General features: G+C 64.9%; 46 protein-coding genes and 3 pseudogenes (1 of these 49 running past the window's edge). 20 read left to right on the top strand and 29 right to left on the bottom strand.

Features of this window, described 5'->3' with window-relative positions:
- The 4 genes and pseudogenes from F3J19_RS21850 to F3J19_RS21865 all read right to left on the bottom strand — a co-directional run.
- A pseudogene (locus F3J19_RS21850) lies at nucleotides 1-204 on the bottom strand (threonine ammonia-lyase, biosynthetic); the annotation flags it as partial.
- 339 nt (nucleotides 205-543) lie between these two features.
- On the bottom strand, nucleotides 544-1,824 hold the full coding sequence (locus F3J19_RS21855) for a virulence factor family protein (RefSeq protein ID WP_167045887.1): 1,281 nt from the start codon (nucleotides 1,822-1,824) through the stop codon (nucleotides 544-546).
- A complete protein-coding gene (gene mprF / locus F3J19_RS21860; RefSeq protein ID WP_167045890.1) occupies nucleotides 1,821-4,415 on the bottom strand; it encodes a bifunctional lysylphosphatidylglycerol flippase/synthetase MprF in 2,595 nt (864 codons plus the stop codon). The genes F3J19_RS21855 and mprF overlap by 4 nt, the downstream gene beginning before the upstream one ends.
- Before the next feature lie 553 nt (nucleotides 4,416-4,968).
- On the bottom strand, nucleotides 4,969-5,112 hold the full coding sequence (locus tag F3J19_RS21865) for a hypothetical protein (RefSeq protein WP_167045893.1): 144 nt from the start codon (nucleotides 5,110-5,112) through the stop codon (nucleotides 4,969-4,971).
- 233 nt (nucleotides 5,113-5,345) lie between these two features.
- On the opposite strand from F3J19_RS21865, the gene F3J19_RS21870 reads away from it, so the two are divergent.
- A complete protein-coding gene (locus F3J19_RS21870) occupies nucleotides 5,346-6,743 on the top strand; it encodes an MFS transporter (protein WP_167045897.1) in 1,398 nt (465 codons plus the stop codon).
- A gap of 43 nt (nucleotides 6,744-6,786) precedes the next feature.
- On the opposite strand, the gene F3J19_RS21875 is transcribed toward F3J19_RS21870, so the two are convergent.
- The 3 genes from F3J19_RS21875 to F3J19_RS21885 all read right to left on the bottom strand — a co-directional run bounded on the left by F3J19_RS21875 (nucleotide 6,787) and on the right by F3J19_RS21885 (nucleotide 11,404).
- Entirely contained in the window at nucleotides 6,787-8,790 is a 2,004-nt protein-coding gene (locus F3J19_RS21875; protein ID WP_167045900.1) for a PAS domain-containing sensor histidine kinase, read from the bottom strand.
- A 494-nt stretch (nucleotides 8,791-9,284) separates the two neighbouring features.
- Entirely contained in the window at nucleotides 9,285-10,331 is a 1,047-nt protein-coding gene (locus tag F3J19_RS21880) for an NAD(P)/FAD-dependent oxidoreductase (RefSeq protein WP_167045902.1), read from the bottom strand.
- Between the two features lie 212 nt (nucleotides 10,332-10,543).
- Nucleotides 10,544-11,404, bottom strand: coding sequence for a LysR family transcriptional regulator (locus tag F3J19_RS21885; protein ID WP_167045905.1), 861 nt, complete (start codon nucleotides 11,402-11,404; stop codon nucleotides 10,544-10,546).
- A 202-nt stretch (nucleotides 11,405-11,606) separates the two neighbouring features.
- Between F3J19_RS21885 and F3J19_RS21890 the strand changes: the two genes are divergently transcribed.
- Nucleotides 11,607-13,052, top strand: a complete 1,446-nt coding sequence (locus F3J19_RS21890) for a DHA2 family efflux MFS transporter permease subunit (protein ID WP_167045908.1) — start codon at nucleotides 11,607-11,609, stop codon at nucleotides 13,050-13,052.
- Between the two features lie 217 nt (nucleotides 13,053-13,269).
- Here the strand turns inward: F3J19_RS21890 and F3J19_RS21895 are convergent, their stop codons facing one another.
- Nucleotides 13,270-14,892, bottom strand: a complete 1,623-nt coding sequence (locus tag F3J19_RS21895; protein WP_167045912.1) for a DUF3300 domain-containing protein — start codon at nucleotides 14,890-14,892, stop codon at nucleotides 13,270-13,272.
- 541 nt (nucleotides 14,893-15,433) lie between these two features.
- Nucleotides 15,434-16,360, bottom strand: coding sequence for a LysR family transcriptional regulator (locus F3J19_RS21900; protein ID WP_167045915.1), 927 nt, complete (start codon nucleotides 16,358-16,360; stop codon nucleotides 15,434-15,436).
- Nucleotides 16,361-16,550: 190 nt separating this feature from the next.
- On the opposite strand from F3J19_RS21900, the gene F3J19_RS21905 reads away from it, so the two are divergent.
- From F3J19_RS21905 to F3J19_RS21920, 5 genes and pseudogenes are all read left to right on the top strand, one after another.
- Nucleotides 16,551-17,324, top strand: a complete 774-nt coding sequence (locus tag F3J19_RS21905; protein WP_167045918.1) for an SDR family oxidoreductase — start codon at nucleotides 16,551-16,553, stop codon at nucleotides 17,322-17,324.
- Nucleotides 17,325-17,508: 184 nt separating this feature from the next.
- Nucleotides 17,509-18,438, top strand: coding sequence for a LysR family transcriptional regulator (locus F3J19_RS21910; RefSeq protein ID WP_167045921.1), 930 nt, complete (start codon nucleotides 17,509-17,511; stop codon nucleotides 18,436-18,438).
- A 159-nt stretch (nucleotides 18,439-18,597) separates the two neighbouring features.
- Nucleotides 18,598-18,819, top strand: a complete 222-nt coding sequence (locus tag F3J19_RS21915; RefSeq protein WP_167045924.1) for a hypothetical protein — start codon at nucleotides 18,598-18,600, stop codon at nucleotides 18,817-18,819.
- Between the two features lie 213 nt (nucleotides 18,820-19,032).
- A pseudogene (locus tag F3J19_RS33110) lies at nucleotides 19,033-19,463 on the top strand (STM2901 family protein).
- Nucleotides 19,463-19,822 (top strand): DUF1493 family protein, encoded by a 360-nt coding sequence (locus tag F3J19_RS21920; RefSeq protein ID WP_167045927.1) that lies wholly within the window; start codon nucleotides 19,463-19,465, stop codon nucleotides 19,820-19,822. Before F3J19_RS33110 ends, F3J19_RS21920 begins: the two are co-directional and overlap by 1 nt.
- A gap of 193 nt (nucleotides 19,823-20,015) precedes the next feature.
- On the opposite strand, the pseudogene F3J19_RS21925 reads toward F3J19_RS21920, so the two are convergent.
- From F3J19_RS21925 to corA, 8 genes and pseudogenes are all read right to left on the bottom strand, one after another.
- Nucleotides 20,016-21,708, bottom strand: a pseudogene (locus tag F3J19_RS21925) (SpoVR family protein).
- A 64-nt stretch (nucleotides 21,709-21,772) separates the two neighbouring features.
- The gene (locus F3J19_RS21930) at nucleotides 21,773-23,044 is read right to left on the bottom strand and encodes a YeaH/YhbH family protein (protein WP_167045933.1); all 1,272 of its coding nucleotides are present in this window, start codon (nucleotides 23,042-23,044) and stop codon (nucleotides 21,773-21,775) included.
- Between the two features lie 163 nt (nucleotides 23,045-23,207).
- Nucleotides 23,208-25,130, bottom strand: coding sequence for a PrkA family serine protein kinase (locus F3J19_RS21935; protein WP_167045936.1), 1,923 nt, complete (start codon nucleotides 25,128-25,130; stop codon nucleotides 23,208-23,210).
- A gap of 892 nt (nucleotides 25,131-26,022) precedes the next feature.
- Nucleotides 26,023-26,784 carry a hydratase gene (locus F3J19_RS21940; RefSeq protein WP_167045939.1) on the bottom strand — a complete coding sequence of 254 codons (762 nt, stop codon included), beginning with the start codon at nucleotides 26,782-26,784 and terminating at the stop codon, nucleotides 26,023-26,025.
- Nucleotides 26,785-27,211: 427 nt separating this feature from the next.
- On the bottom strand, nucleotides 27,212-29,017 hold the full coding sequence (locus tag F3J19_RS21945; RefSeq protein ID WP_167045942.1) for a methyl-accepting chemotaxis protein: 1,806 nt from the start codon (nucleotides 29,015-29,017) through the stop codon (nucleotides 27,212-27,214).
- Nucleotides 29,018-29,431: 414 nt separating this feature from the next.
- Nucleotides 29,432-30,370: a ribokinase gene (gene rbsK / locus F3J19_RS21950; RefSeq protein ID WP_167045945.1), complete on the bottom strand. Its 939-nt coding sequence runs from the start codon at nucleotides 30,368-30,370 to the stop codon at nucleotides 29,432-29,434.
- A 311-nt stretch (nucleotides 30,371-30,681) separates the two neighbouring features.
- Complete coding sequence (locus F3J19_RS21955; protein WP_167045948.1) at nucleotides 30,682-31,725, bottom strand: LacI family DNA-binding transcriptional regulator; 1,044 nt, start codon at nucleotides 31,723-31,725, stop codon at nucleotides 30,682-30,684.
- Nucleotides 31,726-32,228: 503 nt separating this feature from the next.
- Nucleotides 32,229-33,206, bottom strand: coding sequence for a magnesium/cobalt transporter CorA (gene corA, locus F3J19_RS21960; RefSeq protein ID WP_167045951.1), 978 nt, complete (start codon nucleotides 33,204-33,206; stop codon nucleotides 32,229-32,231).
- Nucleotides 33,207-33,682: 476 nt separating this feature from the next.
- On the opposite strand from corA, the gene cydX reads away from it, so the two are divergent.
- Nucleotides 33,683-33,832 carry a cytochrome bd-I oxidase subunit CydX gene (gene cydX / locus F3J19_RS21965; RefSeq protein ID WP_167045954.1) on the top strand — a complete coding sequence of 50 codons (150 nt, stop codon included), beginning with the start codon at nucleotides 33,683-33,685 and terminating at the stop codon, nucleotides 33,830-33,832.
- Complete coding sequence (locus tag F3J19_RS21970) at nucleotides 33,829-34,407, top strand: ATP-binding protein (protein WP_167045957.1); 579 nt, start codon at nucleotides 33,829-33,831, stop codon at nucleotides 34,405-34,407. Before cydX ends, F3J19_RS21970 begins: the two co-directional genes overlap by 4 nt.
- A 153-nt stretch (nucleotides 34,408-34,560) precedes the next feature.
- On the opposite strand, the gene F3J19_RS21975 is transcribed toward F3J19_RS21970, so the two are convergent.
- Complete coding sequence (locus tag F3J19_RS21975; protein ID WP_167045960.1) at nucleotides 34,561-35,670, bottom strand: saccharopine dehydrogenase NADP-binding domain-containing protein; 1,110 nt, start codon at nucleotides 35,668-35,670, stop codon at nucleotides 34,561-34,563.
- 233 nt (nucleotides 35,671-35,903) lie between these two features.
- Nucleotides 35,904-36,362: an Lrp/AsnC family transcriptional regulator gene (locus tag F3J19_RS21980; protein WP_167045963.1), complete on the bottom strand. Its 459-nt coding sequence runs from the start codon at nucleotides 36,360-36,362 to the stop codon at nucleotides 35,904-35,906.
- Nucleotides 36,363-36,650: 288 nt separating this feature from the next.
- Between F3J19_RS21980 and F3J19_RS21985 the strand changes: the two genes are divergently transcribed.
- Both F3J19_RS21985 and F3J19_RS21990 read left to right on the top strand, forming a co-directional pair.
- A complete protein-coding gene (locus F3J19_RS21985) occupies nucleotides 36,651-37,178 on the top strand; it encodes a Spy/CpxP family protein refolding chaperone (protein ID WP_167045966.1) in 528 nt (175 codons plus the stop codon).
- A 419-nt stretch (nucleotides 37,179-37,597) separates the two neighbouring features.
- The gene (locus F3J19_RS21990; RefSeq protein ID WP_167045970.1) at nucleotides 37,598-38,035 is read left to right on the top strand and encodes a PGDYG domain-containing protein; all 438 of its coding nucleotides are present in this window, start codon (nucleotides 37,598-37,600) and stop codon (nucleotides 38,033-38,035) included.
- A 138-nt stretch (nucleotides 38,036-38,173) separates the two neighbouring features.
- Here the strand turns inward: F3J19_RS21990 and F3J19_RS21995 are convergent, their stop codons facing one another.
- The 5 genes from F3J19_RS21995 to F3J19_RS22015 form a co-directional block, all read right to left on the bottom strand.
- The gene (locus F3J19_RS21995) at nucleotides 38,174-38,539 is read right to left on the bottom strand and encodes a DUF3022 domain-containing protein (protein ID WP_167045972.1); all 366 of its coding nucleotides are present in this window, start codon (nucleotides 38,537-38,539) and stop codon (nucleotides 38,174-38,176) included.
- A gap of 208 nt (nucleotides 38,540-38,747) precedes the next feature.
- Nucleotides 38,748-39,662 (bottom strand): YhfC family intramembrane metalloprotease, encoded by a 915-nt coding sequence (locus tag F3J19_RS22000; RefSeq protein ID WP_167045975.1) that lies wholly within the window; start codon nucleotides 39,660-39,662, stop codon nucleotides 38,748-38,750.
- A gap of 60 nt (nucleotides 39,663-39,722) precedes the next feature.
- The gene (locus F3J19_RS22005) at nucleotides 39,723-40,859 is read right to left on the bottom strand and encodes a LacI family DNA-binding transcriptional regulator (RefSeq protein WP_167045978.1); all 1,137 of its coding nucleotides are present in this window, start codon (nucleotides 40,857-40,859) and stop codon (nucleotides 39,723-39,725) included.
- Nucleotides 40,860-40,936: 77 nt separating this feature from the next.
- A complete protein-coding gene (locus F3J19_RS22010) occupies nucleotides 40,937-41,902 on the bottom strand; it encodes a D-glycerate dehydrogenase (RefSeq protein ID WP_167045981.1) in 966 nt (321 codons plus the stop codon).
- Nucleotides 41,902-43,191 (bottom strand): MFS transporter, encoded by a 1,290-nt coding sequence (locus tag F3J19_RS22015; protein WP_167045984.1) that lies wholly within the window; start codon nucleotides 43,189-43,191, stop codon nucleotides 41,902-41,904. Before F3J19_RS22015 ends, F3J19_RS22010 begins: the two co-directional genes overlap by 1 nt.
- A 30-nt stretch (nucleotides 43,192-43,221) precedes the next feature.
- On the opposite strand from F3J19_RS22015, the gene F3J19_RS22020 reads away from it, so the two are divergent.
- On the top strand, nucleotides 43,222-43,404 hold the full coding sequence (locus F3J19_RS22020) for a hypothetical protein (RefSeq protein WP_167045987.1): 183 nt from the start codon (nucleotides 43,222-43,224) through the stop codon (nucleotides 43,402-43,404).
- A 57-nt stretch (nucleotides 43,405-43,461) separates the two neighbouring features.
- On the opposite strand, the gene F3J19_RS22025 is transcribed toward F3J19_RS22020, so the two are convergent.
- The 3 genes from F3J19_RS22025 to F3J19_RS22035 all read right to left on the bottom strand — a co-directional run bounded on the left by F3J19_RS22025 (nucleotide 43,462) and on the right by F3J19_RS22035 (nucleotide 46,471).
- Nucleotides 43,462-44,445, bottom strand: a complete 984-nt coding sequence (locus F3J19_RS22025) for a sugar kinase (protein ID WP_167045989.1) — start codon at nucleotides 44,443-44,445, stop codon at nucleotides 43,462-43,464.
- A gap of 76 nt (nucleotides 44,446-44,521) precedes the next feature.
- Complete coding sequence (locus F3J19_RS22030; protein ID WP_167045992.1) at nucleotides 44,522-45,316, bottom strand: TIM barrel protein; 795 nt, start codon at nucleotides 45,314-45,316, stop codon at nucleotides 44,522-44,524.
- Between the two features lie 261 nt (nucleotides 45,317-45,577).
- Nucleotides 45,578-46,471, bottom strand: a complete 894-nt coding sequence (locus F3J19_RS22035; RefSeq protein WP_167045995.1) for a LysR family transcriptional regulator — start codon at nucleotides 46,469-46,471, stop codon at nucleotides 45,578-45,580.
- A 125-nt stretch (nucleotides 46,472-46,596) separates the two neighbouring features.
- Here F3J19_RS22035 and F3J19_RS22040 point away from each other — a divergent pair, with 125 nt between their 5' ends.
- From F3J19_RS22040 to F3J19_RS22060, 5 genes are all read left to right on the top strand, one after another.
- Nucleotides 46,597-47,697 carry a YeiH family protein gene (locus F3J19_RS22040; protein ID WP_167045998.1) on the top strand — a complete coding sequence of 367 codons (1,101 nt, stop codon included), beginning with the start codon at nucleotides 46,597-46,599 and terminating at the stop codon, nucleotides 47,695-47,697.
- A 169-nt stretch (nucleotides 47,698-47,866) separates the two neighbouring features.
- Complete coding sequence (locus tag F3J19_RS22045) at nucleotides 47,867-48,604, top strand: glutathione S-transferase (RefSeq protein WP_167046000.1); 738 nt, start codon at nucleotides 47,867-47,869, stop codon at nucleotides 48,602-48,604.
- Nucleotides 48,605-48,716: 112 nt separating this feature from the next.
- Nucleotides 48,717-50,450 (top strand): ClcB-like voltage-gated chloride channel protein, encoded by a 1,734-nt coding sequence (locus tag F3J19_RS22050; protein WP_167046003.1) that lies wholly within the window; start codon nucleotides 48,717-48,719, stop codon nucleotides 50,448-50,450.
- 210 nt (nucleotides 50,451-50,660) lie between these two features.
- Nucleotides 50,661-50,912, top strand: coding sequence for a hypothetical protein (locus tag F3J19_RS22055; protein WP_167046006.1), 252 nt, complete (start codon nucleotides 50,661-50,663; stop codon nucleotides 50,910-50,912).
- Nucleotides 50,913-51,073: 161 nt separating this feature from the next.
- Nucleotides 51,074-51,304 carry a DUF2795 domain-containing protein gene (locus F3J19_RS22060; protein WP_167046009.1) on the top strand — a complete coding sequence of 77 codons (231 nt, stop codon included), beginning with the start codon at nucleotides 51,074-51,076 and terminating at the stop codon, nucleotides 51,302-51,304.
- A 91-nt stretch (nucleotides 51,305-51,395) separates the two neighbouring features.
- Here F3J19_RS22060 and F3J19_RS22065 read toward each other — a convergent pair whose 3' ends face one another.
- Entirely contained in the window at nucleotides 51,396-52,472 is a 1,077-nt protein-coding gene (locus F3J19_RS22065) for a LysR family transcriptional regulator (RefSeq protein ID WP_167046012.1), read from the bottom strand.
- Nucleotides 52,473-52,732: 260 nt separating this feature from the next.
- On the opposite strand from F3J19_RS22065, the gene F3J19_RS22070 reads away from it, so the two are divergent.
- The gene (locus tag F3J19_RS22070) at nucleotides 52,733-52,945 is read left to right on the top strand and encodes a hypothetical protein (RefSeq protein WP_167046015.1); all 213 of its coding nucleotides are present in this window, start codon (nucleotides 52,733-52,735) and stop codon (nucleotides 52,943-52,945) included.
- Between the two features lie 271 nt (nucleotides 52,946-53,216).
- On the opposite strand, the gene F3J19_RS22075 is transcribed toward F3J19_RS22070, so the two are convergent.
- Complete coding sequence (locus tag F3J19_RS22075) at nucleotides 53,217-53,834, bottom strand: TetR/AcrR family transcriptional regulator (protein WP_167046018.1); 618 nt, start codon at nucleotides 53,832-53,834, stop codon at nucleotides 53,217-53,219.
- Nucleotides 53,835-54,076: 242 nt separating this feature from the next.
- Here F3J19_RS22075 and F3J19_RS22080 point away from each other — a divergent pair, with 242 nt between their 5' ends.
- Both F3J19_RS22080 and F3J19_RS22085 read left to right on the top strand, forming a co-directional pair.
- Nucleotides 54,077-55,201 carry an efflux RND transporter periplasmic adaptor subunit gene (locus F3J19_RS22080; protein ID WP_240159134.1) on the top strand — a complete coding sequence of 375 codons (1,125 nt, stop codon included), beginning with the start codon at nucleotides 54,077-54,079 and terminating at the stop codon, nucleotides 55,199-55,201.
- Nucleotides 55,198-57,671 carry the 5' portion of an efflux RND transporter permease subunit gene (locus tag F3J19_RS22085; protein ID WP_167046024.1) on the top strand. The gene runs 655 nt beyond the window's last position, so only the first 2,474 of its 3,129 coding nucleotides appear in the window; it begins with the start codon at nucleotides 55,198-55,200; its stop codon lies off the right edge, out of view. Before F3J19_RS22080 ends, F3J19_RS22085 begins: the two co-directional genes overlap by 4 nt.

Here is a 57,671-nt window from a genome sequence, read left to right on the forward strand (position 1 = left end):
CTTGAACGAGAACACCGGCTGGTTGTCCTCGCGTTTCAGATAGACCGGATTGCGCAGCCGCGCCGACAGGTTCGGCGCATGTTCGAGTTCGGTCTCGCGCGCCACGTCGTAGACGCGCGCGGTCAGGATTTTCTTCAGGTAGTCGTGGGAAAGTGCAGCGCGCTCGGCCGCGACGACGGCCCGTTCGAGTTTGTTCGGCAGCAAGGCAAGCTCCTGGTTAACAACGAAGATGCAACAACGAATCGACCGCGATCGATGGCAACGGACCACGATCGGCAGCAAGTTCGCCAGGAGGCAGGCAGAAAAGCGGACATAAAAAAACCCGCCTCTGTGGCGGGTTAGTTTGTCACTGCCTTGTCTGTTCTATCCGACGTGCGCTAACCCACCATTCGATGAATGATGCTAATAATCAGCGCAATACGGATGTCGAGGCAGTGCATGCAGGCGATCTTCGTCGACCCGGCGGGCTTTGTCAATCCCGCAATGCTCGACGCTGCCGGGGCGTGCAGGCTCGAACGCCCCGGCGGGACAGCAGAGCGACGTTCAATCCTGCACGCCGCTCTGCTTTCTGAATGCGGTGAGAATCCGCTGCTCCAGCGCGTTGTAATCGCGGCCAAAGTGATGGTCGCCGGACGTACGGATCACGTCGACACCGGTCTTGTCGAGCGCCGGACACAGCGTGTCGGTCTCGTTCTCGCCATAGAAGCATTGCACGATCGACGGCGGCACATGCGTCAATTCGGGCCGCACGTTCAGTGCCTTGTCGCTTGCGGGCATGCCGAGCCAGCCGCCCACGCGAATCTGGAAATCGGCGTCGGGTGCGAAGCCGAGCAGCGAGATCAGCGACACCTTCGCGCGCTGCTCCGCGGGCAAGCGGTTGTACGCGAACGGCATCACGTCCGCGCCGAACGAATAGCCGACGAGCGCGATGTGTTGCGCGTGCCAGCGCGCGCCGTAGGTTTGCATCACGCGCGCGAGATCGCGGCTCGTTTGCGCGGGCGGCTTCTCGCTCCAGAAGTAACGCAGGCTGTCCCAGCCGATCACCGACACGCCATCCTTCTGCAACGCCTGCGCGATCGTCTTGTCGAGATCGCGCCAGCCGCCGTCGCCGGAGATCACGATCGCCATCAGGCCGTTCGGATGCGCGGCCGGCAATTCGATGAGCGGCAGATCGGACACGTCGTCATCGCCCGTCGATACCGATTGCAGATGCGGCGTCAGCAACGCAACGAGACGCGTGCGATCGGCCGCGCCCGTGTTCGCCTTTTCGACGAAGCCGGGCACCTTGTCGTGAATCACGGTCGGGTCCGGCGCGCACGGGTGAAAGCGCGCGTCGAGCGTGCGCTCGGCATCGACCGAGACGGCGCCCGCAATCGTGTTCGACGGGGCCTGTTCGAGCACGTGCATCGCGAGCGTCGCGCCCTGCCCCGTGCCCGCGACGATCGGCGCGAAGTACTGATTCGAGCGCGCTTGCCGTTCGAGCTGATGGCTCAACGCTTCGGCATCGCCGACGAGCTGATGGCAGGTCTCTTTCTTCGCGCTCAGGTTCGCGACGTATTGCGCGGTATCCACGCCGACGGTCATCGCACCGGCCTGCGCGAGCGCATCGGCGCTTTGCTGATCGGCCGCGCTCCAGCCGCTCGCCTGCGAATACAGCACGACGAAGCCGCGCAACGGCCCATCCGGCTGCGTGACCCGGACCTCGCCATAGCGGCCGCCGGCGACGGTGGTGGTAGTGGTAGTAGTGGTGGCCGCATGCGCGAGCGCGCCGCCGCTGAGAACGCTCGCCGCGATGGCGAGCCGGAAAAACGGATGCAAGGTCATGAACGCCGGCCTCCTGCCAGCAACGACAGGTCCGCCAGCGTGAAAAACACGCCCATCGAACCCGATGCCGCGAGATAACGCGGCTCCCAGTGCGGCTGAAACTTGCTTTTGAAAGCACGCAAGCCGCGGAAGTTATAGAAACGGCCGCCGAAGCGCCACACGATACCGGCAACCCGATGCCAGCGCGACGCCAGCGGCGTCGGCTGAACGCCCGAGAGCGGCGCGATGCCGAGACTCAGCGAGCGGAAACCGGCCTGTTTCAGATGCAGCGCGAGCTGCGTGAACAGATACTCCATCGCGTACGACGACGCGCTTTCGAGGTGGCGCATCACGCCGACGGTCGCTTCGGTATTCAGATCGGTCGTCATGAAGGTCACGAAGGCGACCGGTTCGCCGTTCTGGCGCACCAGCATCACCGATTGCGCGGCCAGGTATTCGTCATGGAAAGCCGCGACCGAGAAGCTCTTCTCGCGCGCGTCGCGGCTGTCGAGCCAGCCGTCGGAAATGCCGCGCAGCGTTTCGAGCGAAGCCGGCACGTTGGCCTGATCGATCACTTCGACCGTGAAGCCGTCGCGCTCGCCGCGCTTGAGCGCATAACGCAGATGCGCGCGGTGCGAGCCCTTCAGATCGAAATCGTCGAGCACGATATGCGCTTCCTCGCCGAGCTTCATCAGCGTGAGACCCGCGTCGAGATAAAGCGGCAGCGCATTGGCACGCACCTGGTAGAACGCGGCGCGGCCGCCGTGCGCATGTGCGAGCGCGACGAACTTGCCGATGAGACCGGCCCACTCCTCGCGCGGCCCCACCGGATCGTGCAGCGCGGCCCACGTGCGGCCGTATTTCGCGTACATCAGGAACGCTTCGCGCGATTCCGAAAACAGGAAGCTCTTGTCGCCCATCAGCGCGAGGCCGGCGTCGCTGCGCTCCTGCGCACGCACGATGCGCGCGGCGTCGTGCAAGTCCTCGGGCGCCGGCTTGACGAAACGCCCCGGCGCCGGACGCAGCAACTGCCAGAACGAAAACGTCGCGGCGAACAGGCTGGCGGCCAGTGTCGCGCGCAGCGCGCGCGGGGCGCGTTCGTCGAAGGCGAACTGCCACCAGAGATCGCGCGTGTACGGCACGTCGCGGAAGGCGAACAGCATGACCCACGTCGCCAGCATCAGCACCATGGCGATCGACACGAGCCAGCCCGCCGTGAAGCGCTCGGCGAACAGCGACGAATGACGGTTGAAGCGCTTGCGCGTCGCGAGCAGCAGCGCGATCAGCATACCGAGCACGCCGGCCTCGACGAACGCGAGACCTTTGGTCAGCGACAACGCGAGACTCGACACCGCGAGCACGAGCGTCATCCACCATGCCGCGTCGAGCCGCCGCAGCAGACCGCGCGCGACGAACAGCAGCAGCACGCCGAGCACGCTGCACAGCATCTGCGAGCTTTCGAGCACCCACAGCGGCACCATATCGCGCAGGATATGGATGCGTTGCCAGAACGCGGGCGTCGCGCTCGAAATCACCAGCATGCCGCCGACCACGAACGTGACGAGGCTCAGAAACAGCGGCGCGAGTTCCGACACGCGCTCGGCCTGCAGCCGCGACAGATGGTTCTTCAGCGCACGGCCTTCGAAACCCGCGAGCAACGCGGCCGACACCAGCAGCGGAACGCCGAAATAGATCGCGCGATAGGCCAGCAGCGCGGCAACCATCTGCTGCATCGGCACACTGCCGCTCAGCGTAAACACCATCGCCGCCTCGAACACGCCGACGCCGCCGGGCGTATGGCCGATCATGCCGAGCAGCATCGCAGCCGCGTAGACGGTGATGAAACCGATAAAGCCGACGTTCGCGTGCGGCAGCAGCGTCCATAGCGCGAGACCGGCGGCCACCACGTCGAGCACGGCCAGCGCGACCTGGGCAAGCAGATCGCGGCGTGCGGGGATATCGAATGAAAGCCAGGACCAGCGCGTGCGGACCGGCCGCGTTTCGCGGCGGCACGCGGCGGCGGCGAGCCCCAGCGCGACCAGCAGCGCCGCGCCGCTCCAGCGCAGCGCCACCGGTGTGAGACGCAGCATCGGTGCGAGCTGGCCCGCCATGCAGACCATGCCGAGCGCGGTCATCAGCACGAGCGCCAGCGCCAGCGACACGCTGGTAAACACCGTCATGCGGCCGATCTGCGCGGGCGTGACGTTCGCCACGCCGTAGACGCGGGCGCGCACCGCCCCGCCCGTCAGCGCGCCGAAGCCGGTGGCATTGCCGAGCGCCGAGCCCGCGGTCGCGCCGACCCACAGCGCCGCGCGCGGCACGCTCGTGCCGAGATAGCGCAGCCCGACCGCGTCGCGTCCGACGAGCGCTACGTAGCTGAGCGCGGTCGCGCCGAGCGCGCCGATCCACCCGCTCGCCGACAGGTCTCGCAATTCGCGGATCACCGAGCGATAGTCGACCGCCTCGGACAGATGCTGCAACACGACCAGCAGCAGCCCGCAAATGACGAGCGCAAGCACGGGCGACAGAAGTCCCCGGCCGCCCGTCGCTTTCGCTGCGCGGCTGAGCCGCGCGCCGAGCCGGGCGAACGGGTGGTGAAGTCGACGAAACATGGTGAGTGCGGGCCTTGCGAGAGCGGTCGCGGCAACGGGGCGTCGCGCGCGGTATCGCCTGTGTCGGCGATTACAAAGAGATAACGACAAAGCGTGCAAAAGGTTGACAGCATGAGCCATTTCGCTGTCGGTCCGGTTGCGCGGCGCGTCTGCGGAAGGAGCTGGTTGAAAGGCTTGGGCTCGCGGCATCGGATCGGCCGCCTTGCGTGCCGTCATCAGGCGCGGGAGCGCGCCGCAAGGCGCGGCACGGCCCATCGCGCCGTGCCGGAGATTTGGCGCGATTCGGTTTCTGAGGGGGAAAACGATCGCGGGTCTGAAGCGAAGGACTTCGGGTATGTCCCGAGGAACCGTATGTGGATGGCGCAGCCGACAACGGCCTGCCCGCGCCGGCAACGCACAGGCCCAGTATGCTCAGACGATTCCACCCACATCCGATCGAACCGTGCTCTGACCGCCCGGCTCCGCCCTGGAAACGGGGCCTGAAAGCACGATGCCCGCTATTGGAGCGGGCATCGACGACTTCACCACGAGGCGCCTTGCGCGCCGGCGGGCTTTACAGCGGGCGGCGATACGCTTCGGCGATCATGGCGCAGTTCTGCACATGCAGATGAAGCGCGTGCAGCGCCAGAGCGCGCAGCTTGCCGAACAGCGTGGTGGTAGCAGGAGTGGAACGGACTGCGGTCGATGCGACGTTCATGATGGGCTCTCTCGAATTAGGGTGATAAGGGTTTATACCTAAGCAATAACCCGATTATGATCTTTTTCATGGCGCAGCGCAACAAAAACTGACGATCGCCGTGACGCTAGGGCCGCGATACACGTCAAAAACTGAAAAAGGGCGATATCGACAGGGCCGGCATCCACCATCCGCACCGCACAGGTGCAATAATGCCCCCTTTACCCGTGGTGCTTTGCCGCAGCCCCGCCGCCATGTCCGCCGCCCAGAAAGCCCTGATTGCACCCCTTATTGTCGCGTGTGCGATGTTCATGGAAAGCGTCGACGCGAACGTCATCGTCACCGCGCTGCCGGCGATGGCGCGCGATTTCGGGCGCGATCCGGTCACGCTGAAAATCGCCGTAACGAGCTACGTATTGGGACTCGGCGTGTTCATCCCCGTGTGCGGCTGGCTCGCCGACAAATTCGGCGCGCGCACGATCTTCCGCACGGCCATCGGTATCTTCGTGATGGGTTCGCTGTTGTGCGCCGCATCGAATTCGCTCGCGACCTTCACGGTCGCGCGCTTCATCCAGGGCGTCGGCGGCGCGATGATGGTGCCGGTCGGGCGCATCATCATTTTTCGCGTCGTCGAGAAAGCCGATTTCATCCGCGCGATGAACTATCTGAGCGTGCCCGCGATGCTCGGCCCCGCGGCCGGCCCGCTGCTCGGCGGCTTCATCACGACCTATCTGCACTGGCGGCTGATTTTTTTCATCAACGTGCCGGTCGGCATTCTCGGCATCTATCTGACCAACCGCTACATCGCGAACACGCGCGAGCCCGACCCCGGGCCGCTCGACTGGATCGGTTTCATCCTGTCCGCGGCGGGCGCGGTGCTGCTGCTGCTCGGGCTTTCGCTGATCGGCGGCGAACTGATCTCGAACACGGACGCGTTCGGCATGTGCGCGATCGGCGCGGTGCTGCTCGCGCTCTACACCGTGTATGCCCTGCGCGTCCCGCTGCCGCTGCTCGATCTGCGCTTTTTCAGGGTGCCGACCTTCCAGGCGAGCGTGCTCGGCGGCTCGCTATTTCGTATCGGTCTCGGCGCGTTGCCGTTCCTGCTGCCGCTGCTGCTGCAGGAAGGCCACGGCATGAGCGCATTCCAGTCGGGCCTGATTACCTGCGCGTCCGCGTTCGGCGGCATGTTCATGCGCACGATCGCGTCGAGCGTGCTGCGCCGCTTCGGTTTCCGCACCGTGCTCGTATTCAACGCGGCGCTCTCGGGCATTTCGATTGCCGCCTGCGGGCTCTTCTTCCCGCACACGCCGACGTGGATTATCTGGGTCGTCGTGCTGCTCGGCGGCTTTTTCCCCGCGTTGCAGTTTACGAGCCTGAACTCGCTGACCTACGCGGAAATCGCGAGCCGCGACGTCGGCCGCGCGACGAGCCTCGGCAGCGTTGTGCAGCAGATGTCGCTCGGTCTCGGCGTGACGGTCGGCGGGATCGTGCTGCAGATTTCGCGCGTGCTGCACGGGCATCCGGGCATCATGTGGTCGGATTTCTGGCCCGCGTTCCTCGTGGTCGGGCTGTGCTCGTTCGCCTCGATTCCGGTCACGATGCGCATGCCGCTGCGCGCGGGCGAAGAGATTTCGCGCGGCGGACGGGGTTAAGCGGGGCCGGGCGGCTCCCGAGTGCGCACAGACGCCCTCGGTATCAGCGTCGACAGGTTATCGGCACGCGCAAACGCGCGTCCGCCTGTGCAAGCAGCGTATCGAGCACCGCCATTTCCACCGGCTTCACGAGATGCGCATGGAAGCCGGCCTCGCGCGTGCGTTTGAGATCGCTCGCATGGCCGAAGCCGGTCATCGCGGCAAACATCGTGCGGTCCAGTTCGGGCATCGCGCGCATTCCCGCGAGCGTCGCATAGCCGTCCATCTTCGGCATCGCGAGGTCGATCAGCGCGAGATGCGGCGCGAAGCGCGCCGCGATCGGCAGCGCCTGTTCGCCCTCGTAGGCGATACGCACCTCGTGGCCCTTGAGTTCGAGCAGCATCGCGAGGCTGTCGGCCGAATCGCGATTGTCGTCGACGAGCAGAACCCGCAGCGGTTCGACCTCGGGAGCCGCCACACCGGCGTCTTCGCCGGTGGCTTCGGCAAGTCCTCCGGCAAGCGGCAAGCTCAGCGTGAACGTGCTGCCAAGGCCCGGCCCCTCGCTGCTCGCGACGATGCTGCCGCCATGCATTTCGACGAGCGACTTGCATAGCGTGAGGCCGATGCCGAGACCGCCCTCGCCGAGTCCTTCGTGGTCCTTTTCCTGCGCGAACAGCTCGAAGATCCTGTCGAGCGAGCGCACCGGAATGCCACAACCGGGGTCGCGCACTTCGAGCACGGCCATACGGAAGTGGACGCGCCCCATCACGTCGATGCCACACCCCTGCGGCGAGAATTTCGACGCATTGTGCAGCAGGTTCTGCAATACCTGCACGAGCCGCGTCATGTCGCCGCGAATGATGACGGGCTCGGCCGGCACGTAAGCGGCGACACGCTGCTCGCGTGCATCGGTAAACGGCCGCGCGGCCTCGATCGCGCGCGTGACGAGCTCGCCGAGATCGACCCGCGCGATGCGCAGCTCGACCTTGTCCGACATGATGCGGCCGATGTCGAGCAGATCGTCGACGAGCCGCGTGAGGTGCGTGACCTGGCGGTCGATCAGGTCGCGCGCGAGGGCGAGCGCCGGGCTCAGGCCGGTTTCTATCTGCATCACGCCGACCGCGTTGCGCACTGGCGCGAGCGGATTGCGCAGCTCGTGCGCAAGCGTGGCGAGAAATTCGCGCATGCGCTCGCCCGAGCGTTCGAGTTCTTCGCGGCGCCGCCGCTCGGTCAGATCGCGCGTGACTTTCGCAAAACCGCGCAGCCGCTTCGATTCGTCGTACACGGCCGTGATGATTACGTTGGCCCAGAACGTCGTGCCGTCCTTGCGCACGCGCCAGCCTTCGTCCTCGACGGTGCCGATCTGCCGGGCGATCGCGAGTTCGCGCGCGGGCTTGCCCGCCGCGGCTTCCTCGGGCAGGTAAAACAGCGAAAAATGACGCCCGACGATTTCGTCGTGCGTATAGCCCTTGATCCGCGCCGCGCCTGCATTCCAGCTCACCACGCAGCCTTGGGGATCGAGCATGAAAATCGCGTAGTCCTTGACGCTGTCGACGAGCAGACGAAAGCGCTCCTCGCTTTGCCGCAATGCTTCCAGATACTCGCGCTGCGCAGTCAGATCGCGCGTGATCTTCGCGAAGCCCGTGACCTCGCCCGCCGGGTTGCGGATGGCGGTAATCACGACGTTCGACCAGAACGTCGTGCCGTCCTTTCGCACGCGCCAGCCTTCGTCCTCGAAACGGCCGGTCAGCGCGGCCTGCTCCAGTTCATACGTGGGCCAGCCACGCGCAACGGCCTCCTCGGCGTAGAAGCACGAGAAATGCTGACCGACGATTTCGCTCTCGGTATAGCCCGTGAACTTCTGCGCGCCGGCGTTCCAGCTGACGATACGGCCGCCCGCGTCGAGCAGGAAAATCGCGTAGTCCTCGATGGCCTGCACGAGCGACGAGTAATCGATGGTGCTAGCGATACTGGTTGCGGCGCCGCCTGGCGACGTCGACGCAACCTCGGCCTGCAACTGGGCGGGCTCGCCGTTTTCGCGAAAAGAAGGAATATCGGACTCGGTCATGGCATGCACGTATAAGGGTTGTTGTCTCAAGCATACGTTGTGCCCGGGCGGTGGCGCGTAGTCGAATGACGGGCGCCGCGCGATGCGTGCATGATCGGCCCCTCGGTTGGCCGGGGTGCACAGGCGCGTTGGCGGCACTGCGCGAATCTTTCGCAGATTTCAGGCTTATAAGGCGCACAGCTTATACACCGGGCCCTGCTTTGCCACTCCGTATTTACTGCAACGTTGCGCCGCGCCGCATGTCGTTGTACGCGTATTGCGGCGTACTATTTATCGGATTGCCTATTGGGTGATGTGCCGGACCAGCCGCCGCCACATTGCAACCGGATGCGCCCGATTGAAAAACATATTTGCGATCGTCTGCAGGATTTTCATCAGGATGCCAAAAGGAAGAGCGCGACCGCGCATGTCGCTACGGCATCGAGTCAGCCAGCCGGCCGGCAAATAACGCAGGACCGCGGTCATGTGCGGCAAACCGTTCAGCGGCCCACCGCTCACCCCGCCGAACCGATCTTTTCCGCGAGCTTCGCGTCGTAACTCGAATGGACGTGTACGCGTTTTTTGTCCGGATACGCATAGCCATATGCCTTGCGCAACGCGAGCGACGCTTCGTGAAAGCCCGACAGAATGAGCTTCTGTTTGTTCGGATAATTCGCGATGTCGCCGACCGCGAAGATGCCGGGCCGCGAACTTTCGTAGTTCGACGTATCGACGTCGATACGTCCGCCGTGAAGCGTCAGCCCCCACTGCGCGATCGGGCCGAGGTCGGCGACAAGTCCATACAGCGCGATCAGATGCTCGGTCTCGATCTGCGTCTCGCCGTCGATATGCCGCAGCGTCAGCGATTTCAATGCGCCGTCCTCGACGCCGAGTCCCGCGATCGCGCCGACGACGAAGTCCATCTCGCCCGCGTCGACCGCGCGCCGCATCTGCGCGACGCTCGAATCGGCCGCGCTGAAACCGGCGCGCCGATGCACGAGCGTGACGCGCCGCGCGACCCCGCGCAAGGCGAGTGCCCAGTCGAGCGCGGAATCGCCGCCGCCCGCGACGACCACGCGCTTGCCGGCGAAATCGGCGAGCCGCGGCACGCTGTAGTGCACGTGGCGCTTTTCGAGCGGCGCGGCTTCGGGAAGCACGAGTTTTTGCGGCACGAATGCGCCGTTGCCGGCGGCGAGCAGGATCGCCGCGACATCGAAGACGAGGCCGCGATGCGTGCGCACGGTCCAGCGTCCGTCGTCGCGCTGCTCGACCGTTTCGACGCGCTGGTCGAGATGGATCGGCACGTCGAACGGCTTCACCTGCGCCTGTAGACGCTCGACCAGTTCGCGCGCGGTACACGACGCAATCGCGGGAATGTCGTAGATCGGCTTGTCGGGATAGAGCTCGATGCACTGGCCGCCGACCCGGCCGAGCCCATCGACGATCTGGCAGGTGAGACCGATCACACCGGCCTCGAACGCGGCGAACAGGCCCACGGGACCGGCGCCGACGATCAGGACATCGGTGCGGATCGGTTGCGATAGGTCGGCGGTGGCGCTCATGGGCGGGTTCTCCGGGTCCGGGAAGCATCGATAAAAACGACGGCAGGCGCGCGCGCAATCAAAACGCGCAACGGCAATCAGACTGCCGATAACCCACCATACCGAATCGCCCGAACAGCGGCAACGATGCCATCGTCGGCGGTAAGGATGCTCAACGCGCTCGATGCGCGTTCAGCACCCCGCAAACGCCGTGCCCCACCCATGCCTTCCGGTCACTCGCCGATCCACGAACCGCGCAGATCGCTGTCGTGCAGCAATTGCAGCAGCGTGCCCGCCGGGCGGCTCAGGCGCTTCGCCGCGAGCGCGATGAATTCCACCGACGGCAGCGTCGGCAGCGCGGCCGCGTTCAGCGGCGCCGCGAGCCCGCGCGCGACGAGGTACTGCGGACACACCGTAATGCCGAGCCCGCCGCGCGCGGCCGCGATGCTGCCCGAGTGACTGCTGCTTGTGCAGACCACTTGCCAGCTCGCGCCCGCCTCCGCCAGCGCGTCGAGCACGACCGCGCGCGTCACGCTCGGCTCGGCGGCGAGGATCAGCGGCAGCGGCTGCCCCGGATCGACGAGCGTGCCCGTGCGCGCGAGCCATTCGAGCCGCCCGGAGAACAGCGGCACGCCGCGCCTGTCGCCGAGCCGGCGCTTGCCGACCAGCAGATCGATCGCGCCCGCGTCGAGCAGTTCGTACAGCCGGCCGGTCATGCCGATCGTGATTTCGAGCTCGACGTCGGGATGCGCGTTGCGAAATGCCGCCAGCACGGTCGGCAGCGGACCGAGCGCGATGTCGTCCGACGAGCCGAGCCGCACGCGTCCCTTGAGGCGCGGCGCGCGAAACTGCGATTCCGCGCGCGACAGCGCCTGCAGGATCACGCTCGCATGCGCGAGCATGGCTTCGCCGTCGAGCGTCAGCGCGAGCGAATGCGTGTCGCGCACGAACAGGCGCCGGCCCACGCTCTGTTCGAGCCGCCGGACATGTTCGCTGACGCTCGACTGCGTGAGATTGAGCCGCCGCCCCGCCTCGGTGAAGCTATGGCAGGCCGCGACGGTCGAGAAGGTTTTGAGCCAGATCGGATTGAGCATGCGGCATTGTCGCGCTGCTTATCGGCAAAGTCGATAACAGTCAGCAAACCTAGTGGGGTTCCCGATTGACGGAGATGTCAATAAGATGACGGAATTCCCGCTTACCCGGCTCGGGCGGCACACTGTGACCGAGATCGCACAGGTACGCCGCGACCTTCCCGCCGCGGCGTATTGGTTCCTTCGCGTTCCTTCGGTCGCCACCATGGCCAACGCACCGGCCACTGCCGCCGCATCGCGCCGTCGAAAAATGACCAAGGATTCTTCCCACTCCGCGCTACTCTGGATCGTCGCCGCCGGCTTCTTCATGCAGTCGCTCGACACGACGATCGTCAACACCGCCCTGCCCTCGATCGCGAACAGCCTGCACGTCGCGCCGCTCGCGATGCAGCCCATCGTGGTCGCCTACACGCTGACGATGGCGATGCTCACGCCCGCCTCCGGCTGGCTCGCCGACCGCTTCGGTTCGCGCCGCGTCTACTTCGCGGCGATTCTCGTGTTCGTGCTCGGCTCGCTGTGCTGCGCGAGCGCGCATACGCTCGGCCAGCTCGTGCTCGCGCGCGTGCTGCAAGGCCTCGGCGGCTCGATGCTGCTGCCGATCGGACGGCTCGCGGTGCTGCGCAGCGTATCGGGCGAGCAGTACGTCTCGGCGCTCGCGTTCGTGTCGATCGCGGGCCAGTTGGGGCCGATCGCCGGGCCGACGCTCGGCGGCTGGTTCGTGCAGGCGATCACGTGGCACTGGATCTTCCTCATCAACGTGCCGATCGGCATCGTCGGTCTGTATGCGGTGCAGCGCTATCTGCCCTCGCACGACGCAACCAAAGCGCCGCCGTTCGACTTCATCGGCTGCATTCTGCTGTCGCTGTGCATGATCGCGTTTTCGCTCGCGATCGACGCGCCGGTGCCCTCGCATCGCGCGGCATGGTCGGCGGGCCTGTTCGCGCTGGCGGTCGCGAGCGCGCTCGCCTACATTCCGTACGCGAAGCATCGGCGCGATCCGCTCTTCAGGCTCTCGCTATTCGGCGAGCCGAATTTCAGCGTCGGGCTGATCGGCAATCTCGTCTGCCGGGTCGGTTCGAGCGCCGTGCCGTTTCTCGTGCCGCTGCTGTTGCAATTGCAACTCGGTTATTCGCCGCTGCATTCGGGCCTCATGATGTTGCCCGCGGCCCTGGCCGGCACGCTCTCCAAGCGCTGGATCGCGCCGCTCGTGCGCCGCTACGGCTACGAGACGTTCCTGCTCGTCAACACGATCATCGTCGGCTCGTCGATCGTCGCGTTCTCGCTGATTTCGCGCGGCACGCCGCTGATCGTCGAGATCGTGATCCTCGCGGTATTCGGCGCGGCCAATTCGATGCAGTTCGCGGCGATGAACAGCGTCACGCTCAAGGACCTCTCGCACGAAGACGCCGGCGCCGGCAACAGCCTGTTCTCGATGGTGCAGATGCTCGCGATCGGCCTCGGCGTATCGATCGGCGGCGGGCTCGTGAACCTGTTCTCCGCGCAATGGGGTTCGGCGGCGCTCGGCTTTCGCCTCGCGTTCGTCTGCGTGGGCGTGATTACGCTCGTGTCCGCGTGGGTCTTCCGTCACCTCGATCATCCGTCCGGCACGCCCGCGATTCGCGGCCAGGCGGCGCCAAGCACGGGGCGTTGAGCGAAGCCCATGGGCGCACGTGCGCTGACACGCGGCGGTTGAACGACTGGGTTTGCGTTGCGGGCTCGCCGGAGCATTGGCATAACGCCGAGCGCCGCATCTCGGTCGTGAGACGCGCCATGGTTGCGCGCGCCTCACGCGAGGATCGACGACCGGCCCGCAACCCGCCTCGAACCTTCGCTCTTCATTGCGAAATCACAGCGGATTCACTGAGGAATCAGCGCCGCTCCTGTCTCGCATGCCCCTGCGGATGAGCTGCCGCGTGAGCCCGTGCGGGATGCGGGTGCGGCGCATGTCCCGCTGGCCTCGGCGCCTGTGCCGGGCTCGGCGCTTCGTGCTGCTGCATCTCGTGCTGCTGAGGCTGCGGGGTCGGTGCGGGCTGCACATTGCGCTGCGCCTCTGCCTCGCTGCGCTGCTCCGCTTCCTGCCGCATCGGCATGTCATGCGTCGTGCCGTTCGCTGCGTTCGGCTCATGCGCTCCGTTGGGACCCGGCATCGCATCGGCGGGTGGATGAGCCGCGCCTTGAGGCGGTTCGCCACGCTGGGCATGCATCTGCGCCACGGAATGCTGCGCGCCGGAAGGCGTACCCATGGCGTTCGGATGGTTCCCGCCCGCATGCGACGTCGGCCGCTCGCCGGGCTGCGCGGCGTTCGCGCCGAAATGCGGCATGGACATCGTGGCCGGATTCCCCCGAGCCGCCTGCTCGCGCATCTGCTGCGCGGCCGCATTCCCGGCAGGCGGCGCACCGCGATTGATCAGGTTGCCGACGTTGTTATTGGTCGTGCCGTAGTTGTTCGTGATCCGCGTGTTGTGGACGTTGTTGATGTTATTGACGACGGTCGTCGACTTCGAGATATAGGTCTTGTGGTCATACACCACGGCCGGCCGCTGCCAGTTGCCCCACGCGGGACCGCCCGCATGCGGTGCGCCCCAGTTCACGTCCCAGGCGTGCCAGCCCCAGTCGTGGTGGCTGAACAGCGCGCCAACGGCAATGCCTACGCCGAACGACAGCACGCCCGCCGTCACCACCGCGCCCGTGCCGTAGACCGGCCGGTAGGCATAGCCCGGGTAGACGGCGGCGGTGCCGTAGACGACAGCCGGGTTGTAGACCGGCACATAGACCATGTCGGGACGGGTCGGCTCGATCACGATGGTCTGCGGCGGCGGCGGCACGATCGGCGGTCCTTCATAAATCGCCGGGCCGCTGGGCGCCGGCGTATAGGACGGCGGCGGCGCGCTCTGCGTGGTCTGTGTGACGCGCAACTGGCTGCCCGAGCTGAGATGGTTCGCCGACTTCGCACGCTGGCGCATCACCTGGATGGCGTTCAGCACGTCGTTCGGATCGTGGTAGTAGGCCTGACCGAGCGCGGTGGTCCACTCCATGTTCGACGCCATCTGCGAGAGCGTCGCCGGGAATGCCGCAAGCGCCTTGACGGACGCGTCCCACGGCTGCGCATCCGCGGCCGACGTCAGCGCGGTGCCCTTGAGCGTCGGGTTCTGTCCGAGCCATGTGTTGGCGGCCTCAATCTGGTCCGGGTAAGTCGAGCCGGCCAGCACCAGCGCGACGAGCTTGTCCGGAAACAGCGCGATCGGCGCGACCAGCTGGTAGAGCTGGTCCGCGCTCGGCGGCGTGTAGGCGACCGGCGCCGGCTGCGCGGCCGAGGCGGCGCTGGCCGCATCGGCTACGCTCGCGGCGGCCGGTTGACTCGCGGCCGGGACATTGTCGTTGCTGTCATTACTCTTCTGGTTGCAGGCACTTAGACCGAGTAGTGCAATCACGAGTGACGACGCGACGAGTGTTCGGGCATGGCGATCATAAAACGGCAAAGTTTTTTTCATGACATTGTCCTTATCGGCGTGTTGATTTGGCGTGTTGATCTGGAATGGTCGTATTGACAGTAACGACCTTTGAACCGGCTTCGTGCACTTCTCCCGTCGGTCTTTATGTAACAGTCTGTGCGCGCCGCGCGGCACGATCGCCGGGGAAACGCCCGGACCGGTAACGGTCAGACGAGCGGTGCCTTCAGGCGGAGCTGGCCCACCCCCGTGTTTGAACTCGAGCCATCCGGTAACAAAAATACCGCCCGTCGATAGCGGGTGAAACATCGTTTTTTCCGAAACCGGATTGCCCGACCGGAATGGCGATTATCGATAATATTTATTCGCCAGTTTTTAATATTTTAAAAAACAGCATTAAAGATTAATCGGGATTTTTTGCTTGACGCGTATAGCATGCACTGCCACTATAAAATTACGCTAATAGCCGTTTTTTCACGAGTCAAGAAAAAACGATTTGATACATCTATTTACGATTTCGGGAAAGGTAAACGCACTACCGGCGTGCGAGGTCCGCCATGTTTCCTGGCCTGAACGAAACCCATCACGACGCAACAGACCGGATGCAAGCCGCAACGAGCAACGCTTCGAGCCAATCCGCGAAAACGTGCAGGCGACGGGAGAGTTGCTGCCGCTGCGGGTAAAGCAACATCATGGGCATGGGCGCTGCACGATACGCACCGAGAATTTCCACGAGTTCGCCCGTCCGCAAATGCGCTTGCACGTCATAGGCAGGAATCTGAATGAGACCGACACCCGACAGGCAGCACGCGATATACGCTTCCGCACTATTGACGCTGACCCGGCACCTGAGCGGCATCGCCCGCCTCACGCCGCCTTCCATCCATTCCCATGACGCAACCTGCGCGCTGGACCGCGAGGTGTAGCCCACCATCCAGTGATCGTCGAGATCCTCGGGACGCTCGGGCACACCATGACGCTGCAGATAGGCCGGACTCGCCACATTGATGAGCGCCAGGTCACCCACGCTGCGCGCGGACAGCGCTGAGTTATGCGCAGAATTGGGCGGCGTACCGACCCGCAGCACGCAATCGACTCGCTCCTCGACCAGGTCGATGACGCGATCCGTCATGCCGATCTCGATATCGATCTGCGGATATCGCTCGAGGAAGCCGGGCAGCGCCGGCGCAACGATCAGACGGCCGATGCGCGCGGGCATGTCCACGCGCAACTTGCCGCTGGGCGTGCTGCGCGTCTGGCGGAACAGATTTTCCGTGTCCTCCATGTCGGCGATCAGATGCAGGCAACGCTCGTATAAGGCCGAGCCATCGAGCGTGGCCGACACCTTGCGCGTCGTCCGGTGCAGCAGGCGCGTGCCGAGACGGCCCTCGAGCTCCTGGATGGCAGCGGACACGGAAGAACGCGGCATCGCCAGGGTGTCGGCGGCTCGCGTGAAATTGGCGCACTCCACGACGCGGGCAAAGATACGGAGCAGGTCGATTCGGTCCATAGGCGTATTCGCAGACGAGCGGCAGACGAGCGTCGCTCGCCTGAACAGGTGACGCTGGCGCGTGCAATTGGTCGGTATTTCTGTTCAGTCCTGTCAGAACCAAGGGCTTTATCTGTTTTTTAAGGACTATATCATCGGTGAATCACGCGGTTGCATGTCGCACACCGCACAACTTCGACGGAGACACGATATGGCAGACCACAGCATTGCAGGCAAAACCGTCCTGATCGCAGGCGGAGCGAAGAACCTCGGTGGGTTGATTGCACGCGATCTGGCCAAACATGGCGCGAAAGCGGTGGCCGTCCATTACAACAGCGCGAGCACCAAGGCCGATGCCGACAGCACGGTCGCCGCGATCCAGGCGGCCGGCGCACAGGCTGTTGCATTCCAGGCGAACCTCACGCAGGCGAGCGCGATGGAGAAGTTATTCGCCGACGTCGTTGCCGCCGTGGGCCGCCCCGACATCGCGATCAACACGGTCGGCAAGGTGCTGAAGAAGCCCTTCACGGAAATCAGCGAAGCGGAATACGACGAGATGAGCGCCGTGAACGCCAAGTCGGCGTTCTTCTTTCTGCGCGAGGCCGGCAAGCACGTCGCCGACAACGGCAAGATCGTCACCCTCGTCACTTCGCTGCTCGGCGCGTTCACGCCGTTCTATGCGGCCTATGCCGGCACCAAGGCGCCCGTCGAGCACTTCACCCGCGCGGCGGCGAAGGAGTTCGGCGAGCGCGGCATTTCGGTGACGGCGGTCGGCCCGGGTCCGATGGACACGCCGTTCTTCTATCCGGCGGAAGGCGCGGATGCGGTGGAGTATCACAAGAGCGCGGCGGCGCTGTCGAAATTCTCCCGAACCGGGCTCACCGATATCGGCGACGTCGTGCCCTTCATCCGTCATCTGGTCAGCGACGGATGGTGGATCACGGGGCAGACGATTCTGATCAACGGCGGTTATACGACCAAATAAGCGCTTCGACCGGCGCGCTTCGCCGCTGCGGCATGCTTGACACCCGAGCATGCCTTTTGACCCGTTCATGCCGGTTTCTCATCCATTATGCGCAACGGGTGTCACTTTCGCGCGTCAGCGTGTGAAATCGGACAGACTTTCGAGTTAGCATGTCGGGCATCACGGATATCTGCAAGGAATTCAGATGCCATTTGACGAGCGCATGCTCAACGGCATGGGCGTGCTGACGGCGATCGTCGATTGCGGCAGTTTCGCGGCCGCCGGTGAAGCGCTCGACATGTCGCAATCGGGCGTGAGCCGTTCGGTTGCGCGGCTCGAAGCGCGCCTCGGCATCCGGCTCTTCGATCGCACCACGCGCTCGGTCACGCTGACCGACGAAGGCCGGCGCTTCTACGAACAGATCGTGCCGCTGCTGAGCGGCCTCGAAGAAGCGGCGGCATCGGCCGCTCAAGGCGCGACCGCCGTGCGCGGCCGGTTGCGCGTCAACATGGACCCGTTCTTCTCGCGGCTCGTGCTGGGGCCGAGGCTCGGCGGCTTCGTCGACAAGCATCACGACCTGCAGCTCGAACTCGTGACGCGCGACCAGCTCGGCGATATGGTCGCCGATGGCTTCGATCTCGCGATCCGCTTCGGCGAGCCGCTCATCTCGACGCTCGTCGCGCGCAAGCTGCTCGACACGCGCATTCTGACCGTGGCCGCGCCGTCGTATCTGAAGAAGCATGGGCAGCCCGCGAGCCCGACCGAACTCGAAAGCGGCAAGCATGTGTGCATCAAGTTTCGCGATCCGTCGACGGGCTATCCGTTCACGTGGGCATTCCATCGCGGCCGCAGGAAGCTCGTGATTACGCCGCAAGGACGCCTGACCGTCAACGACGTGGGGACCTTGCATAGCACCTGCGTCGCGGGCCAGGGCATCGCGCAGATTCCCGGGCTCGGGGCGGAATCGCTGCTCGCGAGCGGCAAGCTCGTCGATCTGTTTCCGGACTGGGGCGACGCGGTGTATCCGCTATATGCACTGTATCCGTCGCGGCATCATCCGCCGGCCAAGGTGCGCGCGTTCCTCGATTTCATCGTTTCGCTGACCGGCGGTGCGCCGCGTGAAGCGGCGGCCTGACACGACAGCGATACCGGGCGTGCACCGATCAGTGCGAGGTCGAGCGCGATTTTTCTGCTAAGCATTCCTTGCTTAGCAAACGCGTATTTGTTGCTTGGCCCTATCCGTGCCGCTGATTACGATAAAGGCGTTCCGTCATCGCAGCAGAGGGGATTCGCCATGTCAGAGCATGCCTGTTTCAGACCGCGCGTGATCGAGCCTGTTCTCGACAATCAGCCGGACGGCCTCGGGCTTGCCGTGGAGTTATGGCTCGCGCAACCGATCGACGGCATCGCGGGCCGTGCCGTGCAGATTCATCTGCGAGGCGACGCGAAGATGGAACAGGCCGAGACGCTGCGCGATCTGTTGCATGCGTGGGGGATGCGGCTTGTTGTGAGTTGAGGGTATTTTGTTTCTGTTAGTTTTGTACGCACGGGCGTATGGGTTTATTGTGTCATGGCACCATCCTTGATGGCGTGTGTTACAGGTAGCCACAGGACTTCTCTGAGTCTCGACATAGCCAAGTCTTTCTCTACCGATTGTCAAACTTTGACAATCGGCGCCATCCCGAAATTCGCGCTTGCTATATTCCTCCGACGATTTAATGGAGGAACTATAAGTACTACCTATAATTATGGCGTTCACACCTATCTCTCTCCGTCTGAACTCTTCTTCTGGTCTTTCTGGACGAAGCATCGCAACGACTGGGCGTCGATGATCTCGTGAGCGTTTCGGCAATTCTCGCCGGCTGGCCGTTCCTGCCAACACGGCGCAAACCAATAGGCACAACGAAAGGCACATCGATCGCATCGCGTGTTTCTCGCCGGCATCTGGACTACGAGATCAAGTTTCGTATACTTCCGACGCTCACATTGCAAAGCGTACGCAAACTGAAAATCCTCTTCACAAACAATCTCGGTGTATTCGTAGGGCGATCAATCCCAGTCATCGGAGAAGTGTTTCTCGCCTACGATGCGACAACCATTACCTACAAAAGTATCAGACACTACAACCTGCTCGTGAAACCGGAAGACCGGGTGTACTAATGGACCATCAACGGCTGGGCGCCATCGAAGAATTCGTGCGCGCACGAACCGGAATCTCGCAGCGCAAGCAGATTACCGCTCAAACGAAGCTCACGGACGACCTGGACCTGACAGGCATTGAAGCCGAGACGTTCATGAAAAAGTTTTTCGACGCCTTCAACGTCGACGTCGGCGACTTCAGCTTCGATCGCTACTTCGTGAACGAAGGGTCCGGCCTCATCCTCTCGCTCGTCACCGTGCTCTTCAGGAAAAAGCACGGCGCACTTGAACGCGTGCCGATCACGGTCGGCATGCTCGCCGATGCCGCAGCGCTCGGCAGATGGGATTCGGCCTCGCTGGAAGGAAGGCACGACTCATAAAGCGAGCGATAGGTTCGCCAGGTCGTGCATCCGCATCGTGACATGCCCGAAGGCAAAGCCTGAGCGCAAACTCCACTCGCAATAAACACCAAGCCCCGGCCAGTCGCAAGACCAGCCAGGGCTTTGGATTGAAGCGAAACGGCGCAGCAACAGAATCAGGCGGACCCTCAGGCGGATCCAACCCGCCACACCATCAAACCCTCACCGAAGGCGGCACATAGCGGCACTCGTAACGCTTTCTGACAGTGCCGTTCTCATCGACGCTTTCGAGGTACACGTCGAACTGCCACAGCCGCGCCATGTGCTTGAGCACTTCATCGCTATCGGACGACAGATGCCGGTTGTCGCTCATGAAGTGCCGCAGCGTCAGGCTGCGATCGCCGCGCGTATTGACCGCCCACACCTGAATGTTCGGCTCGCGGTGATGCATGTCGTACTGCCGCGACAACGCCTGGCGCACGTACTGATAGCCGCTGTCGTCGTGAATCGCCGAGACTTCGAGCGCATCGCGCATGTCGTCGTCGAGCACCGAGAACAGGCGCATTTCGCGGATCAGGTGCGGCGACAGATACTGCGCGACGAAGCTCTCGTCCTTGAAGTTGCGCATCGCGTAATGCATCGCGGGCAGCCACGGACTGCCGGCCAACTCCGGAAACCACTTGCGGTCTTCCTCGCTCGGCGCCTCGCAGATGCGGCGAATATCGCTCATCATCGAAAAGCCGAGCGCATACGGATTGATGCCGCTGTAGTACGGCTTCGTGACCGGCGGCTGATAGACGACGTTGCTGTGCGAATGGAGAAACTCCATCATGAAGCCGTCTTCGAGCTTGCCCTGGTTGTACATCGTATTGAGCAGCGTGTAGTGCCAGAACGTCGCCCAGCCTTCGTTCATGACCTGGGTCTGCCGCTGCGGATAGAAGTACTGGCCGATCTTGCGCACGATGCGAATCACTTCGCGCTCCCACGGTTCGAGCAGCGGCGCGTTTTTCTCCGCGAAATACAGCAGGTTTTCCTGCGGCTCGGGCGGAAAGCGCTCCTCGACTTCCTCGGGCAACGGCGTATGCCGCGTCGGCAGCGTGCGCCACAACTCGTTGACCTGCGATTGCAGATACGCCTCGCGTTCGCGGCGCGCGGCGAATTCCCGTTCGAGCGACAGTTTCTGCGGGCGCTTGTAGCGGTCCACGCCATAGTTCATCAGCGCATGGCACGAATCGAGCAGTTCCTCGACACGGTCGAGCCCAAAGCGTTCCTCGCACTCGGCAATGTAATTCTTCGCATAGACGAGGTAGTCGATGATCGCGTGGGCATCGGTCCAGAGCTTGAACAGATAGTTGCCCTTGAAGAACGAGTTGTGCCCGTAGGCCGCATGCGCGATGACGAGCGCCTGCATCGTCATCGTGTTCTCTTCCATCAGATACGCGATGCAGGGGTTCGAGTTGATGACGATTTCATACGCGAGCCCCATCTGTCCACGACGGTAGCTCTTTTCGGTGGCAAGAAAGTGTTTGCCGAACGACCAGTGACGGTAGTTCACGGGCATGCCGACGGACGCGTACGCGTCCATCATCTGTTCGGCGCTGATGAGTTCGAGCTGGATCGGATACACGTCGAGCTCATATTGCTCCGCAACACGGGCAATATGCGAGTCGTACTCTTCGATCAATTCGAAGGTCCAGTCGGACGGGCACGGCAGAGGCCTTCTATCGGCTACGTTCATACGGACTTCCCTTTGCCCTCGCGGGGCGTTCCGGCGTGTCCCGTGCTGCAGCATGGCAGACTGCTCCGGCTCGGACGGCTACCGTTCCGCCCTCGCCTCGGCATGCCCCCATTGTGACCGCGGCACGCCTTGTGCGCCGCGGCGCCCTTTCATACGACCTGTGCTGAATCTTGTCGCAGGAATGCGCGCCGCGCGCTTCATCGATCAGGTGCTTGCTCGCAACGGGCGTTCCGTCACGAAGTCGCCGCCTGCTTCTCGAACAGCTCGCGAAACACCGGATAGATATCGGCTGCGGTTTCCACCTTTTTCATCGCCATATGCGGCTGGGTCAGGGCCAGTTGCGCATATTCGAGCCACAGGTTCTGCTCTTCGGGCGTCACCTGAATATACGCAAAATACCGCACCTTCTCCAGGATGTCATCCGCGAGTATCTTGCGGCACTTCGGAGAATCGTCGGTCCAGTTGTCGCCGTCCGACGCCTGCGCCCCGTAAATATTCCATTCAGTCGGCGAATAGCGCTCCTCCATGACTTTGCGCATCAGTTCGAGCGCGCTCGACACCACCGTGCCACCGCTTTCGGTCGAGTGAAAGAACGTGTCTTCGTCGACTTCCTCGGCACGCGTGTGATGGCGAATGAACACGACCTCGATGCGCTCGTAATTGCGCTTGAGAAACAGGTACAGCAGGATGAAAAAGCGCTTGGCGAGGTCCTTGCGCTGCTCGTCCATAGAGCCGGACACATCCATCAGACAGAACATCACGGCCTGACTCGACGGCGTGGGCTGCTTCACGCGATTCACGTAGCGCAGATCGAACGGGTCGATGAACGGAATTCGCCAGATGCGTCCCTTCAAATGGTGGATGTCGTCTTCGAGCAGCTTGATCTCTTCGCGGCGATCGGCGGGATCGGCCTTCAGCTCTTCGAGTTGCCGCTCCATCTCGCGCAACTGGTTGACAAGCGGCGCACCGAGCGCGATGCGCCGGCCCAGCGCACTGCGCAACGAGCGGACCACGTCGATATTGTTCGGCGTGCCTTCGGCGGCCCAGCCCGCGCGGATGCTTTTCCACGTCGGCACGGCCATCAGATGGGTTTTGACGAGACGCGGCAGTTCGAGGTCGTCGAAGAAGTACTGCATGAATTCTTCGCGGCTCAACTCGAACACGAAGTCGTCCTGACCTTCGCCTTCGTTGCTGGCCTGGCTACCGCCACCGCTACCCCCGCCGCCTTGCGGACGCTGGATCTTGTCGCCACGGATATAGTCCGAATTGCCGGGGTGCACCATTTCGCGCTTGCCGCCGGGGCCATGACGGAACGACGGTTCCGCGATGTCCTTGCGCGGAATGGTGATGCTCTGGGTATTTTGAATGTCCTTGATGCTGCGGTCGCGCACGGCCTCCGAAACCGCGCGGCGAATGTAGTTCTTGACGCGGCGCAAAAAACGCTCGCGATTCGCGATACTTTTGTTCTTGCCTGCCAACCTGCGGTCGATAATTTGATGAAGCACGCCCGGTCTCCCGTCCCATGCAGCCGCGATCTTCTGCGGCCGCACTCATATTTCGGGTGCGCGAAACGCCCGCCGCGCAGTGCAACGCTATGCGGCTTGCGCCTCGCCGGTTGCCCGTACGGTTAAACCGTACGGGCGGCACACCATCGGTATCACGCGCGCATCATGACGACTTGCGCACGCGCAGATACCAGTCACACAGCAAGCGCACCTGCTTCGGCGTATAGCCCTTCGCCACCATGCGATTGACGAAGTCTTCGTGCTTGCGCTGCTCTTCCGCCGAGCCTTTCGCGTTGAACGAGATCACCGGCAACAACTCTTCCGTGTTCGAGAACATTTTCTTTTCGATCACGACGCGCAGCTTTTCGTAGCTGATCCACGCGGGGTTCTTGCCCGCATTCGCGGCCCGCGCGCGCAGCACGAAGTTCACGATCTCGTTGCGGAAGTCCTTCGGATTGCTGATGCCCGCGGGCTTCTCGATCTTCTCGAGCTCGGCGTTCAACGCGGCGCGGTCGAAGCTCTCGCCCGTGTCGTGATCGCGGAACTCCTGGTCCTGAATCCAGAAGTCCGCATAGGTCACGTAGCGGTCGAAAATATTCTGGCCGTATTCCGAGTACGACTCCAGGTACGCGGTCTGGATCTCCTTGCCGATGAACTCGGCATAGCGCGACGCGAGCACGTCCTTGATGAAGGACAGATACTTCTGCTCGGTTTCCGGCGGGAACTGCTCGCGCTCGATCTGCTGTTCGAGCACGTACATCAGATGCACCGGATTGGCCGCGACCTCGGTCGAGTCGAAGTTGAATACGCGCGACAGAATCTTGAACGCGAAGCGGGTCGACACGCCGGTCATGCCTTCGTCGACGCCGGCAAAGTCGCGATACTCCTGGTACGACTTGGCCTTCGGGTCCGTGTCCTTCAGATTCTCGCCGTCATAGACCTGCATCTTCGAGAAGAGGCTCGAATTCTCGGGCTCCTGCAAGCGCGTGAGCACCGACATCTGCGCCATCATCTTCAGCGTGCCTGGCGCGCACACCGCATTCGCGAGCGAGGAGTTGCGCAGCAGCTTCTCGTAGATCTTGACCTCTTCGCTATAGCGCAGGCAGTACGGCACCTTCACGACGAAGATCCGGTCGAGCAGCGCCTCGTTGTTGCGGTTGTTGCGGAACGCCTTCCACTCCGACTCGTTCGAGTGCGCGAGGATGATGCCGTCGAACGGAATCGCGCCGAAGCCTTCCGTGCCCTTGAAGTTGCCTTCCTGGGTCGCGGTGAGCAGCGGGTGCAGCACCTTGATCGGCGCCTTGAACATTTCGACGAATTCCAGCAGGCCCTGATTCGCGAGGCACAGGCCGCCCGAGTAGCTGTAGGCGTCGGCGTCGTCCTGCGCGTACTGTTCGAGCTTGCGGATATCGACCTTGCCGACCAGCGACGAGATGTCCTGATTGTTCTCGTCGCCCGGTTCGGTCTTGGCGATGCCGACCTGGCGAAGGATGGAAGGATAGCGGCGCACCACGCGGAACTTGCGGATGTCGCCGTTGTACTCGTGCAGGCGCTTGACCGCCCACGGACTCAGGATGCTTTTCAGGTAGCGGCGTGGAATGCCGTATTGTTCTTCGAGGATCGGACCGTCTTCCTCGTAATCGAACAGACCGAGCGGCGACTCGTTCACGGGCGAGCCCTTGATCGAGTAGAACGGCACGCGCTCCATGAGTTGCTTCAGACGTTCCGCAATCGACGACTTGCCGCCGCCGACCGGGCCTAACAGATACAGGATCTGCTTCTTTTCTTCGAGCCCCTGGGCCGAGTGCCGGAAGTAGGCGACCACCTGCTCGATCACCTCTTCCATTCCGTAGAACTCACGGAATGCGGGGTATACCTTGATGACCTTGTTCGCGAAGATACGCGATAAACGCGGATCGTTGCGCGTGTCGATCTGTTCCGGCTCCCCGATTGCCGTCAACATGCGTTCGCCAGCAGTGGCGTACGCGGCGGGATTGTCTTTGCAGAGCGCGAGATACTCCTCGAGCGAGAGTTCGTCCTCCCGTGTTTTCTCGAAGCGGGTCGCGAAACTGCTGTAGATATCCATGCTACCTCCTCGCCGAAGTCTGGAGCGAAGTCGTGCGCGGCGCGCTATTCGGAAACGACATCGCTCGAATTCATCCTAAACCCTTTTAAATTTTTTTTCACGGACTACGTTACGAAAATCGCACCATAACCGCTTCCTGCCAATCCTCACTTGGAAACCCGGTTTCAAGCACCTACAATTTCCCACTCATGTTGCAGCGCTCATGATGTTGCGATGACGTTGACGCCATCGCCGCTCACACCGCCTCACCTCGCTACGCCTCACTGCTCCTTCCGTTCCACTGCTGCTTTATTCAGCAACGCATCGCCGGTTGGCGCTATTGCGCGGCTTCATTGTGCCGCCGCATCGCGTGACCTGCGTCACCTGAGTCACGGCTTCCACGTCATCGCACCGCAGCCGCAGCGTGCCGTTGCACATCGCGTTCCCGCACTGTCGCGTCGTCAGGCATCGGCTGTCCGCCCATGCGCATTTCATCTCTAAAGCCCCGATGTCATGATGCTGCGTGACGGCTTTCCATCTCAACGCACGACCCGAACGCGCGGTCTACACGCATGTACAGTTGTTACATGTCCGTTGCACGCTTAGCGCACCTTCACGCGATTCGTCCGCGCGCGATGGCTTTTGGTTCCGCGCGCAGCACGCATGAGTCACGCATCGTTGCGTGAAGCGTCTGTATGACTGGTTCACGGCGGCAAGTCGCTACGCCTTCATAGGTGTATACGGAAAGACCCACGCAAAGTTGCAACGACCTCGCGCAGACCATTAACGATTTAGATGCCGCGCGAAGCGCGTGGCGTCGTGAAAAACAGAACGGCCGCCCTCGGGCAGCCGTTTGCATGATGCTTCGTCAGCGGTGGTGACAGGCGCGGGCGCGCCGCTGCGGTGTGTTCGCTCAGGTCAGCTCGATTTCCACTTCGCCGAGGCCGTCGATATGGCCGCGCACGATGCCCGGCTCGCCGACCTTGTGCGCGCCGACGTACGAACCGGTGGTGATCGTCCAGCCGGGTTCGATCGTGATACCCATTGCAGCGCAATGGTTGACGAACCACACGAGCAACTCGCGCGGATCGCCGGCCGGATTGCCGGTCGCTTCCGGCACGAGCGAGCGGCCGTTGACGCTGAGTTCGAGCTCCGGCGAGACGAAATCGAAGCTGCGCGCGAGGCCCGCATACGCGACCGGATGCCCGGTGATCAGCGCGCCGTTGTTCTGCGCGTCGGCCAGTTGCGCGAGCGGTGCGACGTTGGGCCACTCGGCGAAGCGGCTGTCGACGATCTCGATCGCGGGCAGCGCGACGCCAAGCTTCGCGAGCACCTCGTTGCGCGCATACGCGTCGTTGCGCGGCTCGATCGTCTCGTCGAAACGAAACGCGATTTCGAGTTCGAGCAGCACGCGGAAGAACCCGTCATGCGCGAGCCGCGCCGGCGACGGCACCGCGAGCGACGCCGGAATCGGCGCGCCCGACGCGGCGCCGCCCGGCGTTTTCGCGCCGATCTTCCACGCGCCGGTCGACTCGCCGAGGCCCGCGATGACCGCCTGCTGGATCGCATAGGCGGTCGCCGCATCGGGCGGCAGGCTGTCGGGTGCGGGCGCATCGATCGGGCGATGCTGCCGGCGTGCCTCGACGAGGCGTTGCACAAGATCGTATCGCGTCATGTCGGTCCTTTCTGGCTGGCGCATGGAACGGTTCATCGGGGCGTCGCGACGGTATCGCGCTCGGGGGCAAGCCACGTGGGGCGCCGGCCGGCGCCGGCTCGGGTCGTGGCCGTGCCCGTCAATGTACCGGATCGCGGCGCGCGCCGGGGAGAGCCCGAGTCACGCAAACGTCAATTCACGCGCGTGTCATAAAAAAGACCGCGGATGCGGGCGCATGCGCGGTCTTGGATCCGTGGATTGTCATCGGCGTGGCCCGTCGTCGTCCCGCCGCGCGGAACGCGCGGGAATGCGCAGAAAGAGGCTGTCCGGGGCGAGTTAGTCGGGAATGAATGTTCCGATATGGCTGCGCTGGCGCCGCGTTGCCCTGGAACAGATGGAAGCGCGGAAAACCAAAGCCGACGCGCGCTTCGCCAGCGGGCACGTCACGTCAGAACGTTTCCCAATCCTGATCGCCGCCGGCGCTCGCGGCAGCCTGAGTGGACGCCCGCACAGGCGCGGCCATCGCCAGCGGCGCTTCGGATGCCATCGCGGACGTCATCGCCGCCGAAGCCTTGCCCGGCAGGGCAGCAGGCGCACCGGCATGCATGAGCTTGCGTGCGCGAACGGTATTGGACAAACCCGCCGACGCCCCCGCCGGCATCGCGCGCCTCGGTGCGCCGGCGGTCTGCACGCGCTGCGGGTGCTGCCCGCCGTCATCGACCTGGAACACCGCCACGGCCGTGCGCAGGTGCGCCGCCTGCTCTTCGAGCGACGCCGCCGCGGCCGCCGCCTCTTCGACGAGCGCGGCATTCTGCTGCGTGACCTCGTCCATCTGCGTGACCGCGCGCGCGACCTGGTCGATGCCGCCGCTCTGCTCTTCCGACGCCGCCGCAATCTCGCCCATGATGTCGGTCACGCGCTGCACTGCGCCGATGATCTCGGTCATCGTGCGGCCCGCCTCGTCGACGAGCGCCGAGCCCGACTGCACGCGCTCGACCGAGGTGTCGATCAGTTCCTTGATCTCCTTGGCCGCCGCCGACGAGCGCTGCGCGAGGCTGCGCACCTCGCCCGCGACGACCGCGAAGCCGCGCCCTTCCTCGCCGGCGCGCGCCGCCTCGACGGCGGCGTTGAGCGCGAGGATATTGGTCTGGAACGCAATGCCCTCGATGATCGAAATGATGTCCGCGATCTTCGCCGAGCTCTGGTTGATGTCGCCCATCGTGCCGACCACCTGGCCGACCACCGCGCTGCCCTTGTTGGCGATCTCCGACGCGTTGGCCGCGAGCGAGCTGGCCTGGCGCGCGTTGTCGGCGTTCTGTTTGACCGTGCCGGTCAGCTGGTCCATGCTCGACGCGGTTTCCTGCAGCGCCGACGCCTGCTCCTCGGTGCGCGACGACAGATCGATGTTGCCCGCGGCGATCTGGCGCGTCGCGGTCGCGATCGACTCGCTGCCGCTGCGCACGCTGCGTACCGTTTCGGTGAGGCTGCGCTGCATTCTGGCGATGCCGTCGAGCAGTTGCCCCATTTCGTCGCGCGACGTGACGACGACCGGCCGGCGCAGATCGCCGGCCGCGATCGCGTCGAAGTGGCCGAGCGCTTCGTCGAGCGGCCGCGAGATCGCGCGGCTCAGCGTCAGATACGACAGCAGCGCCGCAATCACGCCCGCCACCAGCGAGCCGATGCTGACCATGCGGAACAGGTCGAAACTGCCTTGCGCGGAGTCGTAACCCTGCCTCGCCGAGTCGAACTGGAATTTGCGCAGCGCGTCGTCGGCGAGCGAGAGCGCGTTGTAATCCTCCTGCAGGCCCTTCCCGCTCCCGACCATCTTGTCATGATCGTTCGCCGCGATGACCGCCGCGAACGCGTCCATGCGTTGATGCAGCGCGTCGCGCTTCGCCGTGACGTCCTGCGCGAGCCGGTCCTCATTGGCGTCGCGCGGCAGGTCCAGATATTTTTTCCACCACGTGTCGGACGTCTCGCGCATCAGGCGCGCGCGCTCCAGCGTCGCCGCGACTTCGGGCGAGCCGCCCATGAACGCGGCGCGGTCGAGCACGAGCCGCTCGCGCGCCGTGTACACCTCGGCGTTATCGATGGCGGTCGCGCTCGGCATCGCGTTGGTGAAGGTGTCCTGGTAGGCGCTATTCGAACGGCTGATGCCGAATAAGCCGAAAACGCTGATCGCGACCAGCAACACGGCGAGGAAAGCCATCGTGAGGCCGATTCGCGCCTTGATCGTAATGCCCTTGTTCAACATGGTGTTCCTGTGGCTGTGCAAAGTGAGAGGCGGCATTCGCAGCATGGCGGCGGCGTGACAATCGGGTTCCGGCGCTTTGTTGTGTGCGTGCTTCCAGTCCCGTTTACGGCAGGGCCTTCGCAGACTTGAAGCATTTGAAGCCCGCGACGCTCAAGTCCATGAAAAAAGACGTTGTAAGCAGTTGAAAGCGAGTTGGGCTTTGAAACGGTGAGATCAGGGCAGGCAGCGAGCGCTGGCGAGGCTGGGTGGCGCGTGAGTTTTGAGGTTGCCGCGGCAGAACCCGGGCGCGGGACGCCGGGTGAGGCGAAGCCGGCTGATCCTGTTTTGGCGCAGGCGGAGAAAGCGAGCGGCGTTTTGTTTTTGCCTTGCCTTGCCTTGCCTTGCCTTGCCGAGGCGAGGCGAGGCGAGCCGGGCTCAGGCCAATGAGGCGAAAGCGTCGACCTCGGCTCGCGTCGGAATCGACGGCTGGGCGCCCGCGCGTGTCACCGAAAGCGCCGCGGCGCGCTGCGCGAAGCGGATCGCCGCGTCGACGCTCGCGCCCTGCGCGAGTTGCGCCGCGAAGCCGCCGATGAACGTATCGCCGGCCGCGGTCGTATCGACCGCCGCGACTTTCGGCGCATCGTAGTGAGTGGCGGCCGCGTCTTCGAGCGCGGCGAGCACACCGCACGCGCCGAGCGTGACGAGCACGTTGCGCGCGCCGGCCGCTTGCAGCGCGGCGGCGGCTTGCGCGGCGGCGTCGGGCGAATCGGCCCGCAGGCCGCTTAGCGCGGCCACTTCGAGTTCGTTCGGAATCAGATAGTCGACGAGCGGCAGCCAGTCGGCCGGCAACGGTCCGGTGGCGGGCGCGGGATTGAGGATCACGATCTTGCCGAGCCGGCGCGCCGCGGCAAGGGCCGCGCGCACCGCCTGCGGCGGCGTTTCGAGCTGGCAGATCACGACGTCCGCGGCGGCGATGGCCGCTTCATGGCGCGCGATCGTCGCGGGCGTCACTTCGCCGTTGCTGCCCGCGACGATCACGATTGCGTTCTGGCTCGCGTCATCGACGGTAATCAGCGCAACGCCGCTCGCCTCGGCGCCGGTTTCGAGCGCGGTGCAATCGATCCCTTCCGCGTCGAGGCCGGCGCGCAACTGCGCGCCGTTCGCATCGGCGCCAAGGCAGCCGAGCATCGACACCCGCGCGCCGAGCCGCGCGGCCGCGACCGCCTGGTTGCCGCCCTTGCCGCCCGCGACCTGGGCGAACGTGCGGCCGGCAAGCGTCTCGCCCGGATGCGGCAGACGCGGCGCGCGCACCACGAGGTCCATGTTCAGACTGCCGACCACCGTCACGCGCGCAGCCGTTTGGTTGTGTGCCACTTGCCTGTCTCCGTTGTGCGCCGCGAGGCTGAACCGCTACCGGATGCCTGCCGTGGTGGCGATCTTATGCGTGCGTTGTCTTATTTATGTGCGTTGGTGCGTGTTTTTTACGCGTGCGTTACTTTATGCAGGTGCCGCTTCATGCGTGCCAAGCGTCATAGGTGCACTTCTTCGTGCGGGCGCCGCCTCATACGCATGGTCACTCATACGCATGGTCACTCATACGCATGGTCACTCATACGCATGGTCACTCATACGCATGGTCACTCATACGCATGGTCACTCATACGCATGGTCACTCATACGCACGGTCACGCCGCCTGATCGCGCCGGGCCTCGCCCGCCCACGCCGCGGTCGACTCCCGCACGATCAGGCGCGGCGACACCACGCGCCGCTTCGCCGGCGCGCGCGCGCCATTGCCCGACGAAGCCTCGGCGATCCGCTCGATCAAGGTCTGCGCGGCCATGTCGCCGAGCGCGCGCACCGACTGCCCGACCGTAGACAGCGACGGAAACGTGAAACGCCCGAGCTCGATATCGTCGAAACCGATGATCGAACAGTCGCGCGGCACGCTGATATTGCGCTCGGCCGCGGCGCGCAGCGCGCCGATGCCCATCATGTCGTTGCCCGCGAAAATCGCCGTCGGCCTGACCGTCTCGAACAGTTGCGCGGCCGCGCGATGGCCGCCCGTGCCCGAAAAATCGCTTTCGACGATCGCGCCATCCGCAATCTCGATGCCGCGCTCGGTCATCGCGCGGATAAAGCCGTGCACGCGCATCGCGCTGACCGCCGTCTGCACTGGCCCCGTGATGCAGCCGATCCGCGCGTGGCCGAGTTCGAGCAGATGGCGCGTCGCGAGATAGGCGCCCTTTTCGTGGTCGATCTGCACGAGGTCCGCGTTGAGCCCCTCGATGTTGCGATCGACCACGACAAGCGGCTCGCGCGAGTCGGCGAGCGTCTGCGCGAGCACCGCGTCGTCGCCGGCCGACGCGACGATCAGCCCGTCGATGCGCTTTTCCTGCAGCACGCGCAGATAGTTGCGCTGCTTGGCGGGGTCGTCGTCGGAATTGCAGAAGAACACGCAGTAGCCGTTGCGCGCGCAGCCGTCCTCGATGCCGCGCGCGAGTTCCGCGAAATACGGGTTCGTGCTGTTCGGCACCACGAGTCCGATCGTCGCGGTGGCGCGCGCCTTCAGCGAGCGCGCCACCGCCGACGGCACATAGTGCAGTTGACGGATCGCGTGTTCGACTTTCGCGCGCACGTCGGCCGATACCGGGCGCGAGTTGTTCACCACATGCGATACCGTCGTGAACGACACGCCCGCCACAGCCGCTACATCCTTGATCGTCGCCATAACCTGTTGCTCTCCTGTCGATCGGAGTGCGCTTCGGCGCTGACTCCCATCCCATGCAGTTTCGTCGCGGTCGATCGGACCGTGTGCGGCTGGCTTGCCGCTCGCGGGCGGCACCGAGGGGTTGGCGGACAAGGTCGTGTCCGCGGCGCCGCCTTGCTCCGCACCTCACACCTCGCCCATCCTGCACGCCGCTCGTGCTTGTCGCCCCGTGTGTGGCCCGCCGCGGCGCGCCACGATCGATCGGCCATGACGCTTATCTCCGGATTTAACGGCAGCCCGGCGACTTTCTTGAGCATTTGCTGAATAAATGCGGAGCCGCTGGTTATGGAACCGCTTTCACTACGACTTTTTAGCCAATTTGTGACATTTTTTGCCACGTCATCCGGCACCGCTTGCGTCGCCTTGCCGGCGCCCGCGCTTTCTCGCGTCCTTCCTCGCGCCCTGTTCGTGCATGGCGAAGCGGCCGCGCATCCGTTGCGCGAGCGCCCTTGAACCGGGGCCGGCTACAGCCAGCCGGCCTTGCGAAAGCGCTGGAACAGCACGACGTCGATGACCAGCATGACGAGCAGAACGACCGGATAGCCGTACTTGAAATGGAGTTCGGGAATCCGCTCGAAGTTCATCCCGTAGATGCCCGCGATCATCGTCGGCACCGCGAACAGCGCCGCGAACGAGCCGAGCCGCTTGGTGATCTCGCTCTCCGCGAGCGAGATCATGCCGAGGTTGACCTGCACCGCGGTCACGACGATTTCGCGGCGTCCCTCGATGGTCCGGACGATCCGTTCGAGGTGGTCGTAGACGTCGCGAAAATAGGCCTGCATGCCCGAGCACATGCTCGGAATGCGCCCGCCCGTCAGCTTGCCGAGCGCTTCCTGCAGCGGCACGATATGGTGCTGCAGGATCACGAGCCGGCGCTTCATCGAATAGAGGTCCTGCACGATCGCGCGCGAGGCGGCCGAATCGTTCTTGTCGAAGATGCGGTCTTCGAGCGCTTCGAGCTCGGTGCTCATCGCCTCGATGACCGGAAAATAACGATCGACCACGTCATCGACGAGCGCATACAGCACGAACGCCGAGCCTTCCTTGAGCAGATGCGGCTCGCGCTCGCAGCGCGCGCGCACGTTCTGGAAGCCGGTGCGCGTGCCGCGGCGCACCGACAGCACGTAGTTGCTGCCGACGAACACGTCGACTTCGCCGATCATCAGTTCGCCGTCGTCGTCGGTCTCGACCGTGTGCATCACGGCGAACAGCGAATCGCCGTACTCCTCGATCTTCGGACGCTGATGGCCGTTCTGGGCGTCCTCGATCGCGAGTTCGTGCAGATTGAACTCGTCTTTCATCATCGCGAGTTCGCCGGCGTCCGGGTCTTTCAGCGCGACCCAGACGAAGCACTCGGGACGCGCGACGTAGTCGCTGATGTTCTCGATCTCGATGTCGGCGAGTTTCCGGCCGTCCTGATAGGCGGCGCAATTGATCAGCATGTTCGGATTACCTTGAAAACGAAGTCCGCCTCGCGCTTCGCCTTGCCTCGCGCATCAGCGCTTCGCAAGGCGGTCGTCGCGGCCGGCATTAATTCAGATTGGGGACGCGCTCGCCATCCGCGCACGCGAGCGCATCGCGAAAGCGCGCGAACGCTCGCATGACTGCCCTGCATGATAGCAACGCACGACCATTCCGCCAGCCTGGCCGAACGGCCAGGGGCCGCGCCTCTTGCGTGGCGCGGCGTTCTTCTTCATGATCGACCTGAAGGTGGCCGCGTGCGGACGTTGCGGTGCGCGCCGTACCGTACTTCGGCGCATCCGCTGCGGGAAACCGGACGGAGTCGGACGCGGGCGAGGCCGCAGCAACAAGCCCTGCGATTACGCGCCGCGCCCCGCCGCCCTCGTTTGCCGGCCTTTATGCCGCTTCATGCCGGCTTCATGCACGCGTCGCCGGACGCGTGTTCAAGGAGACTGCGATGTGGTATTTCACCTGGATTCTCGGCGTGGGCGTGGCCCTCGGTTTCGGCATCATCAACGTCATGTGGCTCGAGACCAACGGCAAGTTCGCGCGCGATCCGCAGCCCCCCGGTGAGGACGCCGCTGCATCGGGAGATTCGCCTTCGTGACGTCGCTGGTTTTCTTTTGCGGTCATGCGGGCACGGGCAAGACGACGCTCGCGAAAAAGCTGCTCGCGCCGTTGATGAAGGCGAGCGGCCAACCCTTCTGCCTGCTCGACAAGGACACGCTGTTCGGCGGCTACAGCGCGGCTGCGATGGCAATGCTGACCGGCGATCCGAACGACCGCGACAGCCCGCTTTTTCTGCAGCATCTGCGCGACCCCGAGTATCGCGGGCTCATCGACACCGCGCGCGACAATCTCGAACTTGGCATCAGCGCACTGGTGATCGGACCGCTGTCGCGCGAAGTACGCGAGCGCAAACTGTTCGATCACGCATGGCTCGGCGTCGCGCAAGACGTCGAGTTGCGTGTCGTCTGGGTTCACACGTCGGAAGACACGGCGCGGCAGCGGATCGTCGCACGCGCGAATCCGAACGACGCATACAAGCTCGCGCACTGGGACGAGTACCGGCAACGGCGCTTCGTGCCGAGCGGCGCGGCTTGCGACGATCTGCTGATGTTCGACAACACCGCGCCGACGCAGGCGGATTACGATGCGCTGCTGGCGCGGCTCGTTGCCTGACGGGTGATGAACCAGGCAGATGACGAACCGCACGTGCGATAAAGTTTGCGCGGATGCGCTCAGGCTCCATGAGCGCGTCGCAGCCCGTGGGCTCGACCGCGACGCCCCTCGTCCCGACATATCAAAACCTTCAACCCTCGAACCGGCACGCCCTCAAACCGCGGCCGCCGCCCGCACCCTCGCCTCGAACGGCTGCCCTTCGTAGAGCTTCCCAAAACGATTCGCCAGGAATTCGCCGAGCGACACCTGCTCCTGGCGCACGAAGCCCTGGTGCGGCAGCCTGCGTTCGCGGAACAGATCGAGCACCGCGCACATCGCGCCGGCCGTCGTGATCTGGATCGCGCTCATCGGCACGCCGCCGACGGTCTTCGCGAAGACCTTGCGGGTGAACACCTCCTGCACGAGCTGACCGTCGCGCATGCCGCTCACCGTGATGAACACGAGCACGACGTCCTGCTCGGTCGCAGGCACCGCGCGCCGCATGATCGTCTTCAGCGTGTCGCGGTCGCTCGACAGACGCAGGTCTTCGAGCAGGAACTGCATCAGGTTGCGATGGCCCGGATAGCGCACCGACTTGTAATCGAGCGATTCGACGCGGCCCGCCAGCGTCTCGCACAGCGTGCCGAGACCGCCCGACGTGTTGAACGCTTCGTACTCGATGCCGTCGAGCGAAAAATGTTCGAGACCTTCGAGCGGCTGCACCCACAGCGTGCGGCTGTCGCGAATCGCTTCGCAGGGCTGGCAATACTCGTTGATGAGACCGTCGACGCTCCACGTCAGGTTGTACTTCAGCGCGTTGGTCGGGAATTCCGGCAGTGCGCCGACGCGCATTTTCACGTCGCGGATTTCCGTGAAGCGGTTCGCGAGTTCGTGCGCGGCAATACCGATGAAACCCGGCGCGAGACCGCATTGCGGCATGAACGCATGCCCGGCGTCTTCGGCGAGCGCACGGATCGCGTGGGTCGCGCGCACGTCCTCGGTCAGGTCGAAATAGTGCACGCCCGCGCCCTTTGCCGCCGACGCGACGTTGACCGCGAGGTAGTACGGCAGCGCGTTGACGAGCACGTCGAAGCCCTGGATCGCGGCGCGCAGCGCGGCGGCATCGGCGGAATCGACGCGGCGCGTCGAGATGCCCTGGACGGCGAGCTTATCGAGCGCGTGCGGATCGCGGTCGAATGCGACGACGTCGTAGTCACCGGTCTCCCGCAACAGATGGGCAATCGTGTGACCGATCAGGCCCGCGCCAACAATCGCTACTTTCATGTGCTTCTCCTTGTTGTCCGTGTGCCGTCTCCGAGCCAGGCAGGCGCGCCGCGCTTGGCATGCGGCGCCCGCGGGCCGAACCCTTCAAGGACAGTGTAGGAAGAAGCGAGAACAGTTCATATGCGCAAAATGCTGCGCTATGACCATAAAGTTCGACGTTATGACGAAGCCGTCAGGCGATCTGTCGAAAAATCATTAAAAAGTTGTTAACGCGAATGGTCGATTGAGCCGACTCATACCGTGCCGCGGTCGATCTTGCGCGCGAGAATGATCGACGTCGTCGTGCGTTCGACGCCTTCGAGACCGCCGATCTGATCGAGCAGATCGTTGAGCCGCTCGGGCGAATCGGCGCGCAGCCACGCGACGTAATCGAACTCGCCGCTCACCGCGCATAGCAACTGCACCTCGGGCATTTTCGCGAGGCGCTTCTGCACGGCCGGCCCGTACTTCGGCGCGATGATGATGCCGACATACGCGACGATGCTCGAATCGAGCACGTCCTGACCGAGCCGCACGCTATAGCCGGCGATCACGTTGCTGCGTTCGAGCCGCGCGATGCGCGCGATCACGGTCGTGCGCGCGATGCCGAGCTGGCGCGCGAGACTGGCGACGCTTTCGCGGGCGTTGGCTTGCAGCAGGGCAACGAGGCTGCGGTCGAGGTCGTCGAGCTGGTCGAGGCGCGGTGGTCTCATCGAAGGAAAGGAAAGTGGGTCGGCGGTATGGCGGATTATCGCGCGTCCCGGCAAGAGGCTGGACAACGGTGTGCGAAATCGGCTGTGGACAGCCCCGCAGCCCATTTCCCTTTCGTTTCGGTTGTAAGCGTTTGTCGCACTGGAAACGTATTGTAGGCATATCGTGTTACTAATAGCGGTGACGGGCGGATGCGGCAGCCGGTCGCCGTGCGCCGCTATTCGCCATGGGTGCGCGACGGTTCGCCGCCGCGCGCCTTGTCCCAATACGAACCGACATCAGGAGTTTCGATGAAAAAAGCACTGGTTATGCTGGCTACGGCCGTTTCGATGGGCGGCGCGTTCGCCCAGGCTTCCGCGCCCGCGGCGACCCCGCAGAGCGCCGCCTCGGCCCCGGCGGCCAAGGCCGGCTACGCACGCAACGTCGAAGACCGCATCGCCTATCTGCACTCGCAACTGAAGATCACATCGGCACAGGAAACGCAATGGAAGGCATTCGCCGACGTGATGCGCGACAACGGCGAGACGATGGGCCAGCTGTTCCAGCAGCGCAAGGCCGCGGCGAACGTGAGCGCGCTCGACGACATGAAGCAGTACGCGCAGATCGCCCAGGCGCATGCGGACGGCATGAAGAAGCTCGTCGACGCGTTCGACCCGCTCTATAGCAGCATGTCGCCGGAGCAGAAGAAGCTCGCCGACGCGACGTTCCATCGCGGCGGCCCGGAAGGCGGCGCTCACCATCGCGGCGGCCATCACGGCAAGGGCAAGGCCGGCAAGGCGGCGGCGGAACCGGCAAGCGACGCGGCGGCGAAGCAGTAAGGCATCGACGCTTGCGCGGCGAACCTCGTCGCGCAAGCGGGCCACGGTCTTCGATCTCCGGTCGGTCCGCTTTGCGGCGTCATGTCGGCGTCGTGGCTTTGGCCTTGTAACGTTGGCCTCATCACTTCGCGCCGATCGGCGTTTTTGCGCGGGACGTCCGCCTGCGCGCGCAGGCGGTAAGCCCGTGCATACCTTCGTCCTTGTGTGCGCCTGCTTGTACGTCGGCTGCTCTCGCCCGCTCTCTTTTCACCGCCGGAAACAAGGCGCGTCTCATCTCAAAACAGCCCGGCCCGCAAACGCATCTGGCATGATTCGGGTGTGCGGCGGTATCCGCTACAACCGTGGGCTTCAGTTTTCGACGCAAAACGGCAACGCACCACGGCCGTTCCGCGCTCTAATCTCAACTATCCATCCGCTTCATGACCGAACTCAGGAATCTCGATCTGCGTGACGATCCGCACGCCCAACGCGTCGTCAAGGACGAAACGGTCGGCGTCGAATTCGCCGCAGTCGAAGGCCAGTTAATGAGCCTCGAAGGCCCGAATCGCTACGCGCGCGGCGACGCGTTGATCACCGGCTCGACCGGCGACCGCTGGGTCGTGTCGCGCGAACGCTTCGACGCCAAATACGTGCCCGCCGACCCGGCCCTCGCGCACGGCGAGCCCGGCGCCTATCGCAATCGCCCGGCCGTCGTGCTGGCCCGGCAGATGAACGAAGCTTTCTCGCTGGCCCGCTCCGCCGCTGGCAGCGACGTGCTGCACGGCGCCGCCGGCGACTGGGTCATGCAATATGCGCCCGGCGACTACGGCGTCGTGCAGGCCGCGCGCTTCGCGAAGGTGTATCGGCTCGCGGATTGAGCTGCGAATCGAGTCGCAAACTGAGCCGCGAATTGAACCGCAAGTCGAATCGCGAATCGAGCGCATCCCAGTTGCGCCGTTCCGGCTGCCCCCCGGATCGGCCCCGAACCGTTTTAGCACCGCAGCGAGCGACGCGCGTCAGGCGAATTCGTCGCCGAGATCCACCGTGACGTCGCGCGGCACGGCTTCGCCGTTCGCATACATCTCTTCGAGCGAGCCGAGGCTCGCCTCGACATACGCCCGCAACACCGCGAAGCTGCGTCCGCGCAACCGGGCCGGCAACGCGCGATAACGCGCGAGCGCGGCCGGCGCGATCACCACCGTCATCTCGATACGGCGCGCGGTCGAGCCGAAGCGCATCGCCACCCAGTGGATCGCCAGCGTGGGCGTGCCGTCGTCGGATGCGCGCTGGATGAACTGCGTCTGCTCGGGAAAGAGATCGCTGATGACGCGCGCCAGCTCCTCGAACTCGGGATTCGCGCAGTCGTATTGGTAAGCTTCCATGAAGGCCGCCGCAAAATCGGGATACTGGAAAAAGGTAGGCGCATTTTAGAGAAAGGCACGGTCGATAGCGAGGCGCTCACGGCTATCGTTTGCCCACTGCCCGCCCTTCTACCCGCCATCCGGCGCCCATCGGTCCGATGCGGCGCGTGGCGCAGCGAGGGCTCGACAGATTATCGCGCCACTCGCAGCCACCCCGCCGCCCTCTCCGTCAATGCGCCCTTGCCTCACCCGCTTCCGGCCGCCGATACCGGCGCACCAGCACTCCGACCACGATCACCGCCAGCACCGCATACACGGCGTCCACTGCTGCGAGCGGCACAAGCCGCGCCTGGAACAGCGCGGCGGGCACGTCGATCAGCGCATGCAGCACGATCGCGAGCGGCAGGATGCCGCGCCAGCCCGCCTGCATGCCGCGCCACATCAGCACCGACAGGCCGATCTGAAACACCAGCGCGGCCGCGCGTTCGATCGCGAAGACACCGGCCATCTGCGGCGTGAGGCTCGCCAGAATCAGATGGATGCGCATCACCGCTTCGTCCGGCAGGTCGCCCAGGTAGCCGCTGAGTTGGCCGCGGTTTTCGAGGATCGCAAACAGCATCCACTGGAATTGCACGAGCACGCCGACCATCCACGCTTCGGCGCCACCGTGGCCGAGGCCGTAGCTGAGCGCAGCGCCATCGTCCGCGCGCAAGGCGGCCGTGCGTGCGCTGGCTTGCGCGCCCGCGCGAATCTTGAGGTCGGCTTTGGCATCGGGACGGCCTTCGCCCGCCGCAACCCGGGGCGTGCCAGCGGCCGCTTTCGCCATCGCGCGCCTGACCAGAAAGCGCATGCCGACAAACCGCCCGACTTCCTCGCAGATGCCCGCGGCCAGCGCGCCGTACACGACAAAAGCCAGCGGATGCGAGAGAAACGCGGCGGTCGTCTGGTTGCCGCGCAGCAGGTAGTCGTGCAAGGCGCGCTCGATCACCATCGCGAACAAGGCGAACACAGCGACGCCGGCGATCGCGTCGCGCGGTTTCAGCGCAAGCGGCTTGCGCAACTGCCGGTAGATCAGGAACGGCAACGCGGCGATAACGAGCGTGGCGAGCACGAGGCTCGCGAGAGTAAGTGGTGCGACGACCATGAATTTCCTTGCGATGACCGGCGCGCACCCGCTGCGCGCCGCAGCCCGAATGATCGCAGATCAGCGCGAAGTCGACGCGCGCACGATCAGTTCGCCCGGCAGCAGACAGTCGCGCGCGCCGGTTTGCGCGCCCTCGATGCGCTCGTGCAGAAACTCGACCGCGCGATAGCCGATTTCATAGGTCGGCTGACGGATCGTCGTGACGCCGGCGAGCTCGGCCCAGTCGGGGTCGTCGATGGAGAGGAGCGCGACGCGGCTTTGCCAGTGCGCGCCGTACCGCGCCTTCAGATGCAAGGCGAGACAGAGTGCGACCGGCGCGTTGGCCGCGAATAGCGCGATGCGGGCGGTTGCGTGCGCGTTATTCGCGATGTGCTGGCCGCTCACGCTGCCGGTTCCGGTCCCGCTCATGCTGCCGGTGTCGCTATCGACGCTGCGGCCGAGGTCAAGGCCGCTCACCGCCTCGATCGCGCGATCCAGTTCCGCGAGGCTGCGCTCGACCTCGGCCGCATCCGCGAGATTCAACACCAGCGTATGGCCGTGCGCCTGGTTCTGCGCATGCAGCGCGGCGCCGAACGCCTCCACGCGCAGATGCCGCGAGCTGACCTGTTCGAACGGCTGCACGATGAACCAGATGTGCTCGAAACCCTGTTCGAGCAGATGCCGCGTGCCGAGTTCGGCCGCGGCGCGATTGTCGAGCCCGACCATATCGGCGACGAGTCCTTCCACCTGCCGATCGACGAGCACCGCCGGAATCCCGCCCTCGCCGACGGGCCGCAGCGTTTCCTCGCGCACGCCGAGCGCGTTGACGATCACGCCTTCCACGCGATAGGTCGTGAGCAGTTGCAGGTAGCGCCGCTCCATCTCCACTTCGTTGGCCGCGTGGCAAATCAGCGGCATCAGGCCGAGCGCGTGGCAAGCCGCCTCGACACCTTGCAGCACTTCGACCGAATAGGGATTGGTCAGGTCGGCGACCAGCATACCGATCAGCCGGTTGCGTCCGCGCTTGAGCCCGCGCGCCATCTGGTTCGGCTGATAGTCGAGCCGCTCGATCGCCGCTTCGATGCGCGCGCGCAGCTCGGGCGACAGCACGTTCATCTCGCCGTTCAGATAGCGCGAGATGCTGGTCTTGCCGGTGCCGGCTTCGCGCGCGACGTCGGTGATCGTCGCGCGGCGCGGCGTGGCGGATGGCGTGCTCATCGGCTTACAGGTTCATCGTTCATATCGGTTGGCGGGCTCGGCGCGCGCTTCGGCATCGATCTCGCGCGCGACCGTCCTTACTTCGCCAGCACCGCGCGATTGACGATGTTCTTCGTCAACGTGCCGTCGAGCGCGGCCACGAGATTACGCGCCGCATCGAGCGCCATCGCATGGCGGGTCTCGTGCGTCGCCGAACCGATGTGCGGCAGCGCCACCACATTCGGCAACGTCAGCAGCGGCGAATCGGCCGGCACCGGTTCGGTGTCGAACACGTCGAGCCCCGCGCCGTGGATCGTGCCGTTTTGCAGCGCCTCGATCAGCGCGGCTTCGTCGACGGTCGCGCCGCGCGACGCGTTGATCAGGATCGCGCTCTTCTTCATCGCACGCAGCTCGTTCGCGCCGATCAGATGCCGCGTTTGCGGCGTGAGCGGCACCTGCAGACAGACGAAGTCGGACTCGGCGAGCAGTTCGGCCAACTCCACGCGCCGCGCGCCATAGGCCTGTTCGGCCTCGCGATTCGCGCTGCGGTTCGTGTAGAGTACCGTCATGTTGAAGCCGAGCGCCGCGCGCCGCGCGACCGCGCCGCCGATCCGCCCGAGCCCCACGATGCCGAGCGTCTTGCCCTGCACGTCGAGCCCGAACTGCGCGGAACCGATGCTCGCGCGCCACTGCCCCGCCTTGACCCACTCGGCGAGTTCGACGACGCGCCGCGCAGACGCGAGAATCAGCGCGAACACGGTGTCGGCGGTCGATTCGGTCAGCACGTCCGGCGTATGCGCGAGCACGATGCCGCGGCGCGTGAGGTCGTCGACGTCGAACTGGTCGAAGCCGACCGAGATCGTCGAGAGCGCCTTCAGGCGGCTCGCGCCGTCGAGCATCGCCGGCGTGATCTGCACGCTCGCACCGATGCCGCCGTCGGCGTCGCGCAGCGCGGCGACGAACGCGTCATGCCGTGACGGATCGACCTGCACGACCTGCGCATGCTGTTGCAGATACGCGAGCACGTCTTCGGGTAAGGCCTTCCAGGCGACGATCTTCTTCATCAGCTTATTTTCCTTGCGACGGTGGAGCGAGCGGAGTCGCGTCGTTCGACGGCGGCCGGCTTGACGGCGAGCGTCAGGATCACCGCAGCGACGAGCGCCACGCTCATGAATGCATACGAGGCGGCGGGCGTGCCGGTCGCGCCGTTCAGATCACCGACCACGTACGAGCCGACGAACGAACCGAGCGCGCCCATGCTGTTGATGAGCGCCATCGCGCCGCCCGCGACGTTCCTCGGCAGCAATTCCGGCACGATCGCGAAGAACGGGCCGTACGGCGCGTACATCGCGGCGCCCGCGATCACGAGCAGCGCATACGAGACCCAGAAGTGCGACGAGCCGAGCCCGTACGACGCCGCGAACGCGATGGCGCCGACCAGCAGGAACGGCCACACGAACACCTTGCGGCGGTTGAGTTTATCCGATGCCCACGAAGCCGCAAGCATCGCGATCGTCGCGGCCAGATACGGCAGCGCCGACAGCCAGCCGGTCTCGACCATGCCGAGCGACGAGCCGTTCTTGAGGATCGACGGCAGCCACAGCACGAAGCCGTACACGCCGATGCTCCAGCAGAAATACTGCGCGCACAGCTTGACGACGGCCGGCGTGCGAAACGCCTCGCCGTAGTTGCGCACCGGCTTGATCGCGGCCTGCTCGGCACGCAGCGTCTGCGCGAGCGCGTCCTTTTCCTCCTGCGTGAGCCACGATACCTGCTCGGGCTTGTCCTTGACGAGGAACCACCAGCAGACCGCCCAGACGACCGCGGGTACGCCCTCGGCGATGAACATCTGGCGCCAGCCGAACGAATGCACGAGATAGCCCGACACGACCGACATCCACAGCACCGTGACCGGATTGCCGAGAATCAGGAACGTGTTAGCGCGCGAGCGCTCGCTCTTCGTGAACCAGTTGCTGATGAAGATCAGCATCGCCGGCATCACGGCGGCTTCGACGACGCCGAGCACGAAGCGGATCACCATCAGCGACGGGATGTTGCTGACCATGCCGGTCAACGCCGCGCAGCCGCCCCACAGCACGAGGCTCCAGAACACGAGCTTCTTGACGCTGCGGCGCTCGGCGTAGATCGCGCCCGGAATCTGGAAGAAGAAGTAGCCGAGAAAGAACAGCGCGCCGATCAGGGACGCGAGGCCCTTGCCGATGCCGAGATCGTCGTTGATGCCGGCCGCCGACGCAAAGCCGAAGTTCGCGCGATCGAGATAGGCGAGGCTGTAGGTGATGAATACGATCGGCATGATCGTCCACCAGCGGCGAATCGCGAGTGATGAGGTCATGGGTGTCTCCTTGTACGGCTTCCCTAAACGATGATGAAAAAGCGTGGCGCGCGGTACGTGCTGTTGTTGTGGTCGAGGTGGCGCGAGGGTGCGCGGACGCTGGTGCTGTTGCTGCTGTCGTTGCTATTGCTGCTGTTGCTGCCGCCGCTCGCGATGCGTTCCACCGATACGTTCGGGGCACATACGGGGCACATACCGCTCAGATTCGAGTGACGTTCACTTCGCATGACACGCGGCTTCAGGTCATTTCAGGCCATGCCCGATTCCGCCTTACGCCGCATTCGCGACGCGCGCCCCGTCGGCCAGTTCGAGCGCGTCGAGCTCGGCCCGACTCGGCAAACCCTCGGAATCGCCGATCACCCGAATCGCCAGCGCGCCGATCCGGTTGCCGCGCGCGACCGCCTGCGGCAGCGTCCGGCCTTCGAGCAGCGCGCTGATGACGCCGACCGCGAAGCCGTCGCCCGCGCCGACCGTATCGACGACCTTCGCGACCGGCTGGCCCGCGATCACGGCGGCCTCGCTCGCGGTGCGGTAGTACGCGCCCTGCGCGCCGAGCTTGACGATCACGCCGCGCGCACCGCGCTCCAGATAGAACTTCGCGATGTCCTCGGGCTGCGTATAGCCGGTCAGAATCTCGCCCTCGCCGATGCCGGGCAGCACCCAGTCGGCCAGCGCGGCCAGCGCGTTGAGCCCGTCGACCATTGCCTCTCGCGAGGGCCACAGCGTCGGGCGCAGATTCGGATCGAACGAGATCGTCCTGCCCGCCGCACGCATTTCGCGAGCCAGATGGAACGCGAGTTCGCGCGAACTCGCCGAGATCGCCGGCGCGACGCCGGTCAGGTGCAAGTGGCGCGCGCCGAGCACGTAATCGGCGACGTAGTCGTCGAGCGACAGATGGCTCGCCGCCGAGCCCTTGCGGAAATACTCGACCGCCGGGTCGCTGCCGTCGTCGTTGCGTGACTTCAGCTGGAAGGCGGTCGGATAGCGCGCGTCGGTGCTCACGCAGCGCTGATCGATGCCCTCTTTGGTCAGCGTGTCGCGCACGTACTGGCCGAACGAATCGTCGCCGACGCGGCTCATCCAGCCCACCTTGAAGCCGAGTCGCGCGAGGCCGGTCGCGACATTCAGATCGGCCCCGGCGATGCGCTTCGCGAACTGCCCGACGCCCGCGAGCGGACCGGTTTCGGTGGCGACGAACATCGCCATGGCTTCGCCGTAGGTGATGACGTCGAGGGCGGGATGGGGGTGGGTCATGCTGGGCTCCTGGGTGGTGCGGGTGCTGGGTACTCGGTGTTACGTTGCTGTGGAGTTATGCGTCGTGGCCTGTTGCCTAAACGCTCGCGAGCCATTCGACGTAACGCGCGGCGTCCGTCCCGATCCGGCTCACGTCGAACGGAAACTCGATGCCGCGCGGCACATGGCGCGGCAAGCGGTCAAGCACGGCACGGAACTGCGCGTCGTCCTCGGCCGGCGCCGCCGGAAATCGCCGCGCACCCTCGCCGGCCGCTGTTTTGCAATGGATGTATTCGACATATGACGCGAGCCGCTCGGCCACGTCGAGCGGCGCGACATCGAGCCACGCCCAGTTGCCGATATCGAAGGTCATACCGAGCCGACCCGCATGGCCTTCGCGCGCGAGCGCGTCGAACAGTCCGACGAACTGCGCGGGCGAACCGCCTTCGGCCAGTTGCCCGTTTTCGACGACGAGCCTCGGCTGCGCGCCCCGCGCCTGCTGCTTCGCCTGCATCAGTTGAGCGACGATGGCCGCGCCCTCGGCATCATGGGCGAAGCCGCCCAATTGCAGCTTGACGAAGCGCGCGCCGAGTGCCGTGGCTTCGTCGAGCGCGAGACGTAGCGCCTCGGCATCGAACCGGCCAGCGGACGTGTACAGCGAAGCGGGCGTGGAAAACACCGACCACAGGCCCAGCTCCGCGAGCGCGGCGCCAAGCGCGCGCAGTTGCCCGGGAGCCGCGTCCGCGTCGCTCGCGAACAGTTCGCGGCGCACTTCGAAACCCGCCGCACCCACCTGCCGCGCCACGCGCGCCCATTTCAGATGACCGCTCGCCCGCACCGCGTCCATGCCGAACGCGCTTGCGACGATCACGATCTCCATTGCATCAGACATGTCGAATCCGCTCAATTCCGCCTGGAAACTGTGGTTTGGAACCGGTTCCAAAAGCATTTCGAAAAAAAGCGCCGAGGCGCTTGCGATGCCCGAATAGTGCGCGGGACCATCGCTGCGCACCATAGAGGAAATCCCCAGGCTGAGCAGGCACGAGAGCATGCGAACCGCGCCAGACACGACTCCGTGATTCGCAACTGCTCGCGCAGTGCGCATCGAGCCAATCGGGCTCCTGGCCGCCACACAAATCCTGCCAACCGCAACTCACCCGCCCCCTTCCGCGAGACACAGCGCCAGAAACTGCTCGACCACCCGCGACGGCGCATTCGCATGCGGCACCAGAATCGACAGCCGGCGCGTCAGCGGCTCGGGACTCAGCGACAGCAGACGCAGCGCGCCATTCTCATGCCGCATCGACATCGCCGAGACGAAGCCCACGCCCATGCCGGCCCGCACCGCCTCTTTCACGCCCTCGACGCCGGCGATTTCGAGCGCCACGCGCATCGGCACGCCCGCGCGCGCGAACTCACGCTCAACCGTCTGCCGCACACCCGAGCCCGTTTCGCGCAACACCAGCGGGCAGGCGCCGAACGCCGCGAGCCCGATGCGCCCGCCGCTCGCCTGCTGCGCGAGCGGATGCGAGTTCGGCATGATCGCGACGATCTCGTCCTCGCGCCATGCATGCACGGCCGTGCCGGGCGGCAGATCGTCGCCGACCGGCCCTTCGACCATCGCGATATCGACCGCGCCGAGCGCGCCGACAATCTCGGTCGTGTTGCCGTCGGCGGCATGCACGGTCACCTCCGGGTAGCGCTGATGAAACTCGGCGATCAGATACGGCAGCAGATAACTGGCCGGCGTCGTGCTCGCGCCGATCCGCAGCGTGCCCTGTTCGAGCCCGCGCAGCGCGTCGCGATACGCATGCGCCTGGCGCCAGGTGTCGCGCAGCCGTGCCGCATAGCTCGCCAGTTGCTCGCCGGCCGGCGTCAGGCGCACGCCGCGGCCGTCACGCTGATACAGCGGCTCGCCGAATTCGTCCTGCAACTGCCGCAGCTGGCCCGACACCGCCGGCTGCGACAGATGCAGCGCCACTGCCGCCCGGCTGATGTTGCGATGCTCGGCGACGGCGGCGAAAGTTATAAGCTGATCCGGGGTCATCCTGACTAAGTATCTGCTGTACCGATACTTCACATTCTAAATCATGATTTTTCATATCGATATATCTAATTTAGGATTAGCCCCGTTGCAATCAGCCAGCCAAGCCGGATACCAAGGCGCTCACCATGTCCACCCCAACCGTACCGCTCACCGCCGTCACCGCCGCGCATTCGACCCGCGGCCAGCTCAACGGCGTGCTGTTCGTCGCACTCTTCGCGGCCGCCGTCACGCGCATCGCGGCGATCCCGGCGATTGCCGGGCTGGGCCTGAGCCCGCTGATCGTCGGCATCGTCGCGGGCGCGCTCTACGGCAACGCGCTGCGCGACGGCATGCCGGCCAGTTGGGCGGCCGGCGTCAACTTCTCGGCGCGCAAGCTGCTGCGCATCGCGGTCGCGTTCTTCGGCCTGCGCGTGAGCCTGCAGGAAATCGCCCAGGTCGGCCTGCCGGGGCTCGCGCAGTCGGTGCTGATCGTCGTCAGCACGCTCGCGATCGGCACGTGGGCCGGCATGAAGATCATGAAGCTCGACCGCGACACGGCGCTGCTGACCGCCGCCGGCAGCGCGATCTGCGGCGCGGCCGCCGTGCTCGCCTTCGAATCGACGCTGCAATCGAAGCCGCACAAGAGCGCGATGGCGGTAGGCAGCGTCGTGCTGTTCGGCACGCTGTCGATGTTCCTCTACCCGATCCTGTTCAAGGCCGGCTGGCTGCATCTCGATACGGTCGGCGCGGGCCTCTTCTTCGGCGGCACGATCCACGAGGTCGCGCAGGTGGTCGGCGCGGCCAGCAACGTGAGCCCCGAAGCGACCCACATCGCGACGATCGTGAAAATGACCCGCGTGATGCTGCTGGTGCCGGTGCTGCTCGTGGTCGGTTTGTGGGTGAACCGCGCGGCGCGCGGCACGCAGGACGGCACCGCGAGCGGCAACCTCAACGGCAATACCAATAGCACGCCGCGCAAGCTCGCCATCCCCTGGTTCGCGCTCGGCTTCCTCGCCTGCGTCGTGCTCAATTCGCTACACGTGCTGCCGGAGAACGCGACGTCGACGCTGAACCTGCTCGACACCTTCGCGCTGACGATGGCCATGACCGCGCTCGGCATCGAAACCCGCCTCTCGCAGATTCGCGAAGCCGGCCCGCGCGCGCTGAGCACCGGCCTGATCCTGTACGTGTGGCTGATCGCGGGCGGACTGGGAATCACATGGACCGTCCAGTACCTGTTCCGCTAGACCGTTCCCGCCTTGACGCCAACCCCGCCGCGCGCGGGGTTTTGCGCATTCCGGCGCCCCATTCGGCGCGTTCGCGCGGCATACTCGTTGCTGCGAACTTTGCTCATGCAACCCGCCCGCACGCGCTGTTCCGGCAACGCGTCCGGGCAACCGGAATGAGGATCGATCGATGAGCCTGGAACTCTATTACTGGGACGGCCTGCAAGGCCGCGGCGAATTCGTGCGGCTTGCCCTCGAGGAAGCCGGCGTGGCCTACGTCGAAGTCGCGCGCGGCAAGCCTTCGAAAGGGCTCGGCACCGAGGCGATGATGGCGCTGCTGGCGAGCCCCGACGAGCCGTATCCGCCGTTCGCGCCGCCGTTCCTGAAAGACGGCGATCTCGTCATCTCGCAGACCGCCAACATCCTGCTCTATCTCGGCCGGCGCCTGAATCTCGCGCCGGCGGTCGAGAGCCTGCGCTATGTCGCGAACGGCCTGCAACTGACGATCGCCGACGTCGTGACCGAAGCGCACGACACGCATCACCCGCTCTCGAGCTCGCTCTACTACGAAGACCAGAAAGACGCCGCGAAAGCGCGCGCGCACGACTTCATCGACCACCGCCTGCCGAAGTTCATGTCGTACTTCGAACGCGTGCTGAAACAGAACCCGGCCGGCGAGCGCTTCATGGTCGGCGATACGCTCACCTACGTCGATCTGTCGATGTTCCAGCTGATCGACGGTCTGCTGTACGCGTTTCCGCGCGCGCTGAAGCACTTCGGCGAACACTATCCGCGGCTCGCCGCGCTGCACGACATGGTGATGGCGCGGCCGAACATCGCCGCGTATCTGAACTCCGACAGGCGCATCGAGCACAACGAAGCCTGCGTCTTCCGGCACTACCCGGAACTCGACAAGGCGGCGCCTTGATCCACGCCGCCGATACCCGCCCATCCGCGACAGCGCGCCCGCCATCGAAGGCGGGCGCGCTGCTGTTGTGATGCGCCTTCCTCAACCCTGCCTCACGCCTTGTACCGTCGACGTGCTTTCATTCCTGCTGAAGCTGCGCACCCGCGCCCAACGCCTGTTCCGTCTCTCCGATGCCCACACGATGCTGGTCTGGTCGGTCGTGGTCGGCATCGCCGGCGCGTTTGCCACCATCGTGTTTCGCAAGGGCATCGAGCTGCTGCAATTCGCGATGGCCGGGCGCGTCGGCAGTTTCGTCGACATGGCGCGCAGCCTGCCGTGGACCATGCGCATCGGGCTGCCGGCCGCGGGCGGCCTGATCGCCGGCCTGCTTCTGCTGGTCGCCCAGCGTCATGCCGACAAATGCGCGCACACCGACTACATGGAAGCGGTCGCGATCGGCGACGGCGTCGTGCCGGTCCGGCTGAGCCTGTGGCGCAGCGTGTCGTCGCTGTTCACGATTTCGAGCGGCGGCTCGATCGGCCGCGAAGGTCCGATGGTGCAACTGGCCGCGCTCGGCGCCTCGCTGATCGGCCGCTGGGTCCACTTCGATCCGCCGCGGCTGCGCCTTCTGGTGGCCTGTGGCGCGGCGGCCGGTATCACGTCCGCGTACAGCGCGCCGATCGCGGGCGCGTTTTTCGTCACCGAGATCGTGCTCGGCTCGATCGCGATGGAGAGCTTCGGGCCGGTCGTGGTCGCGGCCGTCGTCGCGAACATCACGATGCGCGAATTCGCCGGCTACAAGCCGCCGTACGAAATGCCGGTGTTCCCGACCGTGACCGGCGTGGAAGTGCTGCTCTTCGTCGCGCTCGGTGCACTGTGCGGAGCGGCGGCGCCGCAATTCCTGCGGCTGCTCGACGCGTCGAAGGCGAGCTTTCGCAAGCTGCCGGTGCCGCTACCGCTGCGGCTTGCGCTCGGCGGCCTGATCGTCGGCATCATTTCGACCTGGGAGCCCGAGGTATGGGGCAACGGCTACAGCGTCGTGAACTCGATCCTGCACTCGCCGTGGACCTGGAGCGCGCTCGTCGTCGTGCTGGTCTGCAAGCTCGCGGCGACCGCGGCGACCGCGGGCTCCGGCGCGGTCGGCGGGGTCTTCACGCCGACGCTGTTCGTCGGCGCGGCAGTCGGCTCGCTGTTCGGCCAGGGCATGCACGAATTGTGGCCGCACGCGACCTCGGCCGCCTATGCGTATGCGATGGTCGGCATGGGTGCCTTCCTCGCCGGCGCGACCCAGGCGCCCTTGATGGCGATCCTGATGATCTTCGAGATGACCTTGAGCTACCAGGTCGTGCTGCCGCTGATGGTGTCGTGCGTGGTCGCGTATTTCATCTCGCGCGCGATCGGCAAGACCTCGATGTACGAGATCACGCTGCGCCGCAATCGCGAGGAACAGGAACGCACGCGCCTGCGCGCGACGCAGATGCGCGAGCTGATCCGTCCCGCGCAGACGGTCGTGCCGCCGAACGCGACCGTGCACGACATGACGCGCGTATTCCTCGAATATCCGGTCAAGTATCTGTACGTCGCCAACGAATCGGGCGCGTTTCTCGGCGTGGTCGCGCTGAAGGACATCACGTCCGATCTGCTCGATAAACGCGATACGTCGGCGAAGACCGCCGCCGATTATCTGCAGCCGCATTTCGACGTGCTCACGCCGGACATGTCGCTCGGCGTCGCGCTGCAGCACTTCATGGCGTTCCAGGGCGAGCGGCTGCCGGTGGTCGAGAGTACCGCGCATCCGACGCTCGCGGGTGTGGTCTACAAGACATCGCTACTCGACGCGTACTTCCGCATGAATCCGTCGCGCTAGGCGGTGCTGCCGCATTCGTGCCATCATCTGAAATCTACAATGCGGTTTTGTCACGAATGTGCGCGCATGGCAGGATTTGCCATCTAAGATGGTAGATGGGCATCGGCCGCGCATCGCCACGCCACCTGTAGCTTGCGCCTTCCTTTCGACGCGGGAACGGCACAGAGCTTGCTTAACTGTCAGCGCCGCATGAGCTTAGGAGGTCGGGCGATGAAAACCTCGACACTGTTGACCATGGTGACGCTGTCCGCCTCGTGCTTTGCCGCCCCGGTTCGCACCGCCCCGGACAGCGCGGATTCCACCACGCTCGCGCAACGCGCGAACGCCGCGCCGGTCGCGCCGCCTGCCCCCGGCGTATCGAGCACCGACGACCGTCCGCAGCAATGGGAACATATCGCGCTGCCGAAATCGCGCCATCTGGAGCGCAGCCTCACCGGGCAGAACGAGCATCTGCAAACCTGAGTTCGAACTCGACGACGTACCCGGCGCGAGCGGCTGAATAGTTTTACGATGAAAGCCGGGGCGCATGGTGCCCGGATGCGCTCGCGGCCCCCCGGCAATGCCATCGGGCTATCCGCAGAAGACGCCGCGGCCATAACAACAGCAAGCACAGGAGCATGCGCATGACTGCCTCGGACATCCCCGGCGAATCGATCGATTTGCAGATCGCAGATCTTCTCAGCGAAGTCCGCTTTCCGACCAATAAGGACGCGCTCGTCGACGCCGCGCGCGAAGCCGGCGCGAGCAACGAAGTGCTGGCGATGCTCGACGGCATGCCGGAGCAGGACTACGTGGATATTGCGTCGGTCACGCGACTGATCAGCGGCAACTATGGTCCGGGGCTAGGGGCTTAGGCGCGGCGGCCGCGCTGGCCGTGCTAGCCGTGCGTACAGCTAGGCCGTCCTGGCTGCCGTGAGCAGCACACCGCGATCAATCAGACGGAAATCAGAACTGCGGCGCCGCCACCCGGGCACGCGATGCATGCGGTACGCGGCGCGCCGGTTCGTCTGCTTCACGCAATGCATCCGGCAGTTCGGGCGCGTCGAAATCGTCGGCCCCCGCCATGCCGAACACCGGCTCCGCGACGGACGGCGCGAACGCCACGCCGCGCGAATCGCGCGTGAGACCGCTACCGGGCTGGAAATGATCGACCAGGTGGTCGATAAAGGTGCGCACCTTCGCCGGCAGATGCAGACGGCTCGGGTAGGCAATCGTGATTTCGATCGGCGGCAGGCTGTAGTCGTCGAGCAGACGCACAAGGCGCCCCGCCGCCAGATCGCGCCCGATCAGATAGCTCGGCAGGATCGCCACGCCCATGCCCAGCAAGGCAAACTGCCGCAGCATTTCGGTATTGTTCGCGGCGATCGCGTTGACGGGCCGCACCCGCACTTCGCCGTCCGGCCCCTTGAACACGCGCTCCTCGCCGCCGCCCTGCTCGGCCGGCCGGCTCAGACACGAATGCTGCAGCAGATGCTCGGGGCGCGTTGGCGTGCCATGCTGCGCGAGATAAGCCGGCGTTGCGCAGACCGTCATGTAGCCGGTCGTCAAACGCCGCGTGACGATGCTCGCGCTGCGCATGTGTCGCGCGACCAGAATACCGACGTCGAAGCCTTCTTCGACCAGATCAACGTTGCGGTCGGCGAGCGTGACATCGGGCAGGACGTCCGGATAGCGCGCCGCGTACGACTGCACGACCGGCGCGAGACTATGCAGCCCGAACACGACCGGCGCGACGATGCGCAGCGTGCCGACGGGCTCGTGATTGCGCGCCACCACCATCTGCTCGACGCCTTCGAGGTCCGCGAGAATATGGCGCACGCGCTCCAGATAGGTCGCGCCGGACTCGGTCAGCGACAGACGACGCGTGGTGCGGTTAAGCAGGCGCGTACCGAGCCGCGCTTCGAGATCCGCCACGTGCCGCGTGACCACCGCGGTCGACAGATCGAGTGCGCCTGCCGCGCCGACGAAACTGCCGAGATCCGCCACCTTGACGAACACGCGCATCGACTGCAGTTGATTCATGGGACGACTCCTGCCTCGGTAAAGCCGGGCCGGCGCGAGCTTGCCGCCTGTCGACCCGTGCGCCAGGAGCGCGCGCGGGTTTGCCCGATGAACCGATTGTATCGATCGGATCATGTCCCAACCCTGACCTGGACATGACATTCCCGTCAGGTTCGATGCGGCTTGACTGCCGCACCACTATTTTTGAGTCTATTATGGGTTTTAGCTAGGTATAAACCCTAGTTAACTGGTAAAATGGCGGCCAAAAGGAAATTACCGCCATGCCACATCGCTTTCATCTCCTAGAAAAAATCGCGTTTACGCTTGTCTGCTGGTCCGCTGCGGCCAGCTCGGCCTACATCGGTTACGAGCGTTGCCCGGACATCAAGGTCGCCCTGCACGCGGGGGAAAAGATCATCAATACAAGCGGCCAATATGCGTTCGCTTGCGCGGCACCGGCCGCCGACCTTTGCGCGCAATTGCCGGTCGACTGATTTTCGCCGTTTCCGTTTTGTCGTATCCGACGCGCGATCCAGACTGGGTCGCGCGTTCGCTCGTTCAGTTCGCCTGGTCCGCTCGTAGATTGCGCGCGTTTTTGTAATTCTTGCGCGAATTCAATACGGCTTCACCGCATTTCCCTCCGCTTCGCTTCGGCGCAATTTCAACTGCGCGCGACCATCTCACGATCGCGCGCCGTGCCACAAGGCTACCCACCTTCGAGGGAGCCCGGCTGCGCAGTCCCCCTGCATTCCCCCAAGCCGAAACTCACGCCTCGCGCCCGAACACCACACGCGCGAAAAATCCCGCCAGCACCGTTTCGACCTTCTCCGTCGGCACATTCTGCGGATCGACCGAATAGAAGAAGTGCATACCGTCGCACAGGCCCATCAGGCCGATAGCCAGTTGCTCGGGCGGCATCAGCAGCGGCGTGCCGACCCGCACCGAAAACTCGCGGATATACGCGGCTAGCTGTTCGAGCTTCTCGTGCATGAACGCGTTGAAACGCGGCCGGAAACGGCCGTCGCGCACCGCGAGCAGCTTCGCCTCGACCCACAGCAGGAAGCATTTGTTCTCGCGATGCAGCGTGCTGTAGTAATGCAGCACGCGCGCTTCCATCTCCTCGCGCGACGCCGCGCTCTCGAAGATCGCGTGCAGCCCCGCCTGCATCGTTTCGTGATCGCGCCGCAGTAATTCGAGAAAGAGGTCGGTCTTGCTGCGGAAGTTCGAATAGAACGCGCCGCGCGTATAGCCCGCAGCCGCCGCAATGTCTTCGACGCTCGCCGCGACGAAACCTTTCTTCATAAAAGTCGTCTGCGCAGCATCGAGCAGACGCTCCCGCGTCTGGTCCTTGCTTTGCTCTCTTGTCAGTCGTTGCCGTTTCATGGGCGCAAGTCTAGCACCGAAAAGAATTCCGATTCACCTCGACATTCAAATACAGCTGTGTATTAGAATGCAAGGCATCATTCAGAGTCGGTTCCGTATGCCATTTGCATGATCGGCGCACGGGTCCTCGCTGGCGGGCCGCCGCGGCTTGCCGTGTTCGTTCGCTGTCTCCAGTTGGGGTAATTGTGAAGCGTCCCGGTTCTCCCGCATCGTCTGCGATGCGCCAGCAGTCTCCCCCGCCCATGCGTCATGGCCTCCTGCTCCGCACGTGCGCCGTCGTGCTGGCAGGCGCGGCGCTCCTCGCGGCCTGCTCGAAGAAAGAAGCCGCGGCACCCGCGCCGCGTCCAGTGGTCGCGCTCGCCGTGCATGCGGACGGCGAGGCGCTGCAGGCGGCGTCGCTGCCCGGCGAAGTGCAGGCGCGCTATTCGACGCCGCTGTCGTTTCGGGTCGGCGGCAAGATCATCGAGCGGCGCGTGCGGCTCGGCGATGTCGTGAAAAACGGCGAGGTCGTCGCCCTGCTCGATCCCGCCGATGCGCAGAAAAGCGCCGCCAGCGCGCAGGCGCAACTCGACGCCGCGCAACACAATCTCGTCTATGCGCAACAGCAATTCGAGCGCGACAAGGCCCAAGCGAAAGAGAACCTGATCGCCCCGGCGCAACTGGAGCAGACCAGCAACGCCTACTCGTCCGCGCAGGCGCAACGCGATCAGGCGCAGCAGCAGTTGGCGCTCGCGAAGAACCAGTTGCAGTACACCACGCTCGTCGCCGGTCATGCGGGCGTCATCACGGCGGAACAGGCCGACACCGGCCAGAACGTATCGGCGGGCCAGGCCGTCTACAACCTCGCGTGGAGCGGCGACACCGACGTGCTATGCGACGTGCCGGAAAGCGCGCTCGCCGCGTTCGCGGTCGGGCAAAGCGCGAGCGTTACGCTGGCCGCGCTGCCGGGCCGCCAGTTCAGTGCGCGCGTGCGCGAACTCTCGCCCGCCGCCGATCCGCAAAGCCGCACCTGGCGCGCAAGGCTCACGCTTGCCGATGCCGGCCCGGACGTGCGGCTCGGCATGACCGCCGACGTTACGCCCGCCCTGCCGCTCGCCACGGCAGCCGCGCAGCACGGCCTCTTCTCGCTGCCCGTCACCGCGCTGTTTCACGACAGCCAGCAGCCGGCCGTCTGGGTCGTGCGCGCCGCGGACAACACGCTCGAACTGCGCCGCGTGACGATCGTGCGCTACAACGAGCGCACGATCGTCGTCAGCGAAGGGTTGAAGGACGGCGAAAGCGTCGTGCTGCAAGGCGTGCACACCGTGAGCGCGGGCGAGAAGGTCCGCACGATCGCGCCGCTGCATCCCGAGGACTTCGCTTCATGAGCACGCCGCATGAAGAGGGACGCTTCAACCTGTCCGCATGGGCGCTGCGCCACCAGGCGCTGGTCGTGTTCCTGATTGCGCTCGCCACCGCATTCGGCGTGCTCGCGTACACGCGCCTCGCGCAATCCGAAGACCCGCCCTTCACGTTCCGCGTGATGGTGATCCGCACCTTCTGGCCCGGCGCCACCGCGCGCCAGGTGCAGGAGCAGTTGACCGATCGCATCGGCCGCAAGCTGCAGGAAACGCCCTACATCGACTTCGTGCGCAGCTATTCGCGCCCGGGCGAATCGCTGATCTTCTTCTCGATGAAAGACTCGGCGCCGGTTAGTCAGGTACCCGAAACATGGTACCAGGTGCGCAAGAAAGTCGACGATATCGCGTCGACCTTGCCGCCCGGCATTCAGGGACCGTTCTTCAACGACGAGTTCGGCGACGTCTACACGAACATCTACACGCTCGAAGGCGACGGCTTTTCCCCCGCGCAACTGCACGATTACGCGGACCAGTTGCGCACGGTGCTGCTGCGCGTGCCGGGCGTCGGCAAGGTCGATTATTTCGGCGACCCCGATCAGCACATCTACATCGAGATCGCCAACACGCAACTCACGCGTCTTGGCATTTCGCCGCAGCAACTCGGTCAGGCGATCAACGCGCAGAACACGATCGCGCCTGCGGGTACCTTGACCACCACCGACGACCGCGTATTCGTGCGCCCGAGCGGCCAGTTCAACGACGTCAACGCACTCGCCGACACGCTGATCCGCATCAACAACCGCACGTTCCGTCTCGGCGATATCGCCACGATCAAGCGCGGCTACGACGATCCCATCGTCACGCAGATGCGCTTCGGCGGCAAACCGGTGCTCGGCATCGGCGTGACGATGCAGCCGGGCGGCGACGTGATCCGTCTCGGCCAGGCGCTCGACCGGCAGATGACGCAATTGCGCGCGGCGCTGCCCGCGGGCCTCAGGCTCGTCGAAGTGTCGAGCATGCCGCACGCGGTCGCGCGCTCGGTCGACGACTTCCTCGAAGCCGTCGCCGAGGCGGTCGCGATCGTGCTGATCGTGAGCCTCGTGTCGCTCGGCGTGCGCACCGGCATGGTCGTCGTGATCTCGATTCCGGTCGTGCTCGCCGTCACCGCGCTGTGCATGTACCTGTTCGACATCGGCCTGCACAAGGTGTCGCTCGGCACGCTCGTGCTCGCGCTCGGGCTGCTCGTCGACGATGCGATCATCGCGGTCGAGATGATGTCGGTCAAGCTCGAACAAGGCTGGAACCGCGCGCGCGCCGCGGCCTTCGCCTACACGAGCACCGCGTTTCCGATGCTGACCGGCACGCTCGTGACCGTCTCCGGCTTCCTGCCGATCGCGCTCGCGAAATCGAGCACGGGCGAATACACGCGCTCGATCTTCGAGGTCTCGGCGATCGCGCTGATCGCGTCGTGGCTCGCGGCGGTCGTGCTGATTCCGCTGCTCGGCTATCACATGCTGCCCGAGCGCAAGCGCCATGCGCACGAGCCCGACGATCACGAACACGACATCTACGACACGCGCTTCTATACGCGTCTGCGCGACTGGATCGGCTGGTGCATCGAGCGGCGCTTCGTCGTGCTCGCGATCACGGTGCTGCTGTTCGTGCTCGCGATGGCCGGCTTCTCGCTCGTGCCGCAGCAGTTCTTCCCGAGTTCGGACCGGCCGGAATTGCTGATCGACGTGCGGCTGCCCGAAGGCGCGTCGTTCGACGCGACGCTGCGCCAGGCCGAGCGCCTGGAAAAAACGCTCGCAGGCCGCCCCGAGATCGACCACACGGTCAGCTTCGTCGGCACTGGCGCGCCGCGTTTCTATCTGCCGCTCGATCAGCAATTGCAGCAGCCCAATTTCGCGCAGTTCGTGGTCACGGCGAAGTCGGTCAAGGATCGCGAGAAGCTCGCGCAGTGGCTCGAACCGCAATTGCGCGACCACTTCCCGGCGATCCGCACGCGCCTGTCGCGCCTCGAAAACGGACCGCCGGTCGGCTATCCGGTGCAGTTCCGCGTGAGCGGCGACGACATCGCGACCGTGCGCTCAATCGCCGAGCGCGTCGCCGCGGCGATGCGCGCGAACAACGGCACCCGCAACGTGCAGTTCGACTGGGACGAACCGGCCGAGCGCTCGGCGCACTTCGAGATCGACCAGAAACGCGCGCGCGAACTGGGTGTGACGTCCGAAGACATTTCGAGCTTCCTTGCGATGACGCTCTCGGGCTACACGGTCACGCAGTATCGCGAACGCGACAAGCTGATCAGCGTCGATCTGCGCGCGCCGCGCGCCGAGCGCGTCGACCCGTCGCAACTGACCGCGCTCGCGATGCCGACGCCGAACGGCCCGGTGCCGCTCGGCACGCTTGGGACGCTGCGCAACGACCTCGAATACGGCGTGATCTGGGAACGCGACCGCCAGCCGACCATCACCGTGCAATCCGACGTCGCGGC

This window comes from Burkholderia sp. Ax-1724 (genome assembly GCF_011752995.1).
In the GTDB taxonomy this organism is placed as follows: domain Bacteria; phylum Pseudomonadota; class Gammaproteobacteria; order Burkholderiales; family Burkholderiaceae; genus Paraburkholderia.

Excerpts from the sequence above, each read along its gene's own strand:
- F3J19_RS21905 (WP_167045918.1), top strand. The coding sequence starts at position 16,551 with ATGGCAGACCACAGCATTGCAGGCAAAACCGTCCTGATCGCAGGCGGA.
- F3J19_RS21985 (WP_167045966.1), top strand. The coding sequence starts at position 36,651 with ATGAAAAAAGCACTGGTTATGCTGGCTACGGCCGTTTCGATGGGCGGC.
- F3J19_RS21900 (WP_167045915.1), bottom strand. The coding sequence starts at position 16,360 with ATGGACCGAATCGACCTGCTCCGTATCTTTGCCCGCGTCGTGGAGTGC.
- F3J19_RS21940 (WP_167045939.1), bottom strand. The coding sequence starts at position 26,784 with ATGACGCGATACGATCTTGTGCAACGCCTCGTCGAGGCACGCCGGCAG.
- F3J19_RS21980 (WP_167045963.1), bottom strand. The coding sequence starts at position 36,362 with ATGAGACCACCGCGCCTCGACCAGCTCGACGACCTCGACCGCAGCCTC.
- F3J19_RS21895 (WP_167045912.1), bottom strand. The coding sequence starts at position 14,892 with ATGAAAAAAACTTTGCCGTTTTATGATCGCCATGCCCGAACACTCGTC.
- F3J19_RS21990 (WP_167045970.1), top strand. The coding sequence starts at position 37,598 with ATGACCGAACTCAGGAATCTCGATCTGCGTGACGATCCGCACGCCCAA.
- F3J19_RS21890 (WP_167045908.1), top strand. The coding sequence starts at position 11,607 with ATGGCCAACGCACCGGCCACTGCCGCCGCATCGCGCCGTCGAAAAATG.
- F3J19_RS21885 (WP_167045905.1), bottom strand. The coding sequence starts at position 11,404 with ATGCTCAATCCGATCTGGCTCAAAACCTTCTCGACCGTCGCGGCCTGC.
- F3J19_RS21870 (WP_167045897.1), top strand. The coding sequence starts at position 5,346 with ATGTCCGCCGCCCAGAAAGCCCTGATTGCACCCCTTATTGTCGCGTGT.
- F3J19_RS22040 (WP_167045998.1), top strand. The coding sequence starts at position 46,597 with ATGTCCACCCCAACCGTACCGCTCACCGCCGTCACCGCCGCGCATTCG.
- F3J19_RS22070 (WP_167046015.1), top strand. The coding sequence starts at position 52,733 with ATGCCACATCGCTTTCATCTCCTAGAAAAAATCGCGTTTACGCTTGTC.
- F3J19_RS22030 (WP_167045992.1), bottom strand. The coding sequence starts at position 45,316 with ATGTCTGATGCAATGGAGATCGTGATCGTCGCAAGCGCGTTCGGCATG.
- F3J19_RS22010 (WP_167045981.1), bottom strand. The coding sequence starts at position 41,902 with ATGAAGAAGATCGTCGCCTGGAAGGCCTTACCCGAAGACGTGCTCGCG.
- F3J19_RS21865 (WP_167045893.1), bottom strand. The coding sequence starts at position 5,112 with ATGAACGTCGCATCGACCGCAGTCCGTTCCACTCCTGCTACCACCACG.
- F3J19_RS22055 (WP_167046006.1), top strand. The coding sequence starts at position 50,661 with ATGAAAACCTCGACACTGTTGACCATGGTGACGCTGTCCGCCTCGTGC.
- corA (WP_167045951.1), bottom strand. The coding sequence starts at position 33,206 with ATGCTGATCAATTGCGCCGCCTATCAGGACGGCCGGAAACTCGCCGAC.
- cydX (WP_167045954.1), top strand. The coding sequence starts at position 33,683 with ATGTGGTATTTCACCTGGATTCTCGGCGTGGGCGTGGCCCTCGGTTTC.
- F3J19_RS21880 (WP_167045902.1), bottom strand. The coding sequence starts at position 10,331 with ATGAGCGCCACCGCCGACCTATCGCAACCGATCCGCACCGATGTCCTG.
- F3J19_RS21915 (WP_167045924.1), top strand. The coding sequence starts at position 18,598 with ATGTCAGAGCATGCCTGTTTCAGACCGCGCGTGATCGAGCCTGTTCTC.
- F3J19_RS21910 (WP_167045921.1), top strand. The coding sequence starts at position 17,509 with ATGCCATTTGACGAGCGCATGCTCAACGGCATGGGCGTGCTGACGGCG.
- F3J19_RS22065 (WP_167046012.1), bottom strand. The coding sequence starts at position 52,472 with ATGAATCAACTGCAGTCGATGCGCGTGTTCGTCAAGGTGGCGGATCTC.
- F3J19_RS22075 (WP_167046018.1), bottom strand. The coding sequence starts at position 53,834 with ATGAAACGGCAACGACTGACAAGAGAGCAAAGCAAGGACCAGACGCGG.
- F3J19_RS22005 (WP_167045978.1), bottom strand. The coding sequence starts at position 40,859 with ATGAGCACGCCATCCGCCACGCCGCGCCGCGCGACGATCACCGACGTC.
- F3J19_RS22000 (WP_167045975.1), bottom strand. The coding sequence starts at position 39,662 with ATGGTCGTCGCACCACTTACTCTCGCGAGCCTCGTGCTCGCCACGCTC.
- F3J19_RS22025 (WP_167045989.1), bottom strand. The coding sequence starts at position 44,445 with ATGACCCACCCCCATCCCGCCCTCGACGTCATCACCTACGGCGAAGCC.
- F3J19_RS21975 (WP_167045960.1), bottom strand. The coding sequence starts at position 35,670 with ATGAAAGTAGCGATTGTTGGCGCGGGCCTGATCGGTCACACGATTGCC.
- F3J19_RS22035 (WP_167045995.1), bottom strand. The coding sequence starts at position 46,471 with ATGACCCCGGATCAGCTTATAACTTTCGCCGCCGTCGCCGAGCATCGC.
- F3J19_RS22080 (WP_240159134.1), top strand. The coding sequence starts at position 54,077 with ATGCGTCATGGCCTCCTGCTCCGCACGTGCGCCGTCGTGCTGGCAGGC.
- F3J19_RS22015 (WP_167045984.1), bottom strand. The coding sequence starts at position 43,191 with ATGACCTCATCACTCGCGATTCGCCGCTGGTGGACGATCATGCCGATC.
- F3J19_RS21855 (WP_167045887.1), bottom strand. The coding sequence starts at position 1,824 with ATGACCTTGCATCCGTTTTTCCGGCTCGCCATCGCGGCGAGCGTTCTC.
- F3J19_RS22020 (WP_167045987.1), top strand. The coding sequence starts at position 43,222 with ATGATGAAAAAGCGTGGCGCGCGGTACGTGCTGTTGTTGTGGTCGAGG.
- F3J19_RS21920 (WP_167045927.1), top strand. The coding sequence starts at position 19,463 with ATGGACCATCAACGGCTGGGCGCCATCGAAGAATTCGTGCGCGCACGA.
- F3J19_RS22045 (WP_167046000.1), top strand. The coding sequence starts at position 47,867 with ATGAGCCTGGAACTCTATTACTGGGACGGCCTGCAAGGCCGCGGCGAA.
- F3J19_RS21935 (WP_167045936.1), bottom strand. The coding sequence starts at position 25,130 with ATGGATATCTACAGCAGTTTCGCGACCCGCTTCGAGAAAACACGGGAG.
- mprF (WP_167045890.1), bottom strand. The coding sequence starts at position 4,415 with ATGTTTCGTCGACTTCACCACCCGTTCGCCCGGCTCGGCGCGCGGCTC.
- F3J19_RS21995 (WP_167045972.1), bottom strand. The coding sequence starts at position 38,539 with ATGGAAGCTTACCAATACGACTGCGCGAATCCCGAGTTCGAGGAGCTG.
- F3J19_RS21955 (WP_167045948.1), bottom strand. The coding sequence starts at position 31,725 with ATGGCGACGATCAAGGATGTAGCGGCTGTGGCGGGCGTGTCGTTCACG.
- F3J19_RS21875 (WP_167045900.1), bottom strand. The coding sequence starts at position 8,790 with ATGACCGAGTCCGATATTCCTTCTTTTCGCGAAAACGGCGAGCCCGCC.
- F3J19_RS21945 (WP_167045942.1), bottom strand. The coding sequence starts at position 29,017 with ATGTTGAACAAGGGCATTACGATCAAGGCGCGAATCGGCCTCACGATG.
- F3J19_RS22060 (WP_167046009.1), top strand. The coding sequence starts at position 51,074 with ATGACTGCCTCGGACATCCCCGGCGAATCGATCGATTTGCAGATCGCA.